55 protein-coding genes and 1 riboswitch (2 of these 56 cut by a window edge) are annotated in these 55,869 nt (G+C 66.7%); of the genes, 26 read left to right on the forward strand and 29 right to left on the reverse strand.

The window, feature by feature from the left end; genetic code table 11:
* Nucleotides 1-1,131: the 3' portion of a hypothetical protein gene (locus NG696_RS13775; RefSeq protein WP_252575821.1), read on the forward strand. Its footprint begins 459 nt before the window's first position; the window shows 1,131 of its 1,590 coding nt (coding positions 460-1,590); its start codon lies beyond the left edge, outside the window; its stop codon occupies nt 1,129-1,131.
* 63 nt (nt 1,132-1,194) lie between these two features.
* Complete coding sequence (locus tag NG696_RS13780; protein WP_252575823.1) at nt 1,195-1,641, forward strand: hypothetical protein; 447 nt, start codon at nt 1,195-1,197, stop codon at nt 1,639-1,641.
* A gap of 72 nt (nt 1,642-1,713) precedes the next feature.
* Here the strand turns inward: NG696_RS13780 and trmB are convergent, their stop codons facing one another.
* Nucleotides 1,714-2,637: a tRNA (guanosine(46)-N7)-methyltransferase TrmB gene (trmB, locus tag NG696_RS13785; protein WP_252568577.1), complete on the reverse strand. Its 924-nt coding sequence runs from the start codon at nt 2,635-2,637 to the stop codon at nt 1,714-1,716.
* Between the two features lie 115 nt (nt 2,638-2,752).
* Nucleotides 2,753-3,148, reverse strand: coding sequence for a hypothetical protein (locus NG696_RS13790; RefSeq protein WP_252575824.1), 396 nt, complete (start codon nt 3,146-3,148; stop codon nt 2,753-2,755).
* A gap of 124 nt (nt 3,149-3,272) precedes the next feature.
* On the opposite strand from NG696_RS13790, the gene NG696_RS13795 reads away from it, so the two are divergent.
* Together NG696_RS13795 and NG696_RS13800 are read left to right on the forward strand one after the other, a co-directional pair.
* Nucleotides 3,273-4,613, forward strand: a complete 1,341-nt coding sequence (locus NG696_RS13795) for an MFS transporter (RefSeq protein WP_374211228.1) — start codon at nt 3,273-3,275, stop codon at nt 4,611-4,613.
* A gap of 1 nt (nt 4,614) precedes the next feature.
* Nucleotides 4,615-5,997 (forward strand): MFS transporter, encoded by a 1,383-nt coding sequence (locus tag NG696_RS13800; RefSeq protein ID WP_252575828.1) that lies wholly within the window; start codon nt 4,615-4,617, stop codon nt 5,995-5,997.
* A 9-nt stretch (nt 5,998-6,006) separates the two neighbouring features.
* Here the strand turns inward: NG696_RS13800 and NG696_RS13805 are convergent, their stop codons facing one another.
* Nucleotides 6,007-6,732, reverse strand: a complete 726-nt coding sequence (locus NG696_RS13805) for a class I SAM-dependent methyltransferase (RefSeq protein WP_252575829.1) — start codon at nt 6,730-6,732, stop codon at nt 6,007-6,009.
* 326 nt (nt 6,733-7,058) lie between these two features.
* Between NG696_RS13805 and NG696_RS13810 the strand changes: the two genes are divergently transcribed.
* On the forward strand, nt 7,059-8,978 hold the full coding sequence (locus NG696_RS13810; RefSeq protein ID WP_252575831.1) for a DEAD/DEAH box helicase: 1,920 nt from the start codon (nt 7,059-7,061) through the stop codon (nt 8,976-8,978).
* A gap of 85 nt (nt 8,979-9,063) precedes the next feature.
* On the opposite strand, the gene NG696_RS13815 is transcribed toward NG696_RS13810, so the two are convergent.
* The 3 genes from NG696_RS13815 to NG696_RS13825 are packed head-to-tail and all read right to left on the reverse strand — an operon-like array spanning nt 9,064 to nt 11,424.
* Entirely contained in the window at nt 9,064-9,714 is a 651-nt protein-coding gene (locus tag NG696_RS13815) for an MBL fold metallo-hydrolase (RefSeq protein ID WP_252575833.1), read from the reverse strand.
* Between the two features lie 10 nt (nt 9,715-9,724).
* The gene (locus NG696_RS13820; RefSeq protein WP_252575835.1) at nt 9,725-10,720 is read right to left on the reverse strand and encodes an aldo/keto reductase; all 996 of its coding nucleotides are present in this window, start codon (nt 10,718-10,720) and stop codon (nt 9,725-9,727) included.
* A complete protein-coding gene (locus tag NG696_RS13825) occupies nt 10,717-11,424 on the reverse strand; it encodes a nucleoside/nucleotide kinase family protein (RefSeq protein WP_252575837.1) in 708 nt (235 codons plus the stop codon). The genes NG696_RS13820 and NG696_RS13825 overlap by 4 nt, the downstream gene beginning before the upstream one ends.
* Nucleotides 11,425-11,827: 403 nt before the next feature.
* Here NG696_RS13825 and NG696_RS13830 point away from each other — a divergent pair, with 403 nt between their 5' ends.
* Entirely contained in the window at nt 11,828-13,249 is a 1,422-nt protein-coding gene (locus tag NG696_RS13830) for an amino acid permease (RefSeq protein WP_252575839.1), read from the forward strand.
* Nucleotides 13,250-13,363: 114 nt separating this feature from the next.
* Here the strand turns inward: NG696_RS13830 and NG696_RS13835 are convergent, their stop codons facing one another.
* Genes NG696_RS13835 through NG696_RS13845 form a run of 3 tightly spaced genes read right to left on the reverse strand, consistent with a single transcriptional unit; the run spans nt 13,364 to nt 17,112 of the window.
* Nucleotides 13,364-15,169 carry a cobaltochelatase CobT-related protein gene (locus NG696_RS13835; RefSeq protein ID WP_252575841.1) on the reverse strand — a complete coding sequence of 602 codons (1,806 nt, stop codon included), beginning with the start codon at nt 15,167-15,169 and terminating at the stop codon, nt 13,364-13,366.
* A gap of 9 nt (nt 15,170-15,178) precedes the next feature.
* Nucleotides 15,179-16,201, reverse strand: a complete 1,023-nt coding sequence (locus tag NG696_RS13840; RefSeq protein ID WP_252575843.1) for an AAA family ATPase — start codon at nt 16,199-16,201, stop codon at nt 15,179-15,181.
* On the reverse strand, nt 16,189-17,112 hold the full coding sequence (locus tag NG696_RS13845; RefSeq protein ID WP_252575845.1) for an IclR family transcriptional regulator: 924 nt from the start codon (nt 17,110-17,112) through the stop codon (nt 16,189-16,191). Before NG696_RS13845 ends, NG696_RS13840 begins: the two co-directional genes overlap by 13 nt.
* Nucleotides 17,113-17,318: 206 nt before the next feature.
* Here NG696_RS13845 and xsc point away from each other — a divergent pair, with 206 nt between their 5' ends.
* Both xsc and NG696_RS13855 read left to right on the forward strand, forming a co-directional pair.
* On the forward strand, nt 17,319-19,229 hold the full coding sequence (gene xsc / locus NG696_RS13850) for a sulfoacetaldehyde acetyltransferase (RefSeq protein WP_252575846.1): 1,911 nt from the start codon (nt 17,319-17,321) through the stop codon (nt 19,227-19,229).
* 208 nt (nt 19,230-19,437) lie between these two features.
* Nucleotides 19,438-20,931, forward strand: a complete 1,494-nt coding sequence (locus NG696_RS13855) for an NAD-dependent succinate-semialdehyde dehydrogenase (protein ID WP_252575848.1) — start codon at nt 19,438-19,440, stop codon at nt 20,929-20,931.
* A 170-nt stretch (nt 20,932-21,101) separates the two neighbouring features.
* Here NG696_RS13855 and pdxR read toward each other — a convergent pair whose 3' ends face one another.
* Nucleotides 21,102-22,595 (reverse strand): MocR-like pyridoxine biosynthesis transcription factor PdxR, encoded by a 1,494-nt coding sequence (pdxR, locus tag NG696_RS13860; RefSeq protein ID WP_252575851.1) that lies wholly within the window; start codon nt 22,593-22,595, stop codon nt 21,102-21,104.
* A gap of 94 nt (nt 22,596-22,689) precedes the next feature.
* Nucleotides 22,690-23,811 (reverse strand): alanine dehydrogenase, encoded by a 1,122-nt coding sequence (gene ald / locus NG696_RS13865; RefSeq protein ID WP_252575853.1) that lies wholly within the window; start codon nt 23,809-23,811, stop codon nt 22,690-22,692.
* 232 nt (nt 23,812-24,043) lie between these two features.
* On the opposite strand from ald, the gene NG696_RS13870 reads away from it, so the two are divergent.
* The 4 genes from NG696_RS13870 to NG696_RS13885 all read left to right on the forward strand — a co-directional run bounded on the left by NG696_RS13870 (nt 24,044) and on the right by NG696_RS13885 (nt 28,442).
* Nucleotides 24,044-25,408 (forward strand): aspartate aminotransferase family protein, encoded by a 1,365-nt coding sequence (locus tag NG696_RS13870; RefSeq protein WP_252575854.1) that lies wholly within the window; start codon nt 24,044-24,046, stop codon nt 25,406-25,408.
* Nucleotides 25,409-25,492: 84 nt separating this feature from the next.
* Nucleotides 25,493-26,602 (forward strand): phosphotransacetylase, encoded by a 1,110-nt coding sequence (locus NG696_RS13875; protein WP_252575855.1) that lies wholly within the window; start codon nt 25,493-25,495, stop codon nt 26,600-26,602.
* Nucleotides 26,599-27,711: a YeiH family protein gene (locus tag NG696_RS13880; RefSeq protein WP_252575856.1), complete on the forward strand. Its 1,113-nt coding sequence runs from the start codon at nt 26,599-26,601 to the stop codon at nt 27,709-27,711. Before NG696_RS13875 ends, NG696_RS13880 begins: the two co-directional genes overlap by 4 nt.
* An 11-nt stretch (nt 27,712-27,722) precedes the next feature.
* Complete coding sequence (locus tag NG696_RS13885; RefSeq protein WP_252575858.1) at nt 27,723-28,442, forward strand: sulfite exporter TauE/SafE family protein; 720 nt, start codon at nt 27,723-27,725, stop codon at nt 28,440-28,442.
* Here the strand turns inward: NG696_RS13885 and NG696_RS13890 are convergent.
* From NG696_RS13890 to NG696_RS13905, 4 genes are all read right to left on the reverse strand, one after another.
* On the reverse strand, nt 28,423-28,827 hold the full coding sequence (locus NG696_RS13890) for a DMT family transporter (protein WP_252568556.1): 405 nt from the start codon (nt 28,825-28,827) through the stop codon (nt 28,423-28,425). The two genes, NG696_RS13885 and NG696_RS13890, sit on opposite strands and share 20 nt — an antisense overlap.
* Entirely contained in the window at nt 28,827-29,150 is a 324-nt protein-coding gene (locus NG696_RS13895; RefSeq protein ID WP_248763758.1) for a DMT family transporter, read from the reverse strand. The genes NG696_RS13890 and NG696_RS13895 overlap by 1 nt, the downstream gene beginning before the upstream one ends.
* Nucleotides 29,151-29,159: 9 nt before the next feature.
* A riboswitch (guanidine-III (ykkC-III) riboswitch) is annotated at nt 29,160-29,225 on the reverse strand.
* A gap of 72 nt (nt 29,226-29,297) precedes the next feature.
* Entirely contained in the window at nt 29,298-29,828 is a 531-nt protein-coding gene (locus tag NG696_RS13900) for a ferritin (RefSeq protein ID WP_252568554.1), read from the reverse strand.
* An 84-nt stretch (nt 29,829-29,912) separates the two neighbouring features.
* Complete coding sequence (locus tag NG696_RS13905) at nt 29,913-30,584, reverse strand: HutD/Ves family protein (RefSeq protein WP_252575860.1); 672 nt, start codon at nt 30,582-30,584, stop codon at nt 29,913-29,915.
* Between the two features lie 53 nt (nt 30,585-30,637).
* On the opposite strand from NG696_RS13905, the gene NG696_RS13910 reads away from it, so the two are divergent.
* The 3 genes from NG696_RS13910 (at nt 30,638) to NG696_RS13920 (ending at nt 32,658) form a co-directional block, all read left to right on the forward strand.
* Complete coding sequence (locus tag NG696_RS13910) at nt 30,638-31,477, forward strand: aminoglycoside phosphotransferase family protein (RefSeq protein ID WP_252575861.1); 840 nt, start codon at nt 30,638-30,640, stop codon at nt 31,475-31,477.
* 89 nt (nt 31,478-31,566) lie between these two features.
* Nucleotides 31,567-32,166, forward strand: a complete 600-nt coding sequence (locus NG696_RS13915; protein ID WP_252568551.1) for a phosphoribosylanthranilate isomerase — start codon at nt 31,567-31,569, stop codon at nt 32,164-32,166.
* Nucleotides 32,167-32,256: 90 nt separating this feature from the next.
* A complete protein-coding gene (locus tag NG696_RS13920; RefSeq protein WP_248763765.1) occupies nt 32,257-32,658 on the forward strand; it encodes a YccF domain-containing protein in 402 nt (133 codons plus the stop codon).
* Here the strand turns inward: NG696_RS13920 and NG696_RS13925 are convergent.
* From NG696_RS13925 to NG696_RS13935, 3 genes are read right to left on the reverse strand one after another with little or no spacing between them, the layout of a single operon-like run.
* Complete coding sequence (locus tag NG696_RS13925; protein WP_252575863.1) at nt 32,655-33,101, reverse strand: VOC family protein; 447 nt, start codon at nt 33,099-33,101, stop codon at nt 32,655-32,657. The two genes, NG696_RS13920 and NG696_RS13925, sit on opposite strands and share 4 nt — an antisense overlap.
* A gap of 59 nt (nt 33,102-33,160) precedes the next feature.
* On the reverse strand, nt 33,161-34,030 hold the full coding sequence (locus NG696_RS13930) for a DUF4031 domain-containing protein (RefSeq protein WP_252575864.1): 870 nt from the start codon (nt 34,028-34,030) through the stop codon (nt 33,161-33,163).
* Between the two features lie 34 nt (nt 34,031-34,064).
* Nucleotides 34,065-35,399, reverse strand: a complete 1,335-nt coding sequence (locus tag NG696_RS13935; RefSeq protein WP_252575865.1) for an FAD-binding oxidoreductase — start codon at nt 35,397-35,399, stop codon at nt 34,065-34,067.
* Between the two features lie 181 nt (nt 35,400-35,580).
* On the opposite strand from NG696_RS13935, the gene NG696_RS13940 reads away from it, so the two are divergent.
* From NG696_RS13940 to clpB, 7 genes are all read left to right on the forward strand, one after another.
* A complete protein-coding gene (locus NG696_RS13940; protein ID WP_056341185.1) occupies nt 35,581-35,991 on the forward strand; it encodes a TOBE domain-containing protein in 411 nt (136 codons plus the stop codon).
* A 44-nt stretch (nt 35,992-36,035) separates the two neighbouring features.
* Nucleotides 36,036-36,803 carry a molybdate ABC transporter substrate-binding protein gene (gene modA, locus NG696_RS13945; RefSeq protein WP_252575964.1) on the forward strand — a complete coding sequence of 256 codons (768 nt, stop codon included), beginning with the start codon at nt 36,036-36,038 and terminating at the stop codon, nt 36,801-36,803.
* Nucleotides 36,804-36,857: 54 nt separating this feature from the next.
* Complete coding sequence (locus tag NG696_RS13950; RefSeq protein ID WP_252575866.1) at nt 36,858-37,721, forward strand: ABC transporter permease; 864 nt, start codon at nt 36,858-36,860, stop codon at nt 37,719-37,721.
* A complete protein-coding gene (locus NG696_RS13955) occupies nt 37,718-38,779 on the forward strand; it encodes a sulfate/molybdate ABC transporter ATP-binding protein (protein ID WP_252575868.1) in 1,062 nt (353 codons plus the stop codon). Before NG696_RS13950 ends, NG696_RS13955 begins: the two co-directional genes overlap by 4 nt.
* Before the next feature lie 68 nt (nt 38,780-38,847).
* On the forward strand, nt 38,848-39,513 hold the full coding sequence (locus tag NG696_RS13960) for a hypothetical protein (RefSeq protein ID WP_252575870.1): 666 nt from the start codon (nt 38,848-38,850) through the stop codon (nt 39,511-39,513).
* 186 nt (nt 39,514-39,699) lie between these two features.
* Nucleotides 39,700-40,461 (forward strand): S1 family peptidase, encoded by a 762-nt coding sequence (locus tag NG696_RS13965; protein WP_252568543.1) that lies wholly within the window; start codon nt 39,700-39,702, stop codon nt 40,459-40,461.
* 397 nt (nt 40,462-40,858) lie between these two features.
* Entirely contained in the window at nt 40,859-43,516 is a 2,658-nt protein-coding gene (clpB, locus tag NG696_RS13970; RefSeq protein WP_252575871.1) for an ATP-dependent chaperone ClpB, read from the forward strand.
* A 12-nt stretch (nt 43,517-43,528) separates the two neighbouring features.
* Here the strand turns inward: clpB and NG696_RS13975 are convergent, their stop codons facing one another.
* The 3 genes from NG696_RS13975 to NG696_RS13985 all read right to left on the reverse strand — a co-directional run bounded on the left by NG696_RS13975 (nt 43,529) and on the right by NG696_RS13985 (nt 46,056).
* Nucleotides 43,529-43,963: an ester cyclase gene (locus NG696_RS13975; RefSeq protein WP_252568541.1), complete on the reverse strand. Its 435-nt coding sequence runs from the start codon at nt 43,961-43,963 to the stop codon at nt 43,529-43,531.
* Nucleotides 43,964-44,067: 104 nt separating this feature from the next.
* Entirely contained in the window at nt 44,068-45,762 is a 1,695-nt protein-coding gene (locus NG696_RS13980; protein ID WP_252575873.1) for an ATP-binding protein, read from the reverse strand.
* Nucleotides 45,763-46,056, reverse strand: a complete 294-nt coding sequence (locus NG696_RS13985; protein WP_252575876.1) for a hypothetical protein — start codon at nt 46,054-46,056, stop codon at nt 45,763-45,765.
* Nucleotides 46,057-46,293: 237 nt separating this feature from the next.
* Between NG696_RS13985 and NG696_RS13990 the strand changes: the two genes are divergently transcribed.
* Nucleotides 46,294-46,452: a TIGR00366 family protein gene (locus tag NG696_RS13990; RefSeq protein ID WP_252575878.1), complete on the forward strand. Its 159-nt coding sequence runs from the start codon at nt 46,294-46,296 to the stop codon at nt 46,450-46,452.
* Between the two features lie 27 nt (nt 46,453-46,479).
* On the forward strand, nt 46,480-46,758 hold the full coding sequence (gene catC / locus NG696_RS13995; protein WP_252568538.1) for a muconolactone Delta-isomerase: 279 nt from the start codon (nt 46,480-46,482) through the stop codon (nt 46,756-46,758).
* 57 nt (nt 46,759-46,815) lie between these two features.
* Here catC and NG696_RS14000 read toward each other — a convergent pair whose 3' ends face one another.
* Nucleotides 46,816-47,457 (reverse strand): septum formation family protein, encoded by a 642-nt coding sequence (locus NG696_RS14000; RefSeq protein ID WP_252568537.1) that lies wholly within the window; start codon nt 47,455-47,457, stop codon nt 46,816-46,818.
* A gap of 275 nt (nt 47,458-47,732) precedes the next feature.
* Between NG696_RS14000 and NG696_RS14005 the strand changes: the two genes are divergently transcribed.
* Together NG696_RS14005 and NG696_RS14010 are read left to right on the forward strand one after the other, a co-directional pair.
* Nucleotides 47,733-47,966 (forward strand): DUF3073 domain-containing protein, encoded by a 234-nt coding sequence (locus tag NG696_RS14005; RefSeq protein WP_056341155.1) that lies wholly within the window; start codon nt 47,733-47,735, stop codon nt 47,964-47,966.
* A gap of 231 nt (nt 47,967-48,197) precedes the next feature.
* On the forward strand, nt 48,198-48,977 hold the full coding sequence (locus tag NG696_RS14010) for a VOC family protein (RefSeq protein WP_252568536.1): 780 nt from the start codon (nt 48,198-48,200) through the stop codon (nt 48,975-48,977).
* Between the two features lie 67 nt (nt 48,978-49,044).
* Here the strand turns inward: NG696_RS14010 and purM are convergent, their stop codons facing one another.
* The 7 genes from purM to NG696_RS14045 form a co-directional block, all read right to left on the reverse strand.
* Nucleotides 49,045-50,205, reverse strand: a complete 1,161-nt coding sequence (purM, locus tag NG696_RS14015) for a phosphoribosylformylglycinamidine cyclo-ligase (RefSeq protein ID WP_252575880.1) — start codon at nt 50,203-50,205, stop codon at nt 49,045-49,047.
* Nucleotides 50,202-51,881, reverse strand: coding sequence for an amidophosphoribosyltransferase (gene purF / locus NG696_RS14020; protein WP_252575882.1), 1,680 nt, complete (start codon nt 51,879-51,881; stop codon nt 50,202-50,204). The genes purM and purF overlap by 4 nt, the downstream gene beginning before the upstream one ends.
* Before the next feature lie 86 nt (nt 51,882-51,967).
* Nucleotides 51,968-52,282 (reverse strand): hypothetical protein, encoded by a 315-nt coding sequence (locus NG696_RS14025; protein ID WP_252568533.1) that lies wholly within the window; start codon nt 52,280-52,282, stop codon nt 51,968-51,970.
* Nucleotides 52,283-52,308: 26 nt separating this feature from the next.
* A complete protein-coding gene (locus NG696_RS14030) occupies nt 52,309-52,734 on the reverse strand; it encodes an ATP-binding protein (protein ID WP_252568532.1) in 426 nt (141 codons plus the stop codon).
* Complete coding sequence (locus NG696_RS14035; protein ID WP_058930966.1) at nt 52,727-53,059, reverse strand: STAS domain-containing protein; 333 nt, start codon at nt 53,057-53,059, stop codon at nt 52,727-52,729. The genes NG696_RS14030 and NG696_RS14035 overlap by 8 nt, the downstream gene beginning before the upstream one ends.
* Nucleotides 53,049-55,019 carry a glycosyltransferase family 2 protein gene (locus NG696_RS14040; RefSeq protein WP_252575884.1) on the reverse strand — a complete coding sequence of 657 codons (1,971 nt, stop codon included), beginning with the start codon at nt 55,017-55,019 and terminating at the stop codon, nt 53,049-53,051. Before NG696_RS14040 ends, NG696_RS14035 begins: the two co-directional genes overlap by 11 nt.
* A protein-coding gene (locus NG696_RS14045) for a PP2C family protein-serine/threonine phosphatase (RefSeq protein ID WP_252575887.1) crosses the window boundary here: on the reverse strand, nt 55,016-55,869 show its 3' portion. 259 nt of this gene lie beyond the right edge of the window; only the last 854 of its 1,113 coding nucleotides appear in the window; its start codon lies off the right edge, out of view; the stop codon is at nt 55,016-55,018. The genes NG696_RS14040 and NG696_RS14045 overlap by 4 nt, the downstream gene beginning before the upstream one ends.

Here is a 55,869-nt window from a genome sequence, read left to right on the forward strand (position 1 = left end):
CTGTCCGAGGAGGACCGGAAATACCTGATCGAAGGCGAAGACGAGAACGGCCCGTTCGCCGAGGACCTCATGAGGATGGACGGCGGGGTTCCCCAGTCCGCCCAGGATCAGGCGAGTGCCCACCTCCGGGAACTCGCCAAGACAGAAACCCCCGTATACACGGAGTCCGGCAAGGCCTCCCTTGATGCCCGGGTTGCCTGGTTCCACGCTGGCGCGGAGGTGGGCACCGTCGTCGTAGAGAATGCAGACGGTTCGGCCACCATGAAGGTCTACGGGAACGTGGGCGTAGGAGTGAACGACACCACCGGCACCGCCGGCGTCACGTTGAACGGGGAGGCCTCGCGCGAGTACAAATTCGGCAGCCTGGAGGAGGCCATGGCCGCCCGCAACCAGATTTATACGGATCTCCCGCCGGACAGCGTCGGTGAGATCAAGGATGTGGCAGGCAACCCGCCCGGCTACATTCTGGACACCATCAGCGATGCTGCGGACGACAACGGCTCCACCGGCCACGACGACAAAGCCAAGGGAACGCTCTCCCTCGAAGCCAAAGGTGAATCCGGCCCGGCTTCGGGCTCGGCGAAGCTGGATCTTGCCTACGAGCGGAACCTGACGGACGCCACGGCCACCGCCAGCGCCGAGGTGTCGGCCCAGGGCAAGCTGGACCTTGACGGCAGGGTGTTCGAGGCCTCAGGCAAGGGCGGCCTGGAAGTGAACCTGGATAAGAACGGCAACATGGAATCGGTCGCCGTATCCATGGAGGGCACGGTTGCCGCGGGCGCCAGCACGGGTGCCGACCTCCAGGGCACAAAGGCTGAGTCCAGCGTGACAGTGGGCACTCAGGGCACCGTGAAGATCAATGTTGAGTACTCGCCGGAGAACGCGCCTGTGATCGATAGCTACATGCGCAATATGGCGTTGGGAGACACGGTTGCGGCCGGCCACGACGCCGCCAAGCTCTACGCGGCAGGTTCCGCCACGGTCCAGGTGAACAGTGTGGTGACAGCATCCAACGAGTTCGGCGTTGACCTCAAGGCCGGCGAGGTGGAGGTCAAAACCGAGAACAAGGCAACCACCAACGTGTCCACGTACTATAAGGTCCCGAACGACACCAAGCTCGAGAAGCTCTGACGTCCCGTGCCGGATCCGCATGTGCCAGCCAGCCCAGCCAAGACTTACCGCTAAGGAGCAACCATGTCAGTTCATATCGAGTCCCCGCTGGGATTCACGGCAGACTTCCCCGAGCACACCCAGGTTCTGGAGGACTCCGCCGCCGGGCCAAACACCGAGCAGTATGGCCTGCTGGGCGGTGTCCTGGTGACGGTCATCAAGGACGACACCTCCGTGACCGGCGCCGCGCAGGCCAACGGCTGGGCACACCTGATGTCAGGCTTCTACCTTGAAGACCGGGCCGGGACCATCCTCACCGAAGGCGAACTGAACGCACCCGGTAAGTCCTCGTACGCCGTCGTGGTTGGATACACGGATCCGGCGGGCGAGGCGAGGGTCGCGGCCACTGTGGGAGTCTGGGAGAACAACCGTTTCATCGGTGTTGTGGTGATCTGGCCGTACGTGAACCCGGAGATCGAGCCGCGGCTGGGGATGCTCAAGGAGATCGTCGCCTCCATCAGCGTGAACTGACCTCAACTAAGTAGCGCTAACTGCCGTTTTGAGCCTTCAAAACGGCAGTTAGCGCTACTTACATTTCAAGGCTCAGCGCCGACGGTAGCAGAGGTCGAAGATCAGCCGGCCGGCCTCGTGGGCCTTCGCCTCGAAACTCGTGCGGATCCGGCCTTCAAAGCGTGGCGCCCAGCCGCCAGTTTCATCCACGCCCTCGTTGGGGCCGGTGTGCGCGGTGCTCACCGGCGCCCGGCCTTCGCGGACGGGCGCGCCGCCCACCAGGGTTTCGACGCCGGATTGCCACACTTGGGTGAGCGGACTTTCCGGGCCGTGGCGCTCGCCGGTGTGGAGATTTTCGAAGTCCGGCGATCCAGCCAGTACGTCGCGCACGTGGACAGCGTAGTTGGACCAGTCCGTGGCGACCCGCCACAGTCCGCCCTTGGTGAGTGCCCGTGCCGCCAGTTCGGCAAACTCCGGCTGGATGAGGCGGCGTTTGTGGTGCCGTGACTTGTGCCAGGGATCGGGGAAGAACACCCACAGCTCGCTGACGGAACCTGCCGGCAGCATGGTGGCGAGGACCTCGGGCGCGTTGGCTTCCACCACCCGGACGTTGTTCAGCCCGCGGCTATTGATCTTGATGATGGTGTTGGCCAGCCCCGGGGTATAAACCTCAACCGCCAGGAAGTCCGTGTCCGGGTTTTCCTCGGCCGCGTAGCAGATGGCATCGCCCAGCCCCGAACCGATTTCCACAACCAGCGGTGCCTTGCGGCCAAACTCGGCTTCGGCGTCGAACGTGTAGTCCGGGTGGACCGACGTGTTCGCAATGTGCCGGGGGACGTCCAGCGCCCACCGGTCCGAGTGCTCTTCCCAGGCCGTCTGGCGGCGCCCCTGGAGGCGGGTTCCGCGGCGTACAAAGCTCACCGGCCTGCCGCCGTAAGTGCCGAACGACGCCTGGGTTCCGGGCGTCACCGGGCGCGGGACATGCGGAGGCTGGGGGGATTCTGGGGATTCGCTCATCCCTTCCAGAATACCCGGGGCCCCCGCCCACGGCTTGGGCACTCACCTGAGCCACGAACGGAACGCGATGGAACGCGAAAATGGTCGCCCTGCGAGGTCGGAAGGAAATGAAATCTCAGAAGAGGATCATAAAGTCCCCGTCCCTGAGCACGAGCACCAGGCCCACGGCAACCTCGGCCGCCGATATCCACAACGCAGCCACGCCAGCCCGCCAACCGTTTGACCGACGCACAAAGACGCGGAGCGAAACAATGCCGAGCGTCACTGCGAGCAGGCCAAACAGCGCCGGATAGCTCCACAGCACCAACGGTGCGACCCAGTCCAGCCGGCCAGGCCCCTCCGAAGGCCTCGTAAAGAACTCCGCCAATAGGCTGAAGGGCACAGTCAGAAACATGCTCGCCGGGGCGATGAGGCTGAAAGCGAGGCTGGCTGTGCCCTCCCCACTGCCGTGGGCCTTCGGCGAGGCCGGGGCGGACGCAATGGACGGATCGTGCAATGGTGCGAGGCTCATGGCTTCTCCCGAATGTTATGGCTGGGTACCGCATGCTGATCCCACGGTAGGGTCGCTCCAGGTGGGCAACCAGCCCTTTTCTGGTCTATGTGGATAACTCCGCGTGGCAACGAAGCCTGACAGAATGGGTCCCGTGACCCGTGCTGACAACGTTGATGTGCCTGGACTTCTGATCGACGCCGAAATCGACGACATCCCCCCAGCGGCCCCGACGCGCCTTCCGGGCCAGTCGGGAGGCGGTCCCGAAAGCCCTCAGGGCAGCCGGCGCGCGCTCGTGTACCTGGGCCTCTGCCTGGTGCTCATCGGGCTGAACCTCCGCACGGTTTTCTCCAGTTTCGCCGCGGTTCTTCCGGAGATCACGTCCGACGCCGGCCTGCCGGGCTGGGCCGTGGTGGTGCTCACTACCGTGCCCGTGACGCTCCTGGGTGCCTTCGCACCGCTGGCCCCTGTCCTGGCCCGCCGGTTCGGCGCCGAACGCGTGCTGCTTGGTGCCATGACAGTACTCACGGCGGGGCTGCTGCTGCGGCCCGCGGACATCGGCGGCCTGGTGCCCGGTGCCGGCCACCTCCCTACCTTGCTGGCGGGAACTGCTGCCTGCGGTGCCGCCATCGCCCTGTGCAACGTGTTGCTGCCGGGGCTGGTGAAGCGCGATTTCCCGCACCGGCTGGGCCTCATGGGCGGCCTGTACACCACGGCGATCTGCGCGTCGGCCGCCCTCGGAGCCGGCTTTACCTACCCGGTCTTCACGGCGACGGGGGAGTGGACCTCGGCGCTGTGGTTCTGGGCCGTTCCTGCCGCCGTCGTACTTTTGCTGTTCCTTCCGGTGGCGCTGCGCCAGCACCCCGTCCGGCACCAGGCCGCCAACCTCGGCGTCAACGTGTGGCGTTCGGCGGTGGCATGGCAGGTGACCATCTTTATGGTGCTGCAGGCCATGATGTCCTTCAGCGTCTTTGCCTGGCTGGCGCCGATCCTGCGCGAACGCGGCGTGGACGGCGGCACGGCCGGCCTGATGGTCTCTGTTTCGATCGTGCTCCAGATGACGGGTTCACTGTTTGCCCCTGCACTGGCGGCGAGGTTCCGTGACCAGCGGGCCATCGCTGTAGTGGTGGCGCTGATGACCGGCGGCGGGTTTGCGCTGAGCATCTTCGGACCCCTGGAACTCATCTGGGTGTGGACCGGGCTGCTCGGCCTGGGCCAGGGAAGCCTCACCGCGGTTGCCCTGACTATGATCATGCTGCGGACCCGGGACGGGCACACGGCGGCGCACCTGTCCGGGATGATGCAGGGCGTGGGCTACGGGCTGGGTTCCACCGGCACGCTGATGGTGGGCCAGCTGCACCAGGCCACGGGATCGTTCACGGCCGCCGGGGTGCTGTTCCTGGTGGTCGGTTCGCTGGCCGCGGTGTTCGGTTACCGCGCGGGCCGGAACCGCTACATCGGCGACTCCAGCCGATCGGGCCATTAGCGTGCCCGATTCCGCCCTGCCGGCCACGCATTCCGCCACCACAGCCGGGATCCTGCAGCGACCGTACCTGTGGGTGACCATCGGCGCATGTGCCCTGGTGTTCCTCGCGGCCTTCGAATCGCTCGCCGTGACCACCATCATGCCTGTCGTCAGCCGCGAGCTCGACGGCGCCAGCCTGTATGCGCTGGCCTTCGCCGGTCCGCTGGCCACCGGCGTGATCGGGATGGTGGCGGCCGGAAACTGGTCGGACCGCCGCGGCCCAACAGTCCCGCTGTACGCCTCCGTGGCGTTGTTCGTGCTGGGCCTGATCATCGCGGGCACGGCCGTGTCCATGCCCATGCTGGTTGCCGGCCGCCTGGTGCAGGGACTTGGCGGCGGCGCTCTGACGGTTGCGCTCTACGTGGTGGTGGCCCGCGTCTACCCGGCCGTCCTGCACCCGGGGATCTTTGCCGCCTTCTCGGCCGCGTGGGTGATCCCGTCCCTGGTGGGCCCGTTCGCTGCCGGCATCGTGGCGGAGGTCCTGAGCTGGCATTGGGTGTTCCTGGGCGTGGTGGGGCTGGTGGTGCCCGCCCTCGTGATGATTGTTCCGGTGCTCCGCGGCATCGACCGGCCTTCTGAGCAGGGCACGGTCCCGCCCTGGGCGCTGGGCCGCCTGGCCTGGGCGGCGCTCGCCGCGCTCGCTGTGCTGGGGCTGAACCTCTCCGCCGGAGTCACTATCGCCGGCATTCCCGCAACCCCGGCACTCCTGGCCGCGGCCGCCGTCGTGATTGCCCTCGTAGCCGTGCGGCCGCTGGTACCGCGCGGAACACTGCTCGCCCGCCGCGGCCTGCCCAGCGTGATCCTGACCCGCGGCCTGGCGTCTGCCGCATTCTTCGGTGCCGAGGTCTACCTGCCGTACCTGCTGATCGAGGAGTACCAGTTCCCGCCGACGTTCGCTGGCCTGGCACTCACCGGAGGCGCGTTGTCGTGGGCAGCCGCTGCCGCCATCCAGGGCCGCCTCGGCACCCGGCTGCAGCACCGGGCGGCGGTGCGCATCGGCTCAGCGCTGGTGCTGGGAGCCATTCTCCTCACGTTGGCGACGTCGGCCCTTCACTGGCCTGCCGCCGTCGCGATTGCCGGCTGGCTCTTCGCCGGCGGCGGCATGGGGCTGCTGTATCCGCGGCTCAGCGTGATGACGCTCGCCATGTCCACCAAGGAAAACGAAGGATTCAACAGCTCGGCGATGTCCATCTCGGACTCGCTGGGCGGCGCGCTGGCGCTCGCCGCCACGGGCATCGTGTTCGCGGGATTTACGACGACGGCGGAATCGTTCGCGGGGGTCTTCGCGCTGACGGCGGTGGTGGCCGTCGCCGCGGTTGCGGTGGCGCCGCGGGTTTCCCGCTAACCACAAAACTCAAGCCAGCCGGGTGGCGCGGAGTACGGTATCGCCGATGATGGCTTCCTCGCCGTCCGGACCCGAAGCCGTCCGCTCCCGCGTGGTGTTGACCTCCAGCTGCCAGTCCGGCGAGTCCAGGCCGAGCTCCGCCACGAGCTGCGCCGGGGTGTAGAACATCTCCGGTCTGGTGTGGTTTCCCCACGGCGGCAGGTGGTCCGGATGATGGCCCACGATCAGCAGCGTGCCACCCGGCTTGACCGCCGCAGCCGCCGTCCGCAGCGGGCCCTGCCACGCCAGATGCGGGGAATGCAGGAACTGGGAGGACACCAGATCGAAGGTTGCCGTGGGCTGCCACTCCTCCAGATCACACTGCTCCCAGTGGATGCGGCTGGGAATTTCACCCGCGCCCTCGGCATGCACACTCTCGCGGTCCAGAGCCGACTTTTCGTGGGTGGCTGCCCGTTCCAGCGCGATGGCGGAAACGTCGACGGCGGTGACGGTCCAGCCCTGCTGGGCGAGCCAGATGGCGTCGGCACCTTCGCCGCAGCCCAAGTCCAATGCCTTGCCCGGCCGCAGTCCCGCGCCTTCGCGGACCAGTTGCGGGTTGGGCTTCCCGCTCCAGAATTTCGGCTTGCTCCGGTACCTTTCGTCCCACGCCTCCGCGGCACTGGGTTGGGGTGCATCCCCAAGCCGGGTGTCGCCGTCGTCCGTTGTGTCGTGGTGGTTCGCACCCTGTTGAGTCATGCCTCAAGCCTGCGCCTGCCAGGCACCCAAAGGCAACGCCAGCACCCCCTGCACCACGTACTTGAAAGAGGCCCAGGCGCGGGGATGGTACGCTTATGGGACTTGATGTGCAGTGATGCCCGCTCGTCCCTTGATTTGGGAAGCGGGTTTTTTCATGTGAGAGGCACATCCTGCGTCGATGAACGCGTTCCATTTGGTCCCAGCCGCCGCCCTGAATTGGGCAGCAGCACGGTTGATCACCTGACTTTTCTTCGGCGAAACCCTTGAGCCAACCGGCATCGGGGGCCGATATCCGCACGGATACCGCCTGAAAGACCATGAAATATATGACTACTTTTGCTGCCCTCGGCACGCCCAAAGCACTCGCCGACACCCTCACCGCACAGGGAATTGTTGAGCCGTTCCCAATCCAGGTCAAGACCCTCCCGGACACCCTGGCCGGACGCGACGTCCTGGGCCGCGGCCGCACCGGCTCCGGCAAGACCATCGCTTTCGCCATCCCGCTTGTAGCACGACTCGCTGAGCGGGAAGCCAAGCACTTCCGCAAGCCCGGCCGCCCCATGGGCCTGGTCCTCGCACCGACCCGTGAACTGGCCACCCAGATCAACGCCACCATCGAGCCGATGGCCAAGGCCATGGGCCTGACCACCACCGTGATCTACGGCGGCATCTCCCAGGCACGCCAGGAAAAGGCACTGCGCGCCGGCGTCGACATTGTCATCGCCTGCCCGGGCCGCCTGGAGGACCTGATCCGCCAGCGCATCCTGACCCTCGAAGGCGTCGAGATCACCGTACTGGACGAGGCCGACCACATGGCCGACCTCGGCTTCCTCCCGGTGGTCAAGAAGCTCATGGACATGACCCCCAGCCAGGGCCAGCGCCTGCTGTTCTCCGCAACCCTGGATAACGGCGTGGACAAGATCGTCCAGCGCTACCTGTCCAACCCGCTGACCCACGCCGTGGACGAATCACAGGCCGCGGTGACCACCATGGAGCACCACGTCCTGGTGGTCAACGACCAGACCGTCAAGAAGCAGCTGATCGTGGAGCTCGCCTCGGGCGCTGGCCGCCGCGTACTCTTTATGCGGACCAAGCACCACGCCCGCAAGCTGGCCAAGACCCTGACCGACGCCGGGATCCCCGCCGTCGATCTGCATGGCAACCTCTCGCAGAACGCCCGTGACCGCAACCTGGCCGAGTTTTCCTCCGGTGACGTCCGCGTACTGGTGGCCACCGACGTCGCAGCCCGCGGCGTCCACGTGGATGACGTCGAACTGGTGATCCACGTGGATCCGCCCACAGAGCACAAGGCATATCTCCACCGCTCAGGCCGTACGGCCCGCGCAGGTTCGGATGGCACCGTTGTCACGCTGACCCTCCCGGAGCAGCAGTCCGACGTCAAGAAGCTGATGAAGGCTGCGGGCGTCGAGGTTAACTTCGAGCGCGTCACCGCCAACTCCCCGCTGGTCGCTGAGCTCGTGGGCGAAATGGCCGACAAGATCGATCCGCGCACCCGCGCCGCTCTGCTGGCCAAGAAGTCCGCGCAGGGCGGCGGCACCTCCACGGGTGCCAACGCCGAGCGCAAGCGCGCCCGCCGCAGCCAGGAAGGCCCCATCGCCGGTGGCCGTGGCGGCCGTGGTGGACGTGGACGCGTCTCCGCTGAGCCGACCCGCACCGATCTTCCCCGCGCCGAGCGCCGCGCTGTTGCCTATGAAGGCCGCACCGAGGCGCGGGCAGCATTTGACCGGGTAGCTGAGCAGAACGAGGACCGCGCCATTGCAGCAGCTGCTGCTCGCCGCAATTCCCGCGGCCACGGCGCCACAGGCTCCACGCACCGCAACGACGTCCCCGCAGCAGGTGGCCGTGCAGCGGCCGGCCGCGGTTCAGACGGCCGTTCGGATTCACGCGTGACCCGCAGCGATGCTCCCCGTGGCGGCACGGGCCGCCCGGCTACCACCGGCGGACAGCGCGGCGGACGTCCGGCAACGGGCCAGCGCGCAGCCGGGGCCCGCACCGCCGGCGCCGGTGCAGGTGCCCGCACGGGTGGATCCGGCCAGCGCGCCGGAGCCTCCACAGGTAACTCGGGCAACGGCGGCAATGCCGGGAACAAGGCTGTTTGGTCCTCCAATACCGGCGGCACGTCCGGCGGCTCGTACGCCGGCAACGGTGGCGGCAATGGCCGTCCGGCACGCAGCGGTCCCCGCCGCGCGTCGGCCCCGGCCTCGAACGAACGCCGCAGCCGCTAAAGTCCCTTAACTACCATCGAGTGCTCCGTAACCGCCGTTTAGAAGGTTCATAACGGCAGGTACGGAGCACTCGATGAGTTAAGCCCTACCATCCGCGGGCGCGCCACTCCTCCAGGTGCGGGCGTTCCGCGCCCAGGGTGGTGGGGCTGCCGTGACCCGGGTGCACCATGGTGTCATCCGGGTAGGCCTCGAACAGCCGCGCGGTGACATCGTCCAGCAGCGACGTGAACCGCTCAGGATCCTTCTGGGTGTTGCCCACGCCGCCCGGGAACAATGAATCCCCGCTGAAGATGTGGGCCGGTCCTTCCGGGTCCTGGTACACAAACGCGATGGAGCCCGGGGTGTGCCCGCGCAGGTGCACGGCGGTGAGCTCGAAGCCGTCCACGGCGCAGGTATCCCCATGCTCCAGGATCCGGTCCACGGGCACTGGCAGCGCCGCGGCGTCGTCCTTTCCGGCAACGGTTGGCGCGCCGGTCCCTTCCACCAACGCCGGCAGTGCCCGGACATGGTCCCAATGCTGGTGCGTCGTTGCAATCTGCACCAGTTTGGGCGTGGCCGCGGTATCCGCAGCGGCGTCCTGCAGCATCGCCTGGATGGCCGGAAGGTCGTCTGCGGCATCAATCAGCAGCTGTGCGCCGCTGGCCTTCGCGGTCAGCAGGTACACGTTGTTGTTCATCTCGCTGACGGAGATGCTGCGGATGGTGATGTCGCGTAGGTCGTGAATGAGCGTGTCCATGGGCATCAGTCTATTCACGGCCCTGGGACACCCAGTTGGCGTCCGCCGAGCGGGAGCCGACGACGGCGTCCGCAGCCTGGTCCAGCGCCTCCAGTTGCGCCGGGGTCAGGTCCAGGGACAGGGCGCCCAGGTTTTCGTCGATCCGGTGCGTTCTGCGCGTGCCGGGGATGGGGACCACGGCCAGTCCCAACCGTTTGCACTGCGCCAGCAGCCAGGCAAGTGCAACCTGGGCGGGCGTTGCGGACAGCTCGGCCGCGACCGACCGCACGGCCGCCACGACTCCCTGGTTCGCGTCAAAGGCGTCCGCGGCGAACCGCGGGATCCGGCGTCGGAAGTCGTTTGCTCCCAGGCTGGAAGCGTCCACCGTGCCGGTGAGGAATCCCCGGCCCAGTGGCGAATACGGCACAAAGCCCACACCCAGGCTGGCCGCGGCCGGAACTACGTTGCGTTCCACGTCGCGGCTCCAGATGGACCATTCGCTTTGGACCGCGGCGATGGGGTGCACGGAGTGGGCTTCGGCCAGCTCCTGCGCGGTCACCTCTGACAGGCCAAGGTGTTTGACCTTGCCCTGCTGCACCAGCCCCGCCATGGCCTCCACGGTTTCCACAATCGGAACGCGGAGGTCACGGCGGTGCATGTAGTAGAGGTCGATCACGTCCGTGCCAAGCCGCTTCAGGCTGGCGTCGACAGCCTGCCGGACGTAGGCGGCATCTCCTCGGACATCCGTGTAGCCATCAGCCGGCGAGCCCACCAGGGAAAACTTGGTGGCGAGCTGCACTTCACCCCGCCGGTCCTTGAGCAACTGCGCGATGAGTTGCTCGTTGCTGCCTCCGCCGTAGATGTCCGCGGTGTCAATGAAGCTGACGCCGGCATCCACCGCATGGTGCAGGGTTTTGAGGGCCTCGTGCGAGTCAACGTCGCCGTAGACCGGGGTGAGGGCCATGCCGCCGAAGCCGAGGGGGCTGACGTTCAGGCCGTCGCCGAGGTGTACCAATGCTGCAGTCATGAGCGCTCTCCATTCGTTGGGGACTCTCGTCCCAGCCAAGAACCCTTACCCCGGCCTGAGTATTCCTGGCCGGCGTCCTGGTCCCACGGGATGATCCGGTCGGCGCCCTGGCGCGTTGCCTCGATCATCACAGCGTTGGCCTCATCCGGTCCTGCCGCCCACGCCTCCGCAGCGGCCCGATCCATGCCGAACTCCACGTGCCGGTCCACCAGCCGGGCCAGCCGAAGCGCGGGAGGGGTGTCCATAAACCAGACCTCATCCAGCTGCGCCCGGACATCCTTCCACGCGGGTGTCTCCGCCAGCAGATAGTTTCCCTCGGTGATCACCAGCGGCACGGACGCGGGGACTGCGATGGACGCGGCCACCGGCTCGTCCAAAGTCCGCCGGAACTCCGGTGCGTACACCACTGCCTCGTCCCGGCGCACGAGCCGCTGCAACAGCGACAGGTACCCGCCGGCGTCGAACGTGTCCATTGCGCCCTTACGCTGCCGCAGCGGTGTGCCCTCGATGATCGCGTTGCCCAGATGGAAGCCATCCATGGGCACTACTACGGCGAGTTCCGGGCCGAACTCCCGCTGCAGCCGGGCCGCGAACGTGGACTTGCCGGAGCCGGGCGCGCCCGTGATGCCCAGAAGTGTACGCCGGCTGCCATCGAGCCTGTGCCGCAGGGCGTCGAGTGCCTTCTGTACTTCGGGGGAGTCCATGGCAAAAGCCTAAACCGGCCGCTGGTTCTTCCCGGTTTCCACTATCGGAACGAGGAGGTCACGGCGGTGTGGGTGCAGTCATCTTCGGACCGGACGGCAGCCATGAGAGACTTCGTGGACCCACGCTTTCACCGCTGGCTCCCTCTTTTCCGCTTGATCTGGCCCTGTGCACCCCCTACGTCGGCTCCGTAGGTTTATGGCTACACCAGGAGGAGTGATCTGAATCACCCAGTGATTGCAGTACGGTCCGACCCTCCGGTGGACCTGGCTTCGCGCTTCGTGGCGCGGGCACCGAAGTGCACTTCAACGGGTTTCGTCAGAGCATCTTGGAGGAAACGTGTATCAAGCCGAACCCCGGCAGGCCGACAATGCCGGCCTTAGCAAGGGCCTCAAGAACAGACACATGAATTTGATCGCCATTGGGGGCGTCATTGGTGCCGGGTTGTTCGTCGGCAGTGGCGTGGTGATCAGCAGCACCGGCCCGGCGGCCATCGTCTCGTTTGCGATCGCAGGAGTCATCACTTTGCTCCTCATGCGGATGCTGGCTGAAATGGCCGTAGCGCGTCCGGTGGTGGGCTCTTTTTATGTCTACGCACGCCAGGCACTGGGACAGCGGGCCGGTTTCGCCACCGGCTGGATGTACTGGTACTTCTTTGTGATTGTGGTGGCAGTCGAGGCGATTGCCGGTGGCCGGATCATCCAGCTGTGGTTCCCCATGGTTCCGTTGTGGATGCTCAGCCTGGGCCTGATGGTGGTACTGAGCGCCACGAACATGGCTTCGGCCCGCTCCTTCGGCGAGTTCGAGTACTGGTTCAGCTCCATCAAAGTTGTGGCCATCGTCTTGTTCCTAGGGCTGGGCGTACTGTGGATCACCGGCCTATGGCCCGAGTCGACGCCGGGGATCGGCAACCTCTTTGACCACGGCGGTTTCACGCCGCTGGGCTGGGGTGCCGTGCTGGCCGCCGTCGTTCCCTGTGTGGCCTTCTACACCGGCGCGGAAATCATCACCATTGCGGCCGCCGAGTCCGAAGACCCCGAGCGTTCCGTCAAGAAGGCCATGCGCTCCATCGTGGCCCGGGTGGTGACCTTCTACGTCGGCTCGATCTTCGTGGTGGTGGCGATCCAGAGGTGGGATGCCGAGAGCGTCGGCGTGAGCCCCTACGCGGCGGTGCTGGACGTCCTGGGTATCCCGGCCGTGTCCACCATCATGAACTTCATTGTCCTCACGGCAGTGCTCTCGTGCCTGAACTCAGCCCTCTACACCACCTCGCGCATGCTGTTTGCGCTCACCCGCAACGGCGATGCCCCCAAGTTCTTCACCAAGCTGTCTCGGAGCGGCGTTCCGCGCCGTGCCATCCTGCTGGGCACCACCGTGGGCTACGTTTCGGTGGTCTGTGTCTACGTGTGGGGCGATGTGGTGTTCGCCTTCCTGGTGAACTCCTACGGTGCCGTGGCGCTCTTCGTCTACCTGGCGATCGCACTGTCACAGGTGGTGCTGCGCAAGAGACTGGACCGCGACGACCCCGGGGCGCTGAAGCTTAAGATGTGGCTGTTTCCATGGCTGAGCTACGCAACCATCGCGCTCATGCTCTTGGTCATCGCCGCCATGGCCCTGCTGCCCAGCACCCAGACCCAGTTCGTGATGAGCGGCGTGACGCTCGTGATCATCCTCCTCAGCTACGAGCTACGCCGGCGCTACGGCCGTAAGCCAGGAGAAGAGGCCGGCAACGACGCCGCCGACCTTCCGGCAAATCCGTCCGTGGACCCCACGGCTGAAGGGCTCGAGGAGGAGCCCGACAAGCAGCCGGTAGCGGCCCGCCCCTGATCTTCAGGCCGGATGTCCGTCCGGTCCGTAAAGCCCGCCGCGGGGAAGTGCCAATGGAGGCACGTCCCCGCGGCGGGCTTTTGCGTTGAGCGGCTTCGCCGCACGGGGGTAGCGTCAGCGGCTTCCGGCAAGCATGGCCAGGACCTGCCCGACGACGGCGGCACTGCTTCCGCGCGAGAGGTCCAGTGCGATGTTCCTGCGGTAATACGGCGAGAGATCCAGCCCCACGCCCAGTCCGAAGATCTCCGCGTTGCCGGCAGCTTCGTGCGCCGCCACGACATCCCGTAGATGCTGTTCCAGGTAGTGGCCGTCGTTGGCCAGGGCGGTGGCGGCGTCCATCGGGCTGCCGTCGGACACCACCAGCAGTATCCGCCGTTCGGAGCCGCCGTTCCCCGTGCCGCCGTTCCCCGTGCCGCCGTTCCCCGTGCCGCCCCTGAGCCGAGCGCAGGCCCAGTCCACGGCCTCGCCGTCGACTCCTTCACGGAACAGGTCCTTCTTCATGAGCCCCGCAATGGCCGGGCGGGCCCGCCGCCATGGGGTGTCTGCGTCCTTGAAGACCAGATGCCGCACCTCGTTGAGCCGCCCCGGATGCGGTGGCCTGCCGGTACGGATCCAGTCCTTCCCGGCGCGGCCGCCGTTCCAGGCAGCTGTGGTGAAGCCGAGGACTTCGCAACGCGCCCCTGCCAGTTCCAGGGCGCGCGCGTAGACGTCTATCAGCGCGGCCACGGCGGCGCTGTGCTCCTTCATGGAACCGGAGCAGTCCACCAGGAACGACACCGAGGCGTCGGTCCGGGGTTCTATCCGTTCGGTCCTGAACACCCTGCGGTCCCCGGATGCCGTGACCAGCCGGGCGAGCCTGCTGCCGTCGAGCCGGCCCTCAACGGCGTCGCCGTCCCATCCGTCGTGGACGGCCGTGGACAGCACCGCGCCCAGGGCACGGCCCAGCCGGGGCACGTTGATGCCCCGCCTGGCAATGTCGTCGTCCAGCTGCTGCCGATAACCGCGCAGCAGTTCGGCGCGGACCAGGTCCGTGACCTGGAGCTCGCGGTCATAGGCCGTGGTGAACTTTCGGTAGCCGTCCTCGCCGGATTCCAGCGCATCGCTGTGCCCATACCCGGCGGTGGGGACGGCGTCCTCGTTGCTGTCCTGATCGAACAGCAGCTGGAACTGCGGCACGCGGCCGCCGGAGCGGGAGGGCCGCGCTTCCCGGGCTTCCAGGTGCTCGCTGATGGCGGCGACGGTCTCCGCGATGGCGAGGGCATGGCGGCCGAAGCCCGGCTGGGAGAACCGTTCCCGCCGCAGGGCGGCCAGATGCGTGCCGACGTGCGGGGCAAGCTCGGCCCGGGTGGATTCAATCCGGTCCTCGAAGTCCGGGGACATCGGCTCCGCGGTGATCCTCGCCCGGCAGACCTGGGCCACGGTGAAGAGGATGAGTCCCAGGTCCGTGTCCGCCAGGGTGGACGCCTCGAACTCCCGGGACCATTGCTGGAAGCGGCGGTTCATGTTGGCCCGGACCCCCGGCATGGCGGCGTCGGCCAGTGACTCGGTACGGAACTGTTCGAGCATCTCAAACACCAGCATTCGTGCCGGCGTTGCGGGGCAGAACTCCGCATGCAGAGCGGCATCGCTGTGCTGCAGCCGCAGCGCCATGCCGTCCGCCGCGCCGCGGAAGGCGTCCAAGCTAACGGCGTCCGTTCCCGGGTGGAGATGGGGCGCGGGCATGGCCACCGGGGTGCTCTCCCGGTACAGCGCGGGGCCGCGGAAGTGCAGGCCGCCCTGCCCGCTGAGCCCGCGCATGGCTGCGGCGCACAGTTCAAGGGTCTGCTTGCGGCGGCGCAGCGATGTGGCTGCGAGCTGCCGGGAGGCCCTCTCCGCCCGTTCCCTCTCCGCCTGCTCCGTCTGTTCCGCCAGGGAGGCCATGCGCGGCCCTTAGCTGGCCGCGGCGGCAGCGAAGGCGCGGGTTGGCGGCAGGTCGGCGGGCAGGTACCCCGAGGTCCGTGGCGCTTCCAGCTCCCGGTCAAAGCAGCGCTGGAAGAATTCGGCAATGAGCGGCTGCTCGGCTTCATCGCACTTGTTGACGAAGGACAGCTGGAACGCCTTGCCGGGGTCGCCGAAGATCCCGATGTTCTCGGCCCAGGTGATGACGGTGCGCGGGGACATCAGGGTGGACAGATCGCCCACCCGGAAACCGTCCCGCGTCAGCTTGGCCACGGCCACCATGGACGCCACCAGTTTCCGGCCGGCTGCGTCGTCCAGCTCAGGGACCCGCGCCAGCACGATCCCGATCTCGTCCTCCGCCGGGGGATGGTTCAGGGCGGCGACGATGTTCCAGCGGTCGATCTGCGCATGGTTGAGCCGCTGGACTCCGTGGTACATGCCGTTGAGGTTTCCCAGTCCCACGGTGTTGGCCGTGGCAAAGAGCCGGAACCCGGGGTGCACGTCTAGGACCCGGTTCTGGTCCAGCAGGGTCAGCTTGCCGTCGCGTTCCAGGAGCCGCTGGATCACGAACATCACGTCCGGGCGGCCGGCGTCGTACTCGTCCAGGATCAGGGCAACCGGCCGTTGGATGGCCCAGGGGACAATCCCTTCCTGGAACTCGGTGACCTGCTTGCCGTCCTTCAGCACCACGGTGTCGCGGCCCACCAGGTCAAGGCGGCTGATGTGGCCGTCCAGGTTCACCCGCACACAGGGCCAGTTCAGCCGCGCGGCCACCTGCTCGATGTGCGTGGACTTGCCTGTGCCGTGCAAGCCCTGGAGCAGCATCCGCCGGTTCCGGGTGAAGGCGGCCAGGATGGCCAGGGTGACGTCGTGGTTGAAACGGTAGGCGGGGTCCACCTCGGGGACATGCTCGTCGGCTTCCCGGAAGGCCGCCACCTTGAGGTCCGAATCGAGATTGAACACCTCGCGGACTGAAACCATCTCGTCCGGCATCAGGCGGCTCAGCTGGTCCACAGATCGTCCTCCATGCCGGGGCGGCCCGCGTCGATGCCGGCCGCCCCGGCCTGGCTTCCCCCGGTGGTGCTGCCGCCGTCGGCGGTTCCTTCCGCGGTGCCTGAACCGGCCTCGGCCTCGATCAGACCGATCGCCGCCGCAGCACGCTGCAGGGCCGGGAGCAGCTTCAGCCCCTTCTCGGGGGTGAGCCGCATGACCGGCGCCTGGACCGCGACGCAGAGGTTGGACACGGTGTTCGCTGTGGGAACCAGCACGGCCACGCACACCATGCCTGGGAGGAATTCCTCGTCGTCGATCGCGTAGCCGTCCCGGCGGACGCGCTGGAGTTCCTCCTCGATCAGCTCGGGGTCCGTCACGGTCTTGTTCGTGTAGCGTTCCAGCGGCGCGGCGGCAATGAGGCGCCTGCGCTGTGCAGGGCTGAGCTGGGAGAGGATCATCTTCCCGCTGGCCGAGCAGTGCACGGGCACCCGGGAGCCGGGCTGGAGGGTGATCCGCAGCGGTTCGGACGTTTCGATGCGGTCCAGATAGACCACTTCGCTGCCGGACACCGCCGTCACGTTGCAGCTCTCGCCCAGTTCCGCGACCAGGTTTCGAAGCACCGCGTGGCGTGCGCCGTGGTGCATGTCATTGATCAGCAGGTTCTCCGCCATGCGCCGCAGCCGGACCCCGGTGCCGAAGTGCCGGCCGTTGTTCTCCCGGATCAGAAGGCCGGAGCTTTCCAGCTGCTGCAGCATGCGGTGGAGCGTGGGCTTGGGTGTGCCTGTTTCCTCCACCAGGCCCTGGAGCGTGAAGAGCTGGTCCTTGGTGGCGATCAGTTCCAGCAGGGAGAACAGCCGCATGGTGGGTGTGTCCCCGGCCAGCTCCGTCGGCGCCTGCAGGGCGGGCTCGCCCAGCCTGTGAATCTCAGCCATTTTGTTGTCCTCCACTTGGTCAAGCCGCACCGAAATTGGCATCTGGTTCAAGAATATCGTACGCATCGTTCCGAATAATTGAAATACCCGTTGACGTTGTTGTTCTTTTGCCATAATCTCGGCATCAGCACCAAAACAGGAACGCTGCGTTCCATTTTTTATAGTCAAACGTATCTAGGCGAAATCCTGGAGGAGGAGCAATCATCATGAGCCAAGACACCGTCGAACTCTCATCCGTTGCCGACGACGGCACGGCAGAAGCGCTCGTCGCCGACTCATCCGAGGGGCAGGGCAAAGGCGCCCCGGCCCAGGCAGCGCCGGCCCAGGCCGCCCGCGAAGTCGCCAAGGGCGTGCAGAAAATGACACCGTCGGAGGCCTTCGTGGAGACGATGGTCGCCAACGACGTCACCGACATTTTCGGCATCATGGGTTCAGCCTTCATGGACGCCATGGACATCTTCGCCCCCGCAGGCATCCGCCTGGTTCCGGTGGTCCACGAGCAGGGCGCAGCCCACATGGCTGACGGCTATGCCCGTGCCAGCGGCCGCCACGGCGTGGTCATCGGCCAGAACGGCCCGGGCATCAGCAACTGCGTCACCGGCATCGCAGCGGCATTCTGGGCGCACAGCCCGGTGGTCATCGTGACGCCGGAAGCCGGCACCACGGGCATCGGCCTCGGCGGCTTCCAGGAGGCCAAGCAGCTGCCCATGTTCCAGGAATTCACCAAATACCAAGGCCACGTGACCCACCCGGCCCGCATGGCCGAATTCACCGGCCGCTGCTTCGACCGCGCCATGTCTGAAAACGGACCCACCCAGCTGAACATCCCGCGTGACTACTTCTACGGCGAGATCACTGTGGAGATCCCGCAGCCGCGCCGCGTGGACCGCGGCGCCGGCGGTACCAAGAGCCTGGACGAGGCAGCGGCCCTGCTCGCCACGGCCAAGTTCCCCGTGATCGTCTCCGGCGGCGGCGTCGTCATGGCCGACGGCGTGGAGGAATGCAAGGCCCTGGCCGAACGCCTGGGCGCCCCGGTGGTCAACAGCTACCAGCACAACGACTCCTTCCCGGCCAGCCACCCCCTCTGGGCCGGACCGCTGGGCTACCAGGGATCCAAGGCGGGAATGAAGCTCATCTCCCAGGCCGACGTCGTGATCGCCCTCGGCACCCGCCTGGGCCCGTTCGGCACCCTGCCGCAGTACGGCCAGGCGTACTGGCCCACCGAAGCGAAGATCATCCAGATCGACGCCGACCACACCATGCTGGGCCTGGTCAAGAAGATCAGCGTGGGCATCTGTGGCGATGCCAAGGCCGTGGCACTTGAACTGGGCAAGCGCCTGGACCAGCTCACCCTCGCCTGCGACGCCACGAAGGCCGAGCGTGCCGCCACCATCAAGGCTGAGAAGGAAAGCTGGGAAGAGGAACTCACCGCGTGGACGCACGAAAAGGATGAGTACAGCCTCGACATGCTCGAGGAGCACAAGAACGAGGACGGCAACTGGCTGTCCCCGCGCCAGGTCCTCCGCGAGCTCGAGAAGGCCATGCCGGAGAACGTCATGATCTCCACGGACATCGGCAATATCAACTCCGTGGCCCACAGCTACCTGCGCTTCGAGAAACCGCGCAGCTTCTTCGCCCCGATGAGCTTCGGCAACTGCGGCTACGCCCTGCCGACCATGATCGGCGCCAAGGCCGCGGCCATGGACCGTCCCGCCGTGGCCTACGCCGGCGACGGCGCCTGGGCCATGAGCATGGGCGAAGTCCTCACCGCAGTGCGGCACGACATCCCGGTTACCGCCGTCGTCTTCCGCAACCGCCAGTGGGGTGCGGAGAAAAAGAACCAGGTGGAGTTCTACAACCGCCGCTTCATTGCCGGCGAACTCGACAACGGCGAAAGCTTCGCCGCCATGGCCCAGACCATGGGAGCCGAAGGCATCGTGGTCGACCAGCTCGACGAGGTGGGCCCCGCGCTCAAGCGGGCGCTCGCCGCCCAGATGGAAGAGGGCAAGACCACGGTCATCGAGATCATGTGCACCCGCGAACTGGGAGACCCCTTCCGCCGCGATGCCCTCGCGAAGCCGGTCCGGACGCTCGAGAAGTACAAGGACTACGTGTAAATCCTCAGGTCAGTCCAGCCTTGCCTGTGGAGGTCTTCCGTGTGGAGGCCTCCACAGGCCTGCTTCTGGAGTTGTAGCAAGACGGAAGCGGACGCCGTGGTCCTGACTTACGGCTCCTCCTGCACGGTGCTGGTCCAGCAGCTCAGTCTTCCAGGCCCGGCCGCGACAGGGCCAGATTTCTCGGCCGACCCCATAGAAAAGGACGCTCATGAGTATCCAGTCAACGACCAACTCCCGGACCTCGCAGCAGGCGCTTGACGCCATCGCCACGGTCAGCACCGGCCTGTTCATCGACGGCGAATGGGCCGAAGCGGCGTCCGGGGCCCGTTTCGACGTCGTAAATCCCGCCACTGAAGAGGTCATCGCCACGATAGCTGACGGCGGTCCCGAAGACGCCCGCCGGGCCATCGAAACCGCCGGCCGCGTACAGAAGGAATGGGCCAAGACCTCGCCGCGCGAGCGGAGCGAGATCCTGCGCCGTGCCTACGACCTGATCACGGCCCGCCAGGATGAGCTCGCTCTCATCATGACCTCCGAGATGGGCAAGCCGTTCCCGGAGGCCAAGGGCGAAGCGGCCTACGCCGCGGAGTTCTTCCGCTGGTTCTCCGAGGAAGCCGTGCGGATCGGCGGCGACCTGACCACCACCGGCGACGGCAAGAACCGCGTCCTCGTCTCCAAGGAGCCCGTGGGCCCCTGCGTGCTGGTCACGCCGTGGAACTTCCCCCTGGCCATGGGCACCCGGAAGATCGGCCCGGCCATCGCGGCCGGCTGCACCATGGTGTTCAAGCCCGCCAACCTCGCCCCGCTGTCCTCCCTGGCGCTCGTGGACATCCTGATCGAGGCCGGCCTGCCCAGGGGTGTGCTCAACGTTGTCTGCACCACCAAGGCTGCGGAGGTGGTGTCGCCTTGGATGGCCAGCGGCATCGCCCGCAAGGTCAGCTTCACGGGCTCCACCGAAGTCGGCGTGCGCCTGCTCCAGCAGGCATCGCAGCACGTCATGCGCTCCTCAATGGAACTGGGCGGGAACGCCCCGTTCATCGTGTTCGAGGACGCTGACCTGGACCGCGCCGTGGATGGCGCAGTCGCCGCGAAGATGCGCAACATGGGCGAGGCCTGCACGGCAGCCAACCGGCTCTTTGTGCAGCGCCCCATCGCGGACGAATTCGCCCGACGGCTGGCCGCCCGCCTCAGTGCCCTTTCGGTGGGCGACGGAGCCGACTCCGGCACCGACGTCGGGCCCCTCGTCGAAGAGAAGGCACTCACTAAAATGCAGGAACTGGTGGACGACGCCGTGTCCAAGGGCGCCACGGTGGTGTGCGGTGGCTCCCGCCCGGACCGCCCCGGCTACTTCTACACTCCTACTGTTTTGTCCGGCGTCAGCCCGGATTCCGACCTGATGAGCCAGGAGATCTTCGGGCCCGTGGCTCCTGTGGTTCCCTTCGACACCGAAGAGGAAGTCACCCGCCTGGCCAACGACACCCCGTGGGGGCTGGTGGGCTATCTCTTCACACAGGACGTGGACCGGGGCTTCCGCATGGGCGACGCCCTTGAAGTTGGCATGGTTGGGCTCAACACTGGAATTGTCTCCAACCCTGCGGCGCCCTTCGGCGGCATCAAGGCCTCCGGCCTGGGCCGCGAGGGTGGCCGGGTCGGAATCGAGGAATTCCTCGAGACCAAGTACATGGCTATTCCCCGCGTCTAAGCCCAGGCTAAGGCGCGGCCGGCTGCTGCCGTGGGGCTACCAGAAGCTGGTGCCCCACGGCATACCGGGATGTCTGGCGGCAATTTTCTCCGCCGCATGCCTGCCGGACCACAACAGCGCCCGCAGCGGGGCATCAGCCGTTCTGGTGTCTGATGGGCCCCGTCAGGCCGCTATCCAGCGGCGATTTTGGGTCTGCCGTCTCTCCCGGCAAGCAGGATCTTTGCTTCCTCGCCGACCACTGCCAAACCCTCCGCAATTGAGCGCGAGGGAATGGCGCCAAAACCAATCCTGAAGCAATTCCGCGGTGCGTCCGGTTGGATGAAATAAATATCGCCACGTTCAATGAGCACTCCGCGCTTTTCTACGGCGCGGACCAACTCCAAGGCATCCAGCCCGGGTGGCCCCTCCACCCAAAGACTGACGCCGCCGGGCGGGTAGGGGCCCTGCTCCCACGGCAGGCACTGCGCGGAGATCTCGGTGACCGTCTCCCAGCGCGTCTTCAGCTGCCGCCGGTGGCGGCGCAGGGCGCGGTGGTAGTCGCCACTGTCGATCATCAGGGCGAGGGCGCGCTGCATGTGCCCGGGAGGGTGGCGTACCTGATACCGCCGCACGCGCCGCAGTTCCGTGATCAGTTCCGCGGGCCCCACCAGGAACCCCAGCCGCAGCCCCGGGGAGAGGAACTTGGAGAATGTGCCGAGGTACAGCACGTCGCCGGTGGAGTCCAGCGCCTTCAGCGCGGGGCTGGGGCTGCCTTCATAGCGGAATTCGCTGTCGTAGTCATCCTCGATGAGCACCGTTCCGGAAGTGGCGGCGAGCTTGAGCAGACGACGGCGGCGCTCCATGCTCAGCGTGACGTTGGTCGGGTGGTGGTGGCTGGGGGTGACATACAGGAGGGCGGTGCCGCTAAGGGTCCCGGGGAGGCAGAGTCCGTCCCCGTCGACGTCGATGCCGTAGACCTGGGCGCCGGTGCGCAGGAAGATGTGGCGGGCGTCAAGATAGCCGGGGTTCTCGATGCCCACGCGCTGGTGGGGGCCGAGCAGCGTCCTGGCCAGCAGGTCCAGACCCTGCTGGGAGCCCACCGTGATGAGGACTTCATCCGGCCCGGCCTCAATGCCGCGTGCGGGAAGGATCTGGCGGCGGATCATCTCGATGAGCATGGGGTCGTCCGCGCCTACGCTGTCCTGGAGGCTGGCGGAGCGGTGGGGCTGGTACAGGGCTTCGCGCAGGCTCCGCACCCAGGCGGTGGCAGGGAAGCTGTTGACATCCACCTGGCCGGCGACGAACGGGTATGGGTAGGTGTACCAGTCCGGGGTCTTTTCCACCTCCGGGATGTCTTCGTCGGCGTAGCGCCGCATCCGGGAGGACCAATCGATCATCGAATCCGTGGCGGGCACCTCGGCCTCGGCCGCGGCCAGCATTTCCGGGTTGACGAAGATCCCGCTGCGCTCATGGCTGATCACCAGGCCCTCGGTGAGCAGCTCCTGGTAGGCCAGGTTGATGGTGTTGCGGGCAACCTTGAGCTCGGCGGCCAGCTCGCGGGAGCTGGGGAGCCTGCGGCGTGAATCGAAGATACCGACGGCGATGCCGTGCTCGATGACGCGGCGGACCTGCCGGTACAGGGGTTCGCTGGAACTGCGGTCAATCTCTATGAGTGTCCGTGGCACGATTCGCCTCCCAAGCAGCGCGGTGAAGTATCAGGACCGAAAGAAGCGGGGGAGTTCAGTATGAACTCCCCCGCCAAGAATTTCTCTTTGTACTTTAGCTACGGGCCAAAGATTCCAGTGAATCAACGACGTCGATGCCATGCGCCGCGCCGACCGCGGTGTTGGTCAGGCGGCCGCCCAGGGTGCTCAGGCCTGCGCGCAGTGCCGCATTCTCGGCCACGGCCCGCTCCACGCCCTTGTCGGCGATCTGCAGAACGTACGGAAGCGTGACGTTGGTCAGCGCGTAGGTGGAGGTGTGGGGGACGGCGCCCGGCATGTTGGCCACGCAGTAGAAGACGGAGCCGTGGACGCGGAAGGTGGGTTCCTGATGCGTGGTCGGGTGCGAATCCTCGAAGCAGCCGCCCTGGTCAATGGCGATGTCCACCAGGACGCTGCCGGGCTTCATACGGGAGACCAGCTCGTTGGAGATGATCTTGGGTGCCTTGGCCCCGGGGACCAGCACGGCGCCGATGACGAGGTCGGCCTGGATGACCTCCTGCTCGATGGCGAGCTGGTTGGCGGCGAGCGTGCGGACCCGGCCCTGGTACATGCGGTCCGCGGCGCGCAGCTTGTCCACGTTCTTGTCGAAGAGGACCACGTCCGCCCACATGCCGGCGGCCACGGCAACGGCGTTCATGCCGGACACGCCGGCGCCGATGATGACCACGCGGGCAGGTGCCACGCCGGAGACGCCGCCGATCAGTACGCCGCGTCCGCCCTCGGGGCGGGTCAGGCACTGTGCGCCCACCAGGGGAGCCAGCCGGCCGGCCACCTCGCTCATGGGGAACAGCAGCGGCAGCGAGCCGTCTTCGAGCTGGACCGTCTCGTAGGCAATGGATGTGCTGCCGGCGTCGAGCAGGGCCCGGGTGCAGGCCTCGTCGGCGGCCAGGTGCAGGTACGTGAAGATCGTCAGGTCCGGACGCATGCGGTGGTATTCCTCGGCGATCGGCTCCTTGACCTTAAGCAGCAGATCGGCGGCGGCCCAGACCTCGTCGGCCGTCTGAAGGATGGTGGCTCCCGCTACCGTGTACGCATCATCGGAGATGGACGAGCCCTCTCCGGCGCCGGCCTCGATGAACACCTCGTGGCCGTGGGCAACGAGCTCGTGGACGCCGGCCGGCGTGACGGCTACTCGGTATTCGTGGGACTTGATTTCCTTCGGGATGCCGATCTTCATTGTGACCTCCGGGTTGTTGATGGGTTGCGCTGCAAGTAAGTCCGCTGTGCGGGCTGCGCAGCATTATCGAAGTATGGTCCGGTCCAGGATGGGACCAGAAGCACCAGATGCGCGCCGGCTGACGGGACCAGACTGGACCCATCAGGCGGGCACCATGTGGCCCTGATGCCCGGTGTGGCCCCCAGCCTAGGCTTCGATCATCGCTACTCACCTCGACAAGAAGGAGATAGTCTTGGACGCCTCAACACTCCGGGCCCAGGCCCGGCGCCACCTCGGACCCCATTTCACACGCAAGGACACCTGGGACAGCGAGTTCCCGATTTTTGTCCGCGGCGAAGGAAGCTACCTCATTGACACCGAGGGGGACCGTTATCTGGACGGCCTCGCCGGTCTCTTCTGCGTGAACATGGGCCACGGCCGCCAGGACATTGCCAAGGCCGCCAGCGAGCAGATCAGCACCCTGGCCTACGCCTCCAACTGGGGCTCGGCGCACCCGCCGGCCATCGAGGCCGCCGCGCTCATCGCGGACCTGGCCCCCGGCGACCTGGGCACGACGTTCTTCGTCAACTCCGGCTCCGAGGCCGTGGAGACGGCCCTGAAGTTTACCCGCCAGTACTTCCGCAGCCAGGGCCAGCCGCAGCGGACCAAAGTCATCAGCCGTGACATGGCATACCACGGCACCACCATGGGGGCCCTGTCCATTACGCAGCTGCCCAAGATCAAGGAGCCGTTCGGCGAGCTCCTGCCGGGCATCCGCAGCGTCCCGAACACCCTCGGATTCACCGGCGACTGCGGCCCGGTCACGGAGCTCGACTGCTTCCGCGCCATTGAGCGGGTGGTCCTCGAAGAGGGCCCTGAAACCATTGCGGCCATCTTTGCCGAGCCGGTCCAGAACGGCCGCGGAGCCCTCGTGGCACCTGACGGCTACTGGCCGGCACTGCGCGCACTGTGCGACAAGTACGGGATCCTCCTGGTCTCCGACGAAGTCATCTGCTCCTTCGGCCGGCTTGGCCACTTCTTCGGCTACGGCGTCACCGGCGTGGTCCCGGACCTGGTCACCTTCGCCAAGGGCTCCACCTCCGGCTACGCCCCGCTGGGCGGCCTGATCGTCCGCGAGCAGCTGGTCCAAGAGCTGTTCAATTCCTCCACGGGCGGCGTCTTCACCCACGGCGCCACCTGGGGCGGGCACCCGGTGTCCACCGCCGTCGCGGTCGCCAATATCACCGCCATGCGCGACGAAAACGTCCTGGGCAACGTCCAGGAACAGGGCCCCAGGATCATGGAGGCCCTGGAATCCCTCAAGAACTCGCACCGCTGCGTCAAGGCAGTGCGGGGCACGGGCTTCTTCTACGCGATCGAACTCATGGCGGACAGCTTCAGCGGCCGCGAACTGACCCAAGCAGAGTCGCTGAAGGTCCTGCGCGAGGTGCTCCCCGAGTCCTTCAAACGCACCAAGGTGATCCTGCGCGGCGACGACCGCGGCGCCACCATGATCATGATCTCCCCGCCCCTGGTAGCCGACGCTGAGGTCCTGTCAGCGCTGCTGCACGGCGTGGACGGCATGCTCACCGACATCGAGAAGGCCATCCAGCCCTAAACCACCGCATCCGGTTCTTCGCCTGCGGAGGCGCCCCCTCGTGGACGCCTCCGCAGGATCCGATGTGGCCTCCGCAGGTTCGAGATGAGAGGTACAACCATGGCGACGGCGATTGTTGAGAAGCGCCTCCCGCAGGCAGCGTCGCCCGCGGGAAGTGCACTGTTTGAGCGCTGGCGCCAGGAGCTGTCCGGCCGCGGCCGGGTGGTCGGATTCGCCGACGGCGAGGACGAGCGTGCCGTCCGCGCTGCCAGTGCGTTGTCAGCGGAAGGAATTATCAGTCCCCGCCTCATCGGCAGAGCCAAGGAAATCCGGCGGCTGGCGGCCGAACTGGACTGTGTGCTGCCCGGCGACGCCATCCTCGACGTCGGCGGGCTGGCCGGCGACAGCAGCATCGCCGCTCTGATCGGGGAGGCTTACTCCCGCAAGCCCGAGCAGTTGACCCATGCCAGTCAGGAACCGGTCCATATTGCCGCGGCCGCGTTGCGGGCCGGGTATCTGGACGCCTGTGTTGCCGGTGCCGGGACGCCCACGGCGCTGGTGCTCCGGGCCGCGCTGCGCGTGGTGGGCCTGGACCCCGGCTGCACCACCCTGAGCAGCTCGTTCCTGATGCTGCTGCCCGACGGAAGGGAACTGACGTTCGGCGATTGCGCCGTCGTTCCCGATCCTTCCGCCGAACAGCTGGCGGACATCGCCGCCTCGGCAGCCGCCATGCACCAGGCGCTGACGGGGCAGTCGCCGAAGGTGGCCATGCTGTCCTTCAGCACCCGGGGCAGCGCTATCCACTCACACGTGGACAAGGTCAGGTCCGCGAGGGAAATCCTGCGGACCCGCCACCCGCTGCTGCACGTGGATGGCGAGCTGCAGTTTGATGCCGCGCTGGTCCCCGCCATAGGGGCGGCGAAAGCGCCCGGCTCGGAGGTGGCGGGTCAGGCAAATGTGCTGGTGTTCCCCAGCCTGGACGCCGGAAACATCGGCTACAAGATCACCGAACGGCTCGGGGGAGCCGTGGCCGTGGGCCCGATCCTGCAGGGGCTGGCGGCGCCCCTGAACGATCTGTCCCGTGGTTGCAGCGCCGGGGACATCGCGTCCGTTGGCCTGTTGAGCGCCATGCAGTCGCTCTCCGTACTCGACAGAAAGGAGATCCGGCCTGAGCACGGCGCAAGCCCGCTCCGGGAGGATCGTAGACGACCATGACACAAGACGTTGCCACGCCCGTAGGACGCGACAAGCCGGAAGGAAGCGGCAAACAGCGTGGATTTCTCCCGCGAGGCCTGCGGGACAGGCGGCTGCCCGGGCTCGCACTGGCGGCCGCTGCCGTGGCCGTCGCGTGGCTTATCCACGCGGCCGTCCCGGTGCTCCCCTTCCTCACGGTGGCCGTCATCCTGGGCATCCTTTCCGCCAACCTGCCCGGGATCGGCCCGGCAGTCGAAGGAGTCATGCAGCCTGGGCTGGTGCTGGCCGCCAAGAGGTTCATGAGGCTCGGAATCGTGCTGCTCGGACTGAAGCTGAGCCTCATAGACGTCGCGGCCCTCGGCTGGGCGACGCTGGGGATCGTGGTGGGCATCGTGCTGCTGACCTTCGTGGGCACCTTGCTGCTGGGCAAGGCGTTCAGGCTTCCGGGGGACCAGCCCTTGCTCCTGGCCGCAGGCTTTTCCATCTGCGGCGCGTCCGCCATCGGGGCCATGAGCGGAGTGACCAGAACGGATCACCGCGGCACCGTGGTGCCCATCGCGCTCGTGACCCTGTGCGGGACGCTTGCCATCGCCGTGCTACCGGCCCTCAAGGGTCCTCTCGGCTTGGACGAGGTGCAGTTCGGGCATTGGGTGGGGGCCAGTGTCCATGACGTGGGGCAGGTTGTCGCGACGGCGCAGACGGCAGGCACCGCGGCCCTGGCCGGGGCCCTGGTCATCAAGCTCACCCGTGTCCTGATGCTCGCCCCGATGGTCACCGCTGCCGCTTTGGTGCAGCGCTGCCGCAATCGTTCCCGGCGCAATCGTTCCCAGCACAGCGAGGCGGCCGCCGGCATCGAAGAAGGCAAGCTCAAATTCCCACCCTTGATCCCGCTGTTCGTGGCCGGGTTCATGGCGATGATCGTGTTGCGGACGCTGGGAATCCTGCCGCATGCGGTCCTGGAAGGTGCTGCGCTCGCCCAGGACCTTCTGCTCGCTGCGGCGCTGTTCGGGCTGGGAGCGTCCGTGCAAATACGGTCAATTCTTCACACCAGCGGCAGGGCGATCGTCGTCGCCATGCTCTCCTGGGGTCTCATCGGAGTACTCGCCTACGTGGGAGTGCAATTCATCTAGGAACGGACATCATGACCACCTCGGAACTCATCATCGCGGCTCTCATAGTTGCCGTCGCCGTGGTGGCACAGTCCGGCACCGGGTCCGGATTCGGCATCGTCTCCTCGCCGCTGCTGCTGATGATCAGCCCGCAGCTGGTGCCCGGCCCGCTGCTTCTCGTTTCGGTGGTGGTCATGCTGTTCGTGAGCTGGCAGAACCGGAGGGGCCTACGGCACGTGGATCTCAAGGTGGCCATTGCCGGGTGCGTGCCCGGCGCCGTTGCCGGACTATGTGTATTGCCCCTGTTGAACGGCAAATGGACCGGAATGATCGTCGGCGGCCTGGTGGTGGCCAGCGTTCTCACCGGACTCAAGGGGTTCCGCATCCCGCAAAACCGCTTATCCCTGTTCGCGGCCGGCCTGCTCGGCGGAGTCCTGGGTACGGTTGCCTCCACCTCAGGGCCGCCGCTTGTGGTGGTTTACCGGAGCGAGGACGCGGCCCACTACCGTGCCAACCTCTCCCTGTTTTTTCTGGTCTCGTCGTTGGTCTCGCTGCTTGCCCTGGCGGGCGCCGGTTCCTTCGGCACGGTGGAGCTGCTGCTCACCGGCTGGCTGTTACCGGGCGTTGCCCTCGGGGCGCTGGCATCGCGGCCGGTGGTGAAGCGGATTTCCGCCGCCGCCATCCGTCCCGCGGCCCTCGGCCTGTGCCTGGTTGCCGGGGTGAGCCTGCTGATCAAAGGCGCTCTGGCCTGACGGGCACGGGTCCCGACGCCGGCGTGTCCTCGGTGGCTGGCTCAGTGTTCTTGCCCGCCGGCAGTGCCTTCAATCCCGCCGCGCAGGCCACAATCCCGGCGATGAACAGCACCTTCAACAAGCTGAAGGGTTCGACGCCGGTGGCCATCGCCCAGCCCACCGTCAGGGCAGCCCCGATCCCCACCCAGACGGCGTAGGCAGTGCCGAGCGGGATGCTGCGGATGGCTAGGCCGAGGCCGATCATGCTCAGGGTGGCGGTTACGCCGAAAACAAGAGTGGGCAGGGGCCGGGTGAAACCGTCGGACTGGCCCAGGGCGGTGGCCCAGACGGCTTCCAGCACGGCGGAGGCCAGCAGCATCAGCCACGCAGCGGAACGCTTGTTCATTACGCCACCACCTTCAGGCCAACCACGCACGCGGCGATGCCGGTGAGCAGTAGCAGGCGCGCCGTCGTCGGACGTTCCGCCTTGGTGATGATCGCGTAGGCGGAGGTCAGCACCACGCCCACGCCCACCCACACGGCGTACGCGGTGCCGGTGGGGATGGACTGCATGGCGATGGCGAGGCCGGCCATGCTGGCGAGGACGGAGACCAGGAAGAGGAGGGCGGGCGCGAGCCGGCGTCGGCCGGAGGCTTGGAATGTCCGGTGCAGGGCTGCGGCCCAGACGGCTTCCAGCGCTCCGGAAAGAATGAGAATTAACCACGACATGACAGATCCTTTGGCCAGTCTTGTCGCGTGCCGGGTACTGAACCGTCGTCCGGAGGGTCCTGTGCGGAGCCTTGTTCCCAGCATAGCAACGCCCGACGGCGGGTGGCCGGGTTGGTGGCCAACCTCACCGCCGGGCGGGGCGGAACCTTAGAGCGCGCCGCCGGCAGCTTCCGGCGCGGAGGAGTCGCGGCCCCCGTTGCCCACGGTTTCGCGGGCGATGAAGTTCTCGATGTCGAACAGGTTGTCCGCGCGCTCGGCGATGTTCAGGAGGGTGGTCATGGCGGCGACCTCCTCCACCTGCTCCTTGAGGAACCAGAGCATGAACTGCTCGCCCAGAGCATCGTCCTCGGTGCGGGCGGCGCGGAACAGGGCCTCGATCGCGGACGTCACTTCCTTCTCCTGCTCCAGCGCCAGGGCCAGCGGCTCGGTCACAGAGGAGAATTCGTTGCGCACGGTGGGGACGCCCGGGATGGTGAATTCAATGTCGCGGTCCAGCATGTACTGCACCATCATCATGGCGTGGTTCCGCTCTTCCACCGACTGCCGGTAGAAGTAGCGGGCCAGCTGCGGGAGGTCCTGGTTGGCGAACCAGGTGGCCACGGCAATGTACTGCTGCGAGGCCGCGAATTCGTTGCCGATCTGGGTGGACAGGAGCGCATTAAAGGGTGTGGAGGTCATAGCCAGAGTCTAGGAGCGCCGCGTGCCGCTGACCAGTGTGGAAAGGCTCAGATAACGAAGGCGAGGCTAGCCTGCAGCGCTGGATCAGGCAGTCACGCGGTCGATCGACACCACGGCCAGGAAGCCGCGGCCCAGAATCTCGGGGGTCCCGGTATCGGAGCCAACGACGGCGTCATACCGGTTGAGTGCCTCGGGTTCCGTGGGGCTGGGGGCAGCTTCGTCGGCGTCGGCTTCCGCGGCGGCTGCAGATTCCGCGGTGCCCGCGGTGGCGTCCGCGGCTTCCGGGGTGACGCTGAGGTTGCCCGTGCTGACGGCGGCCTGGCCCTGCAGAAGTACAGCGAGCTGGCCCTCAAAGACCGGGTGCGCGCGCTTTTTGGAGAGCTCGATGATGGACGTGAAGCCCTTGAAAAAACCCGTCCGGGTGATGACATTCAGGTCGCGGATGTCCCCGGTGGGCAGGGCACCGTGCGTGGCAGCTTCGCCGGAGAACCTGAACGGACGGTACTTTTCCAGCGGGTGCTCGGCGCCGTCCACCGTGAGAAGGAGCAGCTCGCCGTCGATCACGGTCAGCACACGTTCCATGCCCGGGAACGCCGAGAAATCCCCGGCCTTGCTGACGTCGGCGATGCTGACGCGCCAGTCCCAGGCGCCGTCCTGCGCCGAGGCGGCCTTCGGGTGGCTGGCAAGCTCCCGGGTCACCCCGCCGCCGTTGCGCCACGGTTCGGACCTGAGTTCTGCGAAGCGGATGATCTCCATCGGACCAGCCTAGTTTGTTTGGGCGTCCCGGCCACGCGTGGCATGCTGGGCAAATGCGCCAGGGGATCACCGAGGAACAGAGCCGGCTGCTGACATCCTGGCTTGGGGAATTCAGCGTGGTGCAGGATTGTTCGTGGCCCCTGCAGGACACGAACGTCCTCCACGTTGTCACGCCGGCGGGCGAAGGGTTCATCGTCAAGGCGAGCACCACAAGCCACCATATCCGCCGCGAGATCGCCGCCCATGCCGGCGGGTTCGAAGGGCTCCGCGGACGCGTCCCGGCGTTACGGCATGCCTCCGTGGAAGCCCGGATCCTGGTTACGGAGTTCCTGCCGGGAGTCCTGGTCGAAGGGACTCCGGCCGAGGATGATCCGGAAACGTACCGCCAGGCGGGGGAGTTGCTGGCGAGGATTCACCGGCCGGCCGGGGACTCGTGCACGTACGCAACAGCCCTCGCGGCAAAGACCCGGGCGTGGATGGACCGCGCCCACGGGCTGCTGCCGGAATCGCAACTGGAAAGCTTTGAACAGGAACTGGATGCCCTACGGCCGGGCGTGGCGCAGCTCGTGGCAACTCACGGCGATTACCAGCCAAGGAACTGGCTGCAGGACAACGGGCAGATCAAAGTCATCGACTTTGGCCGCGCTGAACCGCGTCCGTGGGTGCACGATCTGGTGCGCCTCAGTCACCAGCGGTTCGTTGGCAGGCCCGACCTGGCGGACGCGTTCCATTCCGGCCTGGACAAGTCGGTGGCACCGGCGGAGGCTGACCTGTGGCGGCTGGAGAACCTGAACCAGGCCATCGGCACGGTGGTGTGGGCCAACCAGGTGGGCGACACGGCGTTTGAACAGACGGGCCGCGCCATGGTGGAGCGCGTGTTGTCCGGCGCCTGAAATGGAACCGACCCACATCGGCGCAGGGGGCACTTCCCTGTTACTCTCCTCCCGGGGGACGTCACGAAGACAGCCTGAAGGAGCCGAAAATGTTCGTCAAAGTCTGTGGTCTCAGTACGCCCGAATCAGTCAGTGCCGCCGTGGAGGCTGGGGCGGACGCCGTCGGGTTTGTCCTGACGGCCAGCCCGCGGGTGGTCTCGCCGTCGCAGGTTTCCACTCTTCTGGCCGATGTGCCGGAAGGCGTGGTTGCCGTCGGCGTTTTCCGGCATGAACCTGTTGCCGATGCCATTGCCATTGCCCGTTCCGCCGGACTCAAATGGGTCCAACTCCACGGGGACCTCACGCCGGAAGACGTCACAACAGTGCACGACGCCGGCATGAAGCTGATCAGGGCGGTCACCATGGCAGCCACTGCGGACGCGTTCGCCGACTGGGGCGAGGAAATCCTGCTGATTGATGCCGCCGTGCCCGGCTCCGGAGAAGCCTGGGACTATGCCTCCATGGTGGACGTGACGGCGCTCCAGGACCGCAAGTGGCTGCTGGCCGGCGGGCTGGATACGGACACCGTGGCGCACGCCACTGCAGCCTCAGGCGCGTGGGGCGTGGACGTCTCCTCCGGCGTCGAGGTTTCCCGTGGTGTGAAGGACCTGGACAAAATCCGCGCGTTTGTTAAGGCCGCCAAGGGCTGAGGCCCGGTCCAAGTTCCAGGGCCCAAGATCAGGGGCCAATTAGGGCAGACCCCTACGTTTTTGTCAGACCCCGCGGGGCACAATGGACAGATGAAGACACTGCTCAACATCATCTGGCTGGTATTCGGCGGACTCTGGCTTGCCCTGGGCTATTTCCTGGCTGGGATCATCTGCTGCCTGCTGATCGTCACCATCCCGTGGGGCATCGCGTCGTTCCGGATTGCGGCGTACACGCTCTGGCCGTTCGGGCGCATGGTGGTGGACAAGCCGGGCGGGACTGGCGTGTTCCCGCTCCTGGGGAATGTCATCTGGCTGGTGGTGGCGGGCATCTGGATCGCAATCGGCCACGTGCTGACGGCCATTGCCATGGCGGTCACCATCATCGGCATCCCGCTGGCCATCGCCAACCTCAAACTCATCCCGGTCAGCCTGATGCCGCTCGGCAAGCAGATTGTTCCCACCAACAGCCCGTTCGTTACCGCGTACCGTTAGCCGGCGGCATTCCCAGCGGCATTCCCAGGGGCTTCGCTGAACCCGGGGACCAGTCCTTGGGCTTCGAGCTCTTCTGACCGGAGCGCCCGCAGAACACAGAATTCGTTGCCGTCCGGGTCGGCCATGACCACCCACGTGACCTCCGGCCCCTGCCCGACAGAAATGCGCGACGCGCCGAGGGCTTCCAGCCGCTGCACCTCCTCGGCCTGGTCATCCGGACGCAGGTCCAGGTGCAGCCTGTTCTTGAGCTCTTTCCCCTCGGGAACCTTCACGAACAGCAGGTCCGGGCTGACGCCGTCGGCCGGGCTGCCTGCGCGCGGCTCCAGTACGATTTCGTCTTCCACCTCGTAGGTGCGGCGCCACCCCAGGGCCTTCTCCCAGAAGTCGGCGGGCACTTTGGGGTCAGTGGAGTCGACGCTGACGGCTTGGATGCGCAGGTTCATCCGAGCAGTCTTGCACCGGCCGGGGCGCCCGTAAAGGCTTCGGGCGGTTGCGCGAAGAGTCAGGCCAGCTCGCCCTGCAGGTTCCGGCGGGCGGCGTCGAGCCACAGTTCCCGGGCGCGGTCGCTGTGGAACAAGGGGTCCAGTTCCAGCAGGTGACGGACGACGGCGGCGCGACCGGCCGCGAAGTCGGCGTCGCCGATGTGCGCATAGTCTTCCCGGACGGCGGCCACATACCTGGCGTACGGCTCCGGTTCGCCGCCGAGGACTGACAGGTCCGCATCGCAGAGGAGGGCGCCGTCGTGGTCCCCTGGTTCCGGGCGGTGGTCCGACGTCAGCCTGACCAGCCGCGCCACCTCCTCGACATCGGCGGCCGGGAGCCCCGCGTCCGGGAGGCGCTCCTCGGCGAGGCGGGCCGATTCCTCCTCGTCCTGGCCGGCGACCCCGCGGTACACGGCATCGTGGAACCAGGCTGCGAGCAGCACGGTCCGCGGCGGATCGGCGGGGTCCGCGAGCAGGTCCAAAGCCTCAAGAACTGTCAGCAGGTGCGTGCAGCCGTGATACCGCCGGTGGTCCTCGCTCCAGCGGTCCAGCAGGTCCAGGAAGAGGGCGTCGTGGCCGGGCATGATGGTTTGCCAGCGGTTCAGCAGCGGGACCTTGAGGGACTTGTTGCGCTGCCGGGCCGGTATGCGCAGCCCGCTGGCGATGAGCTTGCGGACCAGGATCCGGCCTTCCACCGGAATGGCGCCCGCAGCTACGAGGTCGTCGAACCGGCGCTCGGCGACGTCGTAGTGGTCGCCGTCGAACGCCCGGTCCGGGACGCCGGCCGCGGCGGCGAACGCGTGCAGTTCCGCCAGCGACATGTCCGAGATGAGGTGCGAAAAGTGCGTGCCGTGGGCTGGCCACACGGGCGGATCCAGGTAAATCGCCATGGGGGAAGTCTAGTGCGGCTCTCCGCAGGGCCGCTCAGGAGCCGGCCGGCAGGATGTTCTGGTTCCCCTGGAAGACGTTCCGTGGATCGAAGTCCCGCTTGACCCTGGCCAGCCGCGCGTAGTTCCCGTTGCCGAACGCGGCACGGATGCGCTCCTGGCCTTCGTTGCCGATGAAATTGAGCCACACCCCGCCCGAGGCATAGGGCGCAATCTTGCCGCGGAAGTCCTTCACCCACGCCTTGGCCAGCTCGCCTTCCTCGGGCGTGGGGGAGATGCCGTACGGGTGGCTTACCCAGGCCGCGTTCCGGTTGATCAAGGGCGTGGCCGCCCCCGCGTTCCCGCCCACGGCGCCGCCCCAGCGGGCGATGAGCTGCTGCGACGTGGCATCGGGAAGGTTCCGCGCCGATTCCACAAAAAGATCCAGAGCCGCATCGGGAAGTTCGTTGTGGTAGTCCGCGCTCCAGTAGTTGTAGTGGTCCGGCGGATCATCCAGGGAGCTGTTGAACTCTGCATAGCCTGTGTCACCCACCAGGTTGACGGCCGGTCCGAGTTCGCGGAACGGCCGGGCATGTTCGGAGCCTTCCTCGGGGTCACCCGCGTAGACGTAGCCAATGGCGACGGCCATTTTTCCCACCAGATGCTCAGGCACAAACGGCTCCGGCGGCGCGGTCATGTACAGCAGCCCCACCCCGACGCCATCGGGGGCTGCGAGGGCCAGGTCCCGGAACGCCCGGGAAACATCAGAGGCTGCCTCCCCAGGCCACAGCCATATCCCGGCGTGGACCACGGGGCCGAGCCGGTGCGCCTGGAACGTGAAGGACGTGGCCACTCCGAAATTGCCGCCACCGCCATGGAGTGCCCAGAAGAGTTCGGGGTTTTCCCGGGCGCTCGCGGTGACGCGCTCGCCGTCGGCCGTCACCAGGTCCACCGAGACGAGACTGTCGCACGCGAACCCGAAGGAGCGCTCCAGCCACCCGGATCCGCCGCCCAGGGTGAAGCCGGCGACGCCGGTGGTGGAGGCCCGCCCGCCGGTGACGGCCAGGGCATGCTCCTGGGTGGCGTGGTCGAACTCGCCCCAGGTGACGCCTGCCCCGGCGGTGACGATGCCGGATTCCGGGTCCACGTCGATCGACTTCATGGGCCGGACATCGATCACCAGGCCGTCGTTGTTCATGGACATTCCGGCCACTGAGTGGCCGCCGGCACGGACAGCAATGGCGAGGGAATTTGCCCGTCCATAGCGCAGGGCTTCGGCCACGTCCGCGTCATTTGAACACTGGGCAATCACCGCCGGCCGCCGGTCAATGCTGGCGTTGAAGACCTTCCGGGCCGGGTCATAGTCGGGGCTGTCAGGCCTGATCCACTTCATCACAAACGCTCCTCAGCGACTGCGGCCCCTCCCCTCCACATAGCGTAGGACTTCGGCCCGGGACGTTCCATAGGCAGCCCAGGTGAACCCTCGAACGGGAGCGAAACCAGCATTGGCGTCATCTTCGGATACGCGGCGAAAACTACTAAGAAAACCCGCAAATGCGGACTAGGATCATAAAATGCCCACTATTCGCGTATCCGAAGCCGCCCGGTTCCTCGGCGTCAGTGACGACACCGTCCGGCGCTGGACAGAGAACGGCAGCCTCACCCCGGTAAAGGACGACGCCGGCCGGCTGGCAGTCGACGGGCTCGAACTTGCCCGGCACGCCCAGAAGCTCGCGCAGCTTCCCGAGGACCCGCACCGTTCAGGGAGTTCGGCGCGCAACAGGTTCGTTGGCCTCGTCACGGGCATCACGGCGGACAAGGTCATGGCCCAGGTGGAACTCCAGTGCGGGCCGTTCCGGGTGGTGTCGCTGATGAGCAGCGAAGCCGTCCGTGACCTGGGCCTGGAACTCGGCTCCGTGGCCACCGCGGTGGTCAAAGCAACCACAGTCATCATCGAAACCCCGCATGGAAAGAGCATCATTTGAGCACCCGTAAACACGGCGCAGCCGCCGTCATCTCAGCCGCCCTTATGCTGGGCCTCGCCGCGTGCGCACCCGCTTCCACGACGCCCACGGCCTCACAGCCCGCCGCGTCGCAGTCCCCGGACGCCGCCGGGCAGGTCTCCGGGACCATCACGGTCTTCGCGGCCGCGTCGCTCAAGGCCACGTTCACCCAGCTGGCCACCGACTTCGGGGCGAAGAACCCGGGCACCAAAGTCATGCTGAGCTTCGCCGGTTCCTCGGACCTGGTCACCCAGATCACCCAGGGCGCACCGGCGGATGTCTTTGCCTCCGCCGACACCAAGAACATGACCAAACTGGCCGATGCCAAGCTCCTGGACGGGACCGCGAAGAACTTCGCCACCAACGTCCTGGAGATCGCCGTCCCGCCGTCCAATCCGGCGTCGCTCGCGTCCTTCGCCGACCTGGCCAAACCCGGCGTCAAGGTGGTTGTCTGTGCCAGCCAGGTTCCGTGCGGGGCCGCCGCGGATACTGTGGAAAAGGCTGCGGGTGTGACCCTCTCGCCGGTCAGCGAGGAATCATCGGTGACGGACGTCCTGGGCAAGGTCACCTCGGGCGAGGCCGACGCCGGCCTGGTCTACGTCACCGACGTCAAAGGCGCCGGAGACAAGGTCAAGGGAATCCCGTTCGCCGAATCCGGCAAGGCGGTCAATACCTATCCCATCGCCACAGTAGGCTCGAGCCGGAACAAGGAACTGGCCGCAGCCTTCATTGCCATGGTGACCGGTGCCGACGGGCAGAAAACCCTTGGTGAGGCTGGCTTCGGCTCCCCGTAGCAACCCGCCCCACAGGCAACCCGGCACCGTAGGCAACCCGTCCCCAAGGAGACCATGAAACAGGCCAGGAACGGCGGATACGGCGGCGTCCCGCACTGGATTTACATCCTTGCGGCTGCCGGTGGACTGTTCGTGGTGCTGCCGCTTGCGGCCATGGTGGCCAAGGTCAACTGGGCCCAGTTCATCCCGCTGATCACGTCGGAAGCGTCGCTGCAAGCCCTTGGACTGAGCCTGCGCACGTCCGCGGCCAGCACAGTCCTGTGCATCGTGCTGGGTGTGCCGCTCGCCCTGGTCCTGGCCCGCGGCAGCTTCCCCGGCCAGCGCGTCCTCCGCTCACTGGTCCTGCTCCCGCTGGTCCTTCCGCCGGTGGTGGGCGGCATCGCGCTGCTCTACACGTTCGGGCGGCAGGGGCTGCTGGGCCGGACGCTGGAAGTGGCAGGCCTGCAGATCGCCTTTTCGACGACGGCGGTCATCCTGGCCCAGACGTTTGTGGCCCTTCCGTTCCTGGTGGTCAGCCTCGAAGGCGCCTTGCGGACCGCTGGGAACCGGTACGAAGCGGTGGCTGCGACGCTCGGCGCCGGGCCCACCACGGTGCTTCGCCGGGTCACCCTCCCGCTCGTGCTGCCGGGACTCGCGTCCGGCGCGGTGCTGTCCTTCGCCCGCAGCCTGGGCGAATTCGGCGCCACGCTCACGTTCGCCGGCAGCCTGCAGGGGGTGACCCGGACCCTGCCGCTGGAAATCTACCTGCAGCGGGAAACGGACGCCGATGCCGCCGTCGCGCTTTCCCTGGTCCTCGTGGCGGTGGCAGTGGTTGTGGTGGCACTCGCGTACCGCAGTCCCCGCGCCGCCGAACGGGCCCCCACCCTGAGCGGCCAACGTACGACGACGGCGCCGGCCCAGGGAGGTGCAGTCCTGTGACGTTCTCGGTTCAGGCCGCCGTGGCTGGCCGTGGGTTCGACGTCTCCCTCGCGGTGGGGCCGGCCGAAACGGTGGCCGTTATGGGCGCCAACGGCGCCGGAAAATCGACCCTGCTGAACGTCATCGCGGGCCTGCTGCACCCGGACTCGGGCACGGCCGAACTGGACGGCAGGACCCTGTTCCACCTCAGCGCGGGGCGAGGCGAATGGACGGCTCCGCACCGGCGCGGCACGGCCCTCCTGGCCCAGGAACCGCTGCTTTTCCCGCACCTGAGCGTGTTGGAGAACGTGGCCTTCGGGCCCCGGAGCGCGGGGGCTTCGAAGCAGGCCGCCCGGGAGTCCGCCCTGCGGTGGCTCGCGGAAGTCGAGGCGACTGAGCTGCAGTCCCGGCGCCCGGCCGAGCTCTCCGGCGGCCAGGCGCAGCGCGTTGCGGTGGCCCGGGCGCTTGCCGCCGACCCCGGGCTCCTGCTCCTGGATGAACCGATGGCCGCGCTGGATATCCATGCCGCGCCGCTGCTCCGGCGCCTGCTCAAACGGGTCCTGGCCGGCCGGCGCGCCATCATCATCACGCACGACGTCCTCGATGCCCTGATGCTGGCCGACCGTGTGGTCATCCTCGAGAACGGCCGGATCAGCGAGGAAGGCCCAACCCGCGGAGTCCTCCAGCGCCCGCGCAGCCGGTTCGCGGCCGGCCTCGCCGGGCTCAACTTTGTGGTGGGCCACATCACCGAACACGGTCTGCGGGCAGGCGCCCTCAACCTCTATGGCCACCACGACGTAGCCGGCCCGCTCCCCACCGGACAGCCCGGCGTGGCCGTCTTCCCGCCGTCGGCCGTTTCCGTATTCCTCACCGAGGCGCACGGCAGCCCGCGGAACTCCTTCGCCGTGACCATCACGGACCTGGAGCCGCACGGGGACGGGATCAGGGTCCGCGCCGGGGACGGCGGGCAGCTGAGCGCGGACATCACGCCGGCGGCCTCCGTCGATCTCGGGTTGGCGCCGGGCCTGCAGGTGTACTTCGTGATCAAGGCCGGCGCTGTGGCCATCTACCCGGGCTGAAGGGGTGGGAATCCGCGGGTAGGCTGGTCAGCGTCGTCCGGACGTGGCGGCGGTATTGGGGGAGAACCATGAAGAAAATTACGACGGCGGCTGCCGCCATTGCGCTGCTGGCGGGCCTGTCCGGATGCAGCCTGTTCCCGTCGCCGACGCCGCTGCCGGACATCGCCCCGGCAACGCCCGCGTCCATGCTTCCGCCGGAGTGCCCTTTTGTGGGCCGGGACGACGTGTCGCCGGTCCGGATCCCCAAGGGCACTCCGCGCGAAACCATCGGCAGCGTCCTGAACGCCTACAGCGGCTGGCTCAACGCCGGCTCCGAGCTGGTCACGGCGTGGAGACCGGGCAAGGCTGTGTCGGAAAACTGCGTCGCCGATCTCGCGGCGAAAAACGCGGAGGCCTATTCGAGAACCCTGTTCACCACCCACAGCGACGTCGCGTGGCAGGAATACTTTGCGGCGGTGAAGGTGATGAACCAGCAAAACCTGGCGGCGGTCCGCATTGCCGAGCCAGGTACGGGCGGGCGGGGCACGTTTGAGCTGCTGCAGGAGGTCGATTCGAGCGCCACTGACAGCGGAACGTTCCTGAAGTTCGACGCCGTCTACCGCCCCACCGTTACCGGGCAAGGCAGCTGGGAGGACCTGGACAAGCCGACCCGCTGGTATGTGGAACTCGTCCCGGCGGGGGAGTTCCTGGTCATCAACTACATCGAAACCAAGCCTGCGGCCGGCTATCCCTGAGTTCACTTGGCCTGCTCCGGAAATGTAGTTGACGGATTTTGTCATTTAACGTGACAGACTTCACATCTGGCAGTAATGTCGCCTGTGGATCGCCCGCACCGATGGCCGGTCCACCCACTGGAAACTGACCCGGCTGACTGCTGACCGCTGATGGCCGCGGGTCCACTTGCGAAGGAGCTACCCGCTTTGAAGATCGCCCGAATCCTGGCCGCGGCCGCAGCGGCTGCAGCGACCGCTGCCCTGCTGACTCCCTTGACCGCCCACGCTGCACCCGCAACCGGCGGTGATTCGGCCAGCCCGGACATCGCCGGAGGCACCACCACCACGATTTCCGCAGCCCCTTACGCCGCCCAGATTTCCTTCGATTCCACCGGGACCAACGTGGGCTGCACCGGCAGCCAGATCTCCGCGAGCTGGGTCGTCACGGCCAAGCACTGCAACTCAACATCGCTGAAGTCCGTCAGGCTGGGCACAACGTACCTGGAAACCGGCGGAACCGTGAAAACCGTGGCCGCCCGCTATGCCTCCAGCACCGGCGATGTCCTGCTCCTGAAGCTTTCAACCCCGCACTACGGCTCGTTTGTGGGGCTCTCCAGTTCGTTCCCGGCTACGGGCGCCTCGGCCAAGGTCTACGGCTGGGGTGACCAGACCGAAGGTGCGGGCACCATGTCCTACTACCTCAAAACGGCCAATGTCACGGTTGCCGGACAGGGGGTGGACACCTACGGAGGGCCTTCCGTTCGAACGCAGTCACAGTCCGGCCACACTCTGGGCGGCGACTCCGGCGGCCCGCTGATCGTGAACGGCAAGCTGGTGGGAGTGCTCTCCACCTCCAGCATCCTGCCGCCGCAGAACCCGTCCGACTACACGCGTTACTACAACGACCACGCCTCGATCGCCGGCAACCTGGCCTGGATCACCAGCGTCTCGGGGGTTGCCGGCTCCTGATCTGATCGGCCTAAACAGACCACCGGGCGGGTGGCTCCTTGGGGGAGCCACCCGCCCGGGATGCTCTAAGCCCGGCGCCCTACATTCACGGGACATCGAGGGTTTCGTGGATCTGGATGGTGGCGCCTTCGCGGGACATGAAGTGCGGGTGGCCTTCCATCAAGGCAACGGCGGCGTCCAGATCCTCGGCCTGGATGAGTCCCTGAGGTCACAGCATGATCCTAGGACTTTGCGGGCTGCTGCGGCAGTGGTGCCGGGAGCGGATTTCCGCTCGGCAGCGCGTGGCTCTGGACAGGCAGTTCGCCGTCGGCAAACATGGCCATGGAGGGAGTATCCTCAAAGTTGAGCGTTATAGGCTCAACTTAGCGAAAAATGCACAGCCCGGAAGGAGCTCTCTTTGGACGTCAAATTCACCACCAAGAGCCAGGAGGCTCTTTCGGCAGCAGCCATGAACGCCTCCACGGCAGGAAATCCCCAGGTGGAACCTGCCCATCTGCTTAAGGCGCTGATGGATCAGCGGGAGGGCGTCGCCGTCGCGCTTCTCCGCGCCACCGGCGCAGACCCGGATGCCATCAGTGTGCAGGCGAGCAGTGCCATCAAGGCGCTGCCGGCAACGTCGGGCGGCTCCACGCAGCAGGCCCAGCTGTCCCGGCCCGCGCTGCAGGCCATCCAGAACGCCAAAAACGAGGCCGACAGACTCGGCGATACCTATGTCTCCACCGAGGTCCTGCTGCTGGGGCTCTCTGCCGGCAGTGACGCCGTCGGGCGGTTAATGCGCGACGCCGGAGCCTCCCATGAAGCGTTGCTCGCCGCCCTGCCGGGCGTCCGCGGCGACCGTAAGGTCACCACGCCGGACCCGGAAAACACGTTCCAGTCGCTGGAGAAGTTCGGCACGGACCTCACCGCGATGGCGCGTGCGGGAAAGCTGGACCCGGTGATCGGCCGCGATACCGAGATCCGACGCATCATCCAGGTGCTGAGCCGCCGTACAAAGAACAACCCCGTCATTATCGGCGAGCCGGGGGTGGGCAAGACCGCGGTGGTTGAAGGGCTGGCCCAGCGGATCGTGGCCGGGGACGTCCCGGAAAGCCTGCGGGGAAAGACCCTGATCGCCCTGGACCTCGCCTCCATGGTGGCCGGGGCGAAATACCGCGGCGAGTTCGAAGAGCGGCTCAAGGCCGTCCTAGAGGAGATCAAGAATTCGGACGGGCAGATTGTCACGTTCATTGACGAGATCCACACCGTGGTGGGTGCCGGTGCCACGGGCGAGTCCTCGATGGATGCCGGCAACATGCTCAAGCCCATGCTGGCCCGTGGCGAGCTGCGGCTGATCGGTGCCACCACGCTGGACGAGTACCGCGAGAACATCGAGAAGGACCCGGCCCTGGAGCGCCGGTTCCAGCAGGTGTACGTGGGTGAGCCCAGCGTGGAGGACACCATCGGGATCCTCCGCGGCCTCAAGGAACGCTACGAGGCCCACCACAAGGTGACAATCGCCGACTCAGCGCTGGTAGCCGCGGCTACGCTGTCCAACCGCTACATCTCGGGCCGCCAGCTGCCGGACAAGGCCATCGACCTGATGGATGAGGCCGCCTCCCGGCTGCGGATGGAGATCGACTCCGCGCCGGAGGAGATCGATCAGCTGCGCCGCGTCGTGGACCGGCTCACCATGGAGGAACTGGCCCTGGCGAACGAGAAGGACGCCGCCTCGGTGGAGCGCCTCGCGGCCCTCCGCGCCGACAAGGCGGACAAGAGCGAAGAGCTGGATGGACTCAACGCCCGCTGGGCAGCCGAGAAGGCCGGGCTCAACCGGGTGGGTGACCTGAAGGCGAAGCTGGATGAACTCCGGTCCACCGCGGACAAAGCCCAGCGCGAAGGCGACCTGGAAACCGCGTCGCGGGTGCTGTACGGCGAGATCCCGGCCTTGGAACGCGAACTCAACGCCGCAGCGGCCGCTGAGGAAGCGAACACGGACAAGTCGGGCCAGATGGTGGCCGAACAGGTCACCGCGGACGACATCGCAGAAGTCATCTCCGCCTGGACCGGGATCCCGGCCGGGCGCATGCTGCAGGGCGAAAGCCAGAAGCTGCTGCACATGGAAGAAGAGCTCGGCAAGCGGCTCATCGGCCAGGCGAAGGCTGTCACGGCGGTTGCCGACGCCGTCCGTCGTGCGCGGGCCGGCATCAGCGACCCCAACCGGCCCACGGGTTCGTTCCTGTTCCTGGGGCCCACGGGCGTGGGGAAGACTGAGCTGGCCAAGGCGCTCGCGGGTTTCCTGTTCGACGACGAACGCGCCATGGTGCGGATCGACATGTCAGAGTACGGCGAGAAGCACTCGGTGGCCCGGCTCGTGGGTGCCCCTCCCGGCTACGTGGGCTACGAGGAAGGCGGCCAGCTGACTGAAGCTGTCCGCCGTCGGCCGTACTCGGTGATCCTGCTGGACGAGGTGGAGAAGGCCCACCCCGAAGTCTTCGACATCCTCCTGCAGGTGCTCGACGACGGCCGCCTCACCGATGGGCAGGGCCGCACCGTGGACTTCCGCAACGCGATCCTAGTGCTGACATCCAACCTGGGCAGCCAGTTCCTGGTGGACCAGTCTCTGGACCCGCAGGCCAAGCGCAACGCCGTGATGGCCACGGTGAATGCGTCCTTCAAGCCGGAGTTCCTGAACCGGCTGGACGAGGTGGTGCTGTTCGACGCCCTGTCCGTGGACGAGCTGGCACGCATTGTGGAACTGCAGGTGGCCGAACTCGGCAGGAGGCTGACCGGCCGGCGGCTTACCCTGGAAGTGTCCGAGGGCGCCCGCGCCTGGCTGGCCATGTCCGGCTTTGATCCCGCCTACGGTGCCCGGCCGCTGCGCCGGCTGGTGCAACGCGAGATCGGCGACCGCCTGGCCAAGGCCATCCTGTCCGGTGGGATCGCTGACGGGGATACCGTGCTGGTGGATGCAGCGGCCGACGTCGACGAACTCACCATCGAAGGACTGGAGGCTCTGGCAGGGCCCGACGGCGGTGCTCCGGCCGGCACGGGCCTGGTGGTGCGGCGGAAGGAATAGGCACCCGGTGGGTTAGCCTGCGGTTTGTGCCTGGGAGGGCACAGCGGTGAGTTGCTGTTTGATGTCCTCCCAGTTCGTCGCCACACGGCGTTCCACTATGAGTCCATCCACCACCCGCTCCAGGGTCAGGCTCTCGCTGGTAATGGGGGCTCCGGTCGGGGCGATCCCTTGGAATTCGCCGCCGCTATGCACTGCATGCATGGTCACTCGGCACGCGACCATATCTCCTTCGGCGATTTGGTCCGCCAGGGTGAAGCTGGTCCCGCTGAACGTGATGTTCCAGCCCTTGATGGCCGTCAGCATTGTGTCCCGGTCCACTGGTTCAGTGTTTCCGTGCACGAACGCTTGGAGTTTGGGCGACAGTACCCGGGTGAGCTCGGCCTCGTCTTGGTCCTCAAAGGCCCGGAAGAACCTGCGTACCACTTCCTTGTTCTGGTCAGTAGTCATTGGACTTTCCCTTTCGATGCTTATCCGGGAAGCTCCGGATAAGCACAGATTAGGATCATGCGGCACAGCCCAACTCCGTGTACGCACGTAGTTGGGAGGGGGAATCAGCGACGCCGCGGAGGGTTTTGGTGGAGGACCGCCAAGGTGTCCTGCTCGGGCCCCAGAGCGTGCCGGAACGCGTAGTTGGCGGCAGCCGCGCGAGCTGCCGGGCCCTCAACGCCGATCTTAAGGTAGAGGTTGGCCGCGTGCCGCTCGACTGTCCGCACGCTGAGCCCCAACTCCGATGCGATGGATTGGTTGGTCTCTCCTCCGGCAATGAGGTGGAGCACCTGGGATTCGCGTGGCGTCAGGCGAATGCCCGGCGAACCGGGGGATCCTGCCAATGATCCTGGCGGCGGCGGTTCCTGCAGTTCCTTCACCAGGGAATCGGTCTCTTGGGTCGTCAGAGTTCTGCCCTCCCGGAGGTATTCGCGGAAGGCATCCTCCCCGAGAAGGGCGGTGGCCGTGGACGCAGTACGGACGAAATCGGCCCGGTCAAGCGCCCAGAGCACTGCCCCGTACTGGTCGAGCCGTCCTTGTGCCGCGCCCAGTAGCATCGCCGATGTCCGGGGCGACCCAACGGATGCGGCCACAGAAGCCCAGGCGGCCAGGGCCATAGTGCAGCCCCAATCGTCGTTGCCGTCCTTTGCCACGCGCATTGATTCGCCAAGGTGATGACGGGCTCCTTCGAGGTCTCCGCGGGTCCTGGTCACCTGTCCAAGCCGGACGCACCGCCGTGCAATGGCGAATGAGTGGCCGAGCTGGCGGGCGAGCACCTGGCTTTTCGAGTAGCAGTCGGCCGCCTTGTCAAGGTCTCCCTGCAGGAATGAGGCATCTCCCAAGGCGAAGAGGCACGCTGAGGTCCACCATTTGTCACCTGCCTCCTCTTCCAAGGCCAACCTAGCAGCCAGGGCCGCGGCCCGTGGAGCGTCGGTGCCCATGGTTGCGTGGGCCAGGTAATGCAGCTGCCGGCCCACAGCCCCAGGATCTTCCACCTCAGCGAAAATGGCGGCAGCTTCCTCCCAATGGCTTCGCGCCTCATCGCTTAGCCCGGCATGGACTGCGAGGAAACCAGTCGATTCGTGGAGATCCCCCTGGACCCGACGCGGAATTGCATGGATGTTGGCCAAGTATCGCCGGTACCACATCAGCCCTTCCGCGAATTCACCGCGCAATTGCCACACCTGGGCCAGGGTAAGAACGATTTCGGCTCCGGTTTCCAGCCCTTCCGGCGTATCCAGGCCCCACGCCATAGCCGCCCTGAAATTCTCCCGGTCCTGCTCCAGCCGCCGCGTCCAGGCGGGCTGCTTTGGACCGTTCAGTTCTCCGCGCGCCTCCATGGCGAGGGCAGCGAACCGGGCTGCGTGGGACCTGCGCAGCAACGATCGTTCCTTCGCTGCCCTCAACAGTTCGTCAGCGTACTGCCGGATGACTTCGAGCAGCCGGAATCGCCGGGTGCCGCCGCTGGGCCGTTCCACCACCACCAACGACTGGTCCATCAGGTCGGTTAGTACGGCCAGGATGTCCGCCGCCTCCAGCGTCCCGCCCGGACAGATTGCTTCGGCGTCTTCCAGGGCCCAGTCGCCCGCGAAGACAGCCAGCCGTCTGAACAGCGTCTGCCCGGATAGCGACAGGAGCCCGTGGCTCCAGTCCAGGGCTGCACGAAGGGTGGCATGGCGCTGTCCACCGACTGGGCCGCTTCCGGTAAGGAGACCTAAGGCGTGTTCCAGACGTTCATCGAGTTGCGCCGTCGTCAGCATTTAAGCCCGGCCCGCGGCCAGCTCTATGGCAAGGGGCAGGCCGTCCAGCCGGCGGCAGACCCTGGCCACGGCGGCGGCGTTTTGTCGGGTTACTGCGAAGCCCGGAAGCACCATGCAGGCGCGTTCGGTGAAGAGCCTGACGGATTCACACGCGGCGATTTCCTCGGGTGGAAGTTCTTCGGATGCCGGTACCGGCAGAGGGTCAAGCAGCCAGGTTCTTGCGGCCTCTACAGGCAGCGTCACCCGGCTGGTGACCAGGATGTGTAGACGCGCGCAGCCAGCGAGTAGCTCCACACTGACTTTGGCGCACTCCCGGGCAATATGCTCACAATTGTCCAGCACCAGCAAGGCCGATGTACTTCCGAAATGCTCTCAGGCGCGCGCCTAGGTACTGGCGCCGGATTTGAGTCGGGGGAGGAAACCACCACTTACATCCGAACATTAGGATCACAATGCTCAATTACCTCAGCCCCAGCGAACTCCATCACGCTTTGACCATCAGAGATCTCTCAAATCCGAGCGGTCAACCGCATGCCGTGCAGGCACTCCTACAAGACATCATTGGTCCTGCCCGCCCTGGCCCTGTCAAAACTCAAGCTCAAGGACATTATGGGTTACACCGTGATCATGATGTTCTGGGTTGGCATCATCTACATCGCTGCCATCCTGCTCTGGGGCTACCTGGGCTAAAGCCCTTCCAACAAGAAAAGAGAACCAATGCTGTTCCTGGTACGCATGGACGTCAACCTTCCCGCTGACATGCCTTCTGAGGAGGCGGCCGCCATCAAAGCAGTGGAAAAGGCCTACTCCCAGGACCTGCAGCAGCAGGGCAAGTGGCGCCACATCTGGCGCGTTGTGGGCGAGTACTCCAACTACTCGGTCTTTGATGCTGAAAGCAACGACGAGCTGCACAACATGCTCTCGGGCCTGCCGCTGTTCCCGTACATGGACATTTCGGTCACGCCGCTGGCGAAGCACCCGTCAGACATCAACTGACGCCCGCTGGTCCGGATCGGTACCAACCGATCCGGACCGGCGTGTTTTGTGGGTTGTTTAGGGCAGCGCGCTGGCGTTGATGACGTTCCCGCCGTCGGCCGTGACGTAGCAGTCCACGCGCCGGTCGCCTGATTCCCAACTGGTGCTGCTGGGGTAGGCCCGCTGGAAGTTCAGCGTGTACTCGTTCGCTGCCGGTGCCAGCTTCGCCGCCTGGCAGGCCTCCAGGGCCTTGGCGGCCAGGGCCTCCCGGCCAGGATAGGAGCCGACGGCGGGGTAGCGGAAGACGGCCACAAGCTGGGCTGAGTGGCCGGTATCGCAGGCCACCACCGTTGACCGCAAAGCCTTCGGGTCAAAATCCTTGAAGCAGTCGCCCAGCCGGTAGTCCGGCGGCTCCACACCCTCACGGGGGAGGGGGAGCGGGGTGGCCAGGGGAGTGGGTGTGGTTTCCACGACCACGGAGCCGCCGTCGCCGGTCGTTTCCGGTGCCCCGGAATCCAGCCACGCGGCGAGCCACACCAGGCCTCCCACCACACCGAGCAGAACCACCACGAAGACAGTCTTCAGGAGCGTAGATGCGACCCGCCGCGGCTTCCGTGCCGGGGGTTCCACGGCAGTTGCCGGAACAGCCACGTGCGGCAATCCGGCGGTGGGCGGAGCGGCAGGTTTGGGCGGGACGGGGCGCGGTTCCTGGTTGTCCATCCGGATACCCCTCCTGGGTGTCGCCTCGGGATGCTGGATTCTCCGGGCACCCGGATCGGCAGCTGATGAAGAGACTCTATCCAACAAAAAAGCCGGGAACCGTGCGCGTCGCGGCGGAAAGGGTACCCGACATGGCGTCCGCGCGCACGGGCCGGGGCGCACCGTGCGCGGAAAGCATGTAATCTAGGTGTTACGACAAATTGACCAAACATTCCGGGGCCTCACCGATAGCCAAGGTGACCACCTCCGGTCCGAGTACAAAAGGGGGTCACGCCATGGGGCGCGGCCGTCAAAAGGCAAAAGCTACCAAGCAGGCTCGGGATATTAAGTACTATTCCCCGAACACTGACTATTCGGCCCTTCAGCGAGAGCTCAAAGGTCCTGAAGGTCGTGCCACGAGCCATTTCGCGAATGACCCGGTTGAACCGGACTATTCGGCTTATGTGGATAAGTACGCGGACGATTTGGAAGAAGACGACGACGAGGTACACACCCGTCGGATCGGCTAGTTGTTGCACGCCGGTCCCGCCGCAAGGCGCCCGGCCCCGCGACGCTGCAGTACGTTCGGACGCCGTTCGTTAGTACAGCGCTTCTTTTCAGCACCCCGGATCCCAGCGGACCCCCGGTGCTGGCCTCAGTTATCAGGCCCGTGGCCTGCGCCGGAACCCGGTGCCGGCGGCGGGCTTTTTGGTGTTGACTGGAGGCGTTGATGCGCTGTGCCGCCCGCGAAAGGACCTCCCATGCCAGGAACCTCCTCATCCCCCAGCTACCGCCATGGTGAACCGTGCTGGGCTGACGTCCAGACCCGGGACGTGGAGGCAGCCAAGGCCTTCTACGCAGCGGTGTTCGGATGGACCTTCAAGGACCTGCCCACGCCCGATGGCCGCAGCTATGCCCAGGCGTTCGTGGGGGAGGACCTGGTGGCCATGGTGGCGCCGCAGAACCCGCACCAGGAATCTCTCGGCACGCACGCCCAATGGAACATCTACTTCGCGGCCGAGGACGCCGGTGCGCTGGCCGAGGAAGTTCCCCACGCCGGCGGCGCAGTGCAGTTCGGCCCTGAGGAAGTGGCGGACACCGGCGTGATGGTGTTTGTGGATCCTCCCGGCGGCGGGACCACCGGCGTATGGCAGCCTGGGACGCACACAGGCTCCGGCCGGTACAACGAGGCCGGTGCGCTGTCCTGGACGGAACTGCTGACACCCGAGCCGCGGGCCGCCGTCGGGTTCTTCCAGCAGCTGTTCGGCCACGAGGTGACCGAGTATCCCCAGGACGACGGCGGGACGTACAGCACGCTGATGGTGAACGGCGCGGAGGTGGCCGGAATCGTCGCGGCCGAGGCGCCTGCCAGGTGGCAGATCTACTTCGGCGTCACAGACGTGGCCGAGGCCGTGCGGAAGGCCGTGGCCGCGGGGGCGGAAGTGCTGATCGCGCCGGAGCCGGATGACGACGATACGCCCGGCGCCACGGCTACCCTCCAGGACCCGCAGGGCGGTGTCTTCAGCCTGCTGGAGGTTTAACGCATCGAGTGCTCCGTAGCCGCCGTTTTCAACGTTCAAAAGGGCGGTTGCGGAGCTCGACGAGGGTTTAGGCGTAGGCGTTGACCAAGCGGACGGCGCCGCCGTCCACACCCTTGGCACCCTGGACGTAGTCCGGACCGGTCTTGAGGATGGAATCCGAGTCCGCGGTGACGGTGCCCATGATCCAGGACGGCACGCCGCGGTCGTTGAGGCGGGCCACGGCGGCGTCGGCGGCTTCGGCGGACACGATGGCCACCATACCCACACCGAGGTTCAGGGTGCGCTCCAGGTCGGCCAGCGGCACGTTGCCCAGCTCGGAGACCAGCTTGAAGATGGCCGGAAGTTCCCAGGTGGCGCGGTCCACGGTGGCCACGAGGCCCTGCGGCAGGACGCGGGCCAAGTTGGCGGCCAGGCCGCCGCCGGTGACGTGGCTGAAGCCGTGCACGGCGTTGGCGCTGTTCACCGGGAAGGCGCGGGCAAGGTCCAGGCAGTCGGCAGCGTAGACGCGGGTGGGTTCCAGTAGTTCCTCGCCCAGCGTGCGGCCGAGTTCGGAGACCTGGCGGTCCAGTGCCCAGCCGGCGTGGTTGATGACGCGGCGGACCAGGGAGTAGCCGTTGGAGTGCAGGCCGGAGGAGGCCATACCAATCACAACGTCGCCGGCGCGGACACGGTCTGGGCCCAGCAGGTCGGAGGCCTCGACAACACCGGTGGCGGCACCGGCAACATCGTATTCGTTCTCGCCCAGCAGGCCGGGGTGCTCGGCGGTTTCGCCGCCCACCAGGGCGGTGCCGGCCACGGAGCAGGCCGCGGCGATGCCACGGACGATGTCCGCGATACGCTCCGGGACAACCTTGCCGCAGGCAATGTAGTCGGTCATAAAGAGCGGCTCGGCGCCCACGACGACGATGTCGTCAACCACCATGCCCACCAGGTCAAAGCCGATGGTGTCGTGGATGTCCATGGCCTGGGCGATGGCGACCTTGGTGCCGACGCCGTCGGTGGACGTGGCCAGCAGCGGGCGCTTGAAGGTCAGCAGGCGGGAGACGTCGTACAGGCCGGCGAAGCCGCCCACGCCGCCGATGACGGAGGAATTGTGGGTGGCCTTCACGGCACCCTTCATCAGCTCCACGGCGCGGTCGCCGGCTTCAACGTCAACACCGGCGGAGGCGTACGTGATGCCTGCGGGGCTCAGGGGGCTGTTACCGGCGGCGGGGGTTGTGGAAGTCATACGGACTCTTTCTTTTCAGCGCCGGGGGTGGTGGCTTCGTGGTGGATCGCGGGCACGTGGTCCTCTTCGGTGAGCAGGTTCTCGAACTCGGCGTCCGGACCCGGATCGCAGCCGGTGGCGCCCGGCTTGTCCGCCGGGTCCTCCTCGGCGTCGATCGCAAGGGCCGCCGTTGCGCCGGGGAGGGCAGAGGGCGACGGCGTGAGGCCGCCGAGGTCGGTACGCTCCAGCAGGTTCTTGCCCAGTTTGTCCGCGCCCGGAAGCTCGATGGGGTACGTGCCGGTAAAGCAGGCGGTGCAGAGGCGCTCGCGCGGCTGCCTGGTGGCGTTGATCATGCCGTCTTCGGAAATGTACGCCAGGGAATCGGCGCCGATTCCCTGGGAGATTTCCTCGATGGTGGCGCCGTTGGCAATCAGTTCCGCGCGGGAAGCGAAGTCGATGCCATAGAAGCACGGCCATTTGACCGGCGGGGAGGAGATCTTGATGTGGACGGACGCGGCGCCGGCCTCGCGGAGCATCCGGACGATGGCGCGCTGGGTGTTGCCGCGGACGATCGAGTCATCCACCACCACCACACGCTTGCCACGGATCACGGACTCGAGGGCGTTCAGCTTGAGCCGGATACCCAGCTGGCGCAGGGTCTGCGAGGGCTGGATGAACGTGCGGCCCACGTAGGAGTTCTTGACGAAGCCGTGCGCGAAGGGAATGCCGGATTCCTCGGCGTAACCCACGGCCGCGGGGGTGCCGGACTCCGGGACCGGGATGACGATGTCCGCGTCCTGGGTGTTTTCGCGGGCCAGTTGGCGGCCCATCTCCACACGGGACTCGTACACGGAGCGTCCCGCGATGGCGGCGTCCGGACGCGCGAGGTAAACGTATTCGAAAACGCAACCAGCCGGCGTCGCCTCCGCGAAGCGCTTGGAACGCACGCCGTCCTCGTCGATGGCGATGAATTCGCCCGGTTCGATTTCACGGATGAAGCTGGCGCCGACGGTGGCCAGGGCGGACTGCTCGGAGGCAACCACCCAGCCGCGCTCCAGCCGGCCCAGGACCAGCGGGCGGATGCCGTAGGTATCGCGTGCTGCGTAGAGGGTGCCTTCGTCCATAAACACGAAGCAGAAGCCGCCCTTGATCTTCGGCAGCAGCTCCATGGCGGTCTGTTCGAGGGTCTTGCCCTCCTCGCCTTCGAGCAGCGCCGTGACCAGGGCCGTGTCCGAGGTGTTGCCCTGCTTCATTTCGCCGCTGAGCTGGCCGCCGTTGCGTTCCATGATCATGGCGTTGAGCTCGGCCGTGTTGGTCAGGTTGCCGTTGTGCGCCAGGGCAACCGTGCCGGTGCTGGTGGCGCCGAGGGTGGGCTGGGCGTTGGCCCAGTGGCTGGCTCCGGTGGTGGAGTAGCGGCAGTGTCCCACCGCCAGGTGCCCGGTCAGGGTGTTCAGCGTGGTCTCGTCGAAGACCTGGGAAACGAGGCCCATGTCCTTGTAGACGTTGATCCGCTTGCCGTCACTGGTAGCTATACCAGCCGACTCCTGACCGCGGTGCTGCAATGCATACAGCCCGTAATAGGTTAGTTTTGCTACTTCTTCACCTGGTGCCCAGACCCCGAAAACGCCACAAGCGTCCTGAGGTCCCTTTTCGCCAGGGAGAAGATCATGAGAAAGTTTTCCATCGCCGCGTGCCACTGGTCGATTATCTCACGAGATGCGGTACGACTTTTCCGCCGCCGGCATTGTGACTGTGCACGGAGGCCGGACGACGGTGTTGGAACCTAGGGCTGCGCGCCGTCGTCGGGCTCTGAATCCGGGACGGCTTCCACGATGGCGCGTTTCTGCCGCTTGACGCTCCGCCGGTCCAGCAGCAGGGCCACCACGGCGCCCAGCACCGCGCCGCCGGCGCCGAACATCACCAGGAAGAAGCCGAACACCGAGCCGCGTTCGAAGGATTCGTCACCGGGGAGCCCGTATGCGACGGCGGCAGCCGCCGCTGCGCCCACCAGGGCGCCGAGGATGAGGAACGGCACATATTTCGGTGCCCGGCGGACGGTGACCTCGCGGCGTTCAGCGGGGGTTTCTTCAAAAGCCATGCCCTCTAGCCTACTCATCATTGGTGTCAGGGCTGTGACGTCCGGGACAGGATCCAGGTGTTGGTGCCGTCCTGGCGTTCGAAGGTCACGGTGGTGACCAGCGCCTCGATGAGCGCCAGGCCGCGGCCGGACTCGGAATCGTCGTCCGGGGTTCCCGGTTCCAGGGGGCCGAACGGCGGATTGGCGAAGAATGCGCTGACCCGGGCCTGCAGGAGCCTGGGCTGGACGCTGATGTCCACTCCCAGCTCCACCGGTTTCTTTGCCTTGGCCGGCTGGGCGTGCTGGACGATGTTGGACGCGGACTCGATCACCGCCGTGGTGAAGGTCATCTGGTCCATGGCCTGGACGAACGGGGCGTCCGCCCAGAGGCCGTCCAGCTCGTTGTGGACGGCTTCGATGGCCTCGGCCGTGGACAGTCCCCGGAAGCTCCGCTGGGCCAGGATCTCAGTCATTGCTGAACGCCTCGTCGGCGGAGGCGTAGGCAGTCAGCACCCGGTCCATGCTGGTCAGCTCGAGCACCATTTTGACCTGCGGCTGGACGGCGGCGATGCGGAGGTCCCCGCCGGCCTGACGGGCGGCCTTGAGGCAGCCGATCAGCGCGCCGAGGCCGGAGGAATCCATAAACGCTGTGTTCTCCAGGTTCACCACGATCCGCGAGGAACCGCCGGCGATCACATCGGTGACGAATTCGCGCAGCTTGGGCGCGGACACCATGTTCAGCCGCCCGTCAGCCTTGACCTCCGCGTACGAATCCTTGACCTCGTAACTAAACTCCATCGGCTTTCCTCTCTCCAGCATCAACGTTCACAGCGGGTTCGTAGCCCTTGTACAAAACAGCTCGGACCAGGATGCTCATGACCACCAGGTCAAAAATAACCCAACCCACGTTCACCAGCGTGCCAAGCGGCTCGGCCAGTCCCGTGGCCAGCCGGATAATCCCGACGACGACGGCCACCGCCAGCAGCACACTCACCACAATCTGGGGCCGGATGAGGCTCCAGCTGGGGCCGCCGGTCTGGCGGGCTTTGGGGGTGACGGCGAACCCGAGGGGGCGGCCGAACCAGACGTTCCGGGCCGCCGTCGAACACGCTTTGATCCAGGTGGGGAACAGTGCCAGGCTGTACTGCTGGCCGCGCCAGGTGGGTATTCCGCGGCCTGCCACCGCGAAAAGCAGCTGGTTCGCGACCATAAACGGGATGAACCGCAGGAAGAAGTCCCAGCTGAGGCTGGACACGGGCAGGACGCCCAGCAGCAGGTAGATGATGGGGGCGGCGAAGTAGACGACCGCCGCATAACCGCTCAGGTAGGTCCACATCGTGGCAAAGTACATCAGCCGCTGGCCGATCTTCAGGCCCTTCTGCACCAGCGGGTTCTCGCGGAGCAGCACCTGCATGGTCCCCTGCGCCCAGCGGAGGCGCTGGGTGAGCATGGTCTTGAGGTCCTCGGGCGCCAGACCGTAAGCCAGGATCTCGTGGTGGTAGACACTTTCCCAGCCCATGGCATGCATGCGCATGGCCGTGGCCATGTCCTCGGTGACGGAGATGGTGGCCAGCGGCATGACCGGCTGGGCTTCGTCGTTGCGCTCAACGCTCAGGGCATCCAGGACGGCCTGCACGGATTCCAGCGCGCCGAGCGGCGACCAGTCACGGGCCGACATGCGCTGGACGGCGTCATCGGCCACCACCGGGACGCCGGCATCACCCACATGGGCGAGTTCCATGGCGGCGATCTCTTCGAGGTCGGCCTGCAGCGCGGACATGTCAGCCTCGACCAGCGTCTGCACGGCCGCGTCCACGCGGCGGCGGACCCGGTACGTGATCTCGCTCAACGGCTGTCCGGTCGCCAGCTGCTCCTGGGCTTCGCGCGTGGCGGCCTCCACCGCGTCCAGCACTTCAGCTACGAGCGGGGTGTCCATGTCAGCGGATTTCCGCGCCTGGCGGATGGCGGACCGGGAAGCCGTGAGGGCCCGGCGGATGCTCTTTTCAGTCTCCTTGACGTAGCCCACCAGGCCCAGCTGCATCAGTGCTTCACGGCGCAGGATGGCGTTGGAGCCGCAGAAGAACGCCGCGTTCCAGCCGTCCTTGCCCTGCTGGATGGGCCCGTAGAACAGGGGTGCCTGGCTGCCGAGGGGATCGTGGGCGGGCACGTTGCTGAAGTACTGCGGCGTCTGGACCAGGGCCACCCGGCGGTTGTTGAAATAGCCCAGGGTCTTTTCCAGGATGTCCGGCTCGGGGATCTGGTCCGCATCCAGGATCAGCAGGAATTCGCCGTGCGTGACCATCATGGCGTTGTTCAGGTTGCCGGCTTTGGCGTGGCGCGGCACCTTGGCGGTCCAGTCCTCACTCCGGGTCACATAACCCAGCCCGTGCTCTTCGGCGAGGGCCTTCAGCTCGGGGCGGGCGCCGTCGTCGAGAATCCAGGTGCTGTGCGGGTGCCGGATCTTCTGGGCCGCCAGGGCAGTGGTCATCACCATGTCCAGGTCTTCGTTGTACGTGGTGATGAAGACGTCCACGGTGGCATCGTGGGGCGGCGCGGGTGCTCCCTTGCGGATCTTGAGCTGCCACACGGTCATCCCGAACAGCATCACGTCGATCAGGCTGTAGGTCTCAGCCAGCACCAGGGGCACGGCGATCCACCAGGCATCCCAGTTCAGCGACGACGCCCAGCGCCAGCCCACATAGTTCAGGCCGAAGATGACCGTCAGGACCACCGCCAGGCGGGTCCAGAAGCGCGTCATGCCGGGGCTGGCTCAGGCAGGCGGCGGACCACCACTACGGTGACATCATCCTCGGCGGTTTCGGCAGGGGCCAGTGCCATGATGGCGTCGCTGGCGGACTGCGCGGAAACCTCGCCATGGGCTGCGGCGAGCACCGCCTCGGTGAATTGCTCCACCGAGTCAAAAACATCCAGCACGCCGTCGCTGGCCACCACCAGGGAGTCCCCCGGGGCCAGGGCGACGGCGGACTGCGGCCAGGCGGATCCGGCCCAGGCGCCCACGGGCGGACCGCCGCTGGGAAGACGGTGCGCCGACCCCTCGGCGGTGACATGCAGCGCCAGTCCGTGGCCGGCGTCGACATAGCTGACGACGCCGGAAGCGGCGTCCAGGCGGGCGTGGAAGAGGGTGACAAATGAGTTGGAGGAATCCAGGTCCGCCGCGATAGTGGTGCTGGCGGAGGCGAAGGCGGCGTCCAGGTCTTGGCGCTGTCCCGTGGACCGCATGACGGCCCGGACGGTGGCCGCGATGAGGGCGGCGCCCATGCCCTTGCCCATGGCATCGGCGAACGTCAGGTGCAGACCCTCCGGCGTGCGGTACCAATCGTAGAAGTCACCGCCGACGCTGCGGGAGGGGCGGAAGACGCCGGCGACGTCGTACCCGTTCACCCGGACGTCCTCCTGGGGCAGCAGGCTCTGCTGGACCTCGGTGGCGCGCTCCAGCTCGCTCGCCACGGCTGTGTCCGCGGCGGACGGCTGCCGGCGGCGGAACAGGGCGTTGATCCTGGATTGGAGTTCGCGCGGGCTGAACGGCTTGCTGATGTAGTCATCGGCGCCGTTGTCCAAGCCCGTGAGCTTGTCCAGTTCGTCGGCAC

Source organism: Pseudarthrobacter cellobiosi (assembly GCF_023913755.1).
Lineage (GTDB): Bacteria > Actinomycetota > Actinomycetes > Actinomycetales > Micrococcaceae > Arthrobacter > Arthrobacter cellobiosi.

Bases quoted from the DNA above. Each gene is read 5' to 3' on its own strand.
- NG696_RS13780 (WP_252575823.1), top strand. From the start codon at position 1,195: ATGTCAGTTCATATCGAGTCCCCGCTGGGATTCACGGCAGACTTCCCC.
- trmB (WP_252568577.1), bottom strand. From the start codon at position 2,637: ATGAGCGAATCCCCAGAATCCCCCCAGCCTCCGCATGTCCCGCGCCCG.
- NG696_RS13790 (WP_252575824.1), bottom strand. From the start codon at position 3,148: ATGAGCCTCGCACCATTGCACGATCCGTCCATTGCGTCCGCCCCGGCC.
- NG696_RS13795 (WP_374211228.1), top strand. From the start codon at position 3,273: ATGGGTCCCGTGACCCGTGCTGACAACGTTGATGTGCCTGGACTTCTG.
- NG696_RS13805 (WP_252575829.1), bottom strand. From the start codon at position 6,732: ATGACTCAACAGGGTGCGAACCACCACGACACAACGGACGACGGCGAC.
- NG696_RS13810 (WP_252575831.1), top strand. From the start codon at position 7,059: ATGACTACTTTTGCTGCCCTCGGCACGCCCAAAGCACTCGCCGACACC.
- NG696_RS13815 (WP_252575833.1), bottom strand. From the start codon at position 9,714: ATGGACACGCTCATTCACGACCTACGCGACATCACCATCCGCAGCATC.
- NG696_RS13820 (WP_252575835.1), bottom strand. From the start codon at position 10,720: ATGACTGCAGCATTGGTACACCTCGGCGACGGCCTGAACGTCAGCCCC.
- NG696_RS13825 (WP_252575837.1), bottom strand. From the start codon at position 11,424: ATGGACTCCCCCGAAGTACAGAAGGCACTCGACGCCCTGCGGCACAGG.
- NG696_RS13830 (WP_252575839.1), top strand. From the start codon at position 11,828: ATGAATTTGATCGCCATTGGGGGCGTCATTGGTGCCGGGTTGTTCGTC.
- NG696_RS13835 (WP_252575841.1), bottom strand. From the start codon at position 15,169: ATGGCCTCCCTGGCGGAACAGACGGAGCAGGCGGAGAGGGAACGGGCG.
- NG696_RS13845 (WP_252575845.1), bottom strand. From the start codon at position 17,112: ATGGCTGAGATTCACAGGCTGGGCGAGCCCGCCCTGCAGGCGCCGACG.
- xsc (WP_252575846.1), top strand. From the start codon at position 17,319: ATGAGCCAAGACACCGTCGAACTCTCATCCGTTGCCGACGACGGCACG.
- NG696_RS13855 (WP_252575848.1), top strand. From the start codon at position 19,438: ATGAGTATCCAGTCAACGACCAACTCCCGGACCTCGCAGCAGGCGCTT.
- ald (WP_252575853.1), bottom strand. From the start codon at position 23,811: ATGAAGATCGGCATCCCGAAGGAAATCAAGTCCCACGAATACCGAGTA.
- NG696_RS13875 (WP_252575855.1), top strand. From the start codon at position 25,493: ATGAGAGGTACAACCATGGCGACGGCGATTGTTGAGAAGCGCCTCCCG.
- NG696_RS13880 (WP_252575856.1), top strand. From the start codon at position 26,599: ATGACACAAGACGTTGCCACGCCCGTAGGACGCGACAAGCCGGAAGGA.
- NG696_RS13885 (WP_252575858.1), top strand. From the start codon at position 27,723: ATGACCACCTCGGAACTCATCATCGCGGCTCTCATAGTTGCCGTCGCC.
- NG696_RS13890 (WP_252568556.1), bottom strand. From the start codon at position 28,827: ATGAACAAGCGTTCCGCTGCGTGGCTGATGCTGCTGGCCTCCGCCGTG.
- NG696_RS13895 (WP_248763758.1), bottom strand. From the start codon at position 29,150: ATGTCGTGGTTAATTCTCATTCTTTCCGGAGCGCTGGAAGCCGTCTGG.
- NG696_RS13900 (WP_252568554.1), bottom strand. From the start codon at position 29,828: ATGACCTCCACACCCTTTAATGCGCTCCTGTCCACCCAGATCGGCAAC.
- NG696_RS13905 (WP_252575860.1), bottom strand. From the start codon at position 30,584: ATGGAGATCATCCGCTTCGCAGAACTCAGGTCCGAACCGTGGCGCAAC.
- NG696_RS13910 (WP_252575861.1), top strand. From the start codon at position 30,638: ATGCGCCAGGGGATCACCGAGGAACAGAGCCGGCTGCTGACATCCTGG.
- NG696_RS13915 (WP_252568551.1), top strand. From the start codon at position 31,567: ATGTTCGTCAAAGTCTGTGGTCTCAGTACGCCCGAATCAGTCAGTGCC.
- NG696_RS13920 (WP_248763765.1), top strand. From the start codon at position 32,257: ATGAAGACACTGCTCAACATCATCTGGCTGGTATTCGGCGGACTCTGG.
- NG696_RS13925 (WP_252575863.1), bottom strand. From the start codon at position 33,101: ATGAACCTGCGCATCCAAGCCGTCAGCGTCGACTCCACTGACCCCAAA.
- NG696_RS13930 (WP_252575864.1), bottom strand. From the start codon at position 34,030: ATGGCGATTTACCTGGATCCGCCCGTGTGGCCAGCCCACGGCACGCAC.
- NG696_RS13935 (WP_252575865.1), bottom strand. From the start codon at position 35,399: ATGAAGTGGATCAGGCCTGACAGCCCCGACTATGACCCGGCCCGGAAG.
- NG696_RS13940 (WP_056341185.1), top strand. From the start codon at position 35,581: ATGCCCACTATTCGCGTATCCGAAGCCGCCCGGTTCCTCGGCGTCAGT.
- modA (WP_252575964.1), top strand. From the start codon at position 36,036: ATGCTGGGCCTCGCCGCGTGCGCACCCGCTTCCACGACGCCCACGGCC.
- NG696_RS13950 (WP_252575866.1), top strand. From the start codon at position 36,858: ATGAAACAGGCCAGGAACGGCGGATACGGCGGCGTCCCGCACTGGATT.
- NG696_RS13960 (WP_252575870.1), top strand. From the start codon at position 38,848: ATGAAGAAAATTACGACGGCGGCTGCCGCCATTGCGCTGCTGGCGGGC.
- NG696_RS13975 (WP_252568541.1), bottom strand. From the start codon at position 43,963: ATGACTACTGACCAGAACAAGGAAGTGGTACGCAGGTTCTTCCGGGCC.
- NG696_RS13980 (WP_252575873.1), bottom strand. From the start codon at position 45,762: ATGCTGACGACGGCGCAACTCGATGAACGTCTGGAACACGCCTTAGGT.
- NG696_RS13990 (WP_252575878.1), top strand. From the start codon at position 46,294: ATGCCGTGCAGGCACTCCTACAAGACATCATTGGTCCTGCCCGCCCTG.
- catC (WP_252568538.1), top strand. From the start codon at position 46,480: ATGCTGTTCCTGGTACGCATGGACGTCAACCTTCCCGCTGACATGCCT.
- NG696_RS14000 (WP_252568537.1), bottom strand. From the start codon at position 47,457: ATGGACAACCAGGAACCGCGCCCCGTCCCGCCCAAACCTGCCGCTCCG.
- NG696_RS14005 (WP_056341155.1), top strand. From the start codon at position 47,733: ATGGGGCGCGGCCGTCAAAAGGCAAAAGCTACCAAGCAGGCTCGGGAT.
- NG696_RS14010 (WP_252568536.1), top strand. From the start codon at position 48,198: ATGCCAGGAACCTCCTCATCCCCCAGCTACCGCCATGGTGAACCGTGC.
- purM (WP_252575880.1), bottom strand. From the start codon at position 50,205: ATGACTTCCACAACCCCCGCCGCCGGTAACAGCCCCCTGAGCCCCGCA.
- NG696_RS14025 (WP_252568533.1), bottom strand. From the start codon at position 52,282: ATGGCTTTTGAAGAAACCCCCGCTGAACGCCGCGAGGTCACCGTCCGC.
- NG696_RS14030 (WP_252568532.1), bottom strand. From the start codon at position 52,734: ATGACTGAGATCCTGGCCCAGCGGAGCTTCCGGGGACTGTCCACGGCC.
- NG696_RS14035 (WP_058930966.1), bottom strand. From the start codon at position 53,059: ATGGAGTTTAGTTACGAGGTCAAGGATTCGTACGCGGAGGTCAAGGCT.
- NG696_RS14040 (WP_252575884.1), bottom strand. From the start codon at position 55,019: ATGACGCGCTTCTGGACCCGCCTGGCGGTGGTCCTGACGGTCATCTTC.